This is a genomic window from Gluconobacter sp. OJA, assembly GCF_039638325.1.
Taxonomy (GTDB): Bacteria; Pseudomonadota; Alphaproteobacteria; order Acetobacterales; family Acetobacteraceae; genus Gluconobacter; species Gluconobacter cerinus.
Genome location: NZ_JBDIWI010000002.1, coordinates 456,022 through 513,692, shown reverse-complemented (window position 1 = coordinate 513,692; position 57,671 = coordinate 456,022). Strand labels below are relative to the sequence as shown.

General features: G+C 56.6%; 40 protein-coding genes (2 of these 40 only partly in view). 28 read left to right on the top strand and 12 right to left on the bottom strand.

Annotated features, from left to right (window positions below; all coding sequences use genetic code 11):
• The 3 genes from ABDK75_RS12710 to ABDK75_RS12700 all read left to right on the top strand — a co-directional run.
• Nucleotides 1–2,002, top strand: partial view of a TonB-dependent siderophore receptor gene (locus ABDK75_RS12710; protein ID WP_346006058.1) — the 3' portion only. 395 nt of this gene lie to the left of the window's left edge; only the last 2,002 of its 2,397 coding nucleotides appear in the window; its start codon lies beyond the left edge, outside the window; the stop codon is at nt 2,000–2,002.
• Nucleotides 1,989–3,704, top strand: a complete 1,716-nt coding sequence (locus ABDK75_RS12705) for an SbmA/BacA-like family transporter (RefSeq protein WP_346006057.1) — start codon at nt 1,989–1,991, stop codon at nt 3,702–3,704. The genes ABDK75_RS12710 and ABDK75_RS12705 overlap by 14 nt, the downstream gene beginning before the upstream one ends.
• Nucleotides 3,705–3,783: 79 nt before the next feature.
• Entirely contained in the window at nt 3,784–6,153 is a 2,370-nt protein-coding gene (locus ABDK75_RS12700) for a heavy metal translocating P-type ATPase (protein WP_346006056.1), read from the top strand.
• On the opposite strand, the gene ABDK75_RS12695 is transcribed toward ABDK75_RS12700, so the two are convergent.
• Together ABDK75_RS12695 and cysK are read right to left on the bottom strand one after the other, a co-directional pair.
• Nucleotides 6,147–6,824, bottom strand: a complete 678-nt coding sequence (locus tag ABDK75_RS12695) for an alpha/beta hydrolase (RefSeq protein ID WP_211499807.1) — start codon at nt 6,822–6,824, stop codon at nt 6,147–6,149. The two genes, ABDK75_RS12700 and ABDK75_RS12695, sit on opposite strands and share 7 nt — an antisense overlap.
• A 127-nt stretch (nt 6,825–6,951) precedes the next feature.
• The gene (gene cysK / locus ABDK75_RS12690; protein ID WP_046900204.1) at nt 6,952–7,947 is read right to left on the bottom strand and encodes a cysteine synthase A; all 996 of its coding nucleotides are present in this window, start codon (nt 7,945–7,947) and stop codon (nt 6,952–6,954) included.
• Nucleotides 7,948–8,254: 307 nt separating this feature from the next.
• On the opposite strand from cysK, the gene ABDK75_RS12685 reads away from it, so the two are divergent.
• From ABDK75_RS12685 to ABDK75_RS12665, 5 genes are all read left to right on the top strand, one after another.
• Nucleotides 8,255–8,449, top strand: coding sequence for a hypothetical protein (locus ABDK75_RS12685; protein WP_046900203.1), 195 nt, complete (start codon nt 8,255–8,257; stop codon nt 8,447–8,449).
• Between the two features lie 119 nt (nt 8,450–8,568).
• The gene (locus ABDK75_RS12680) at nt 8,569–9,519 is read left to right on the top strand and encodes an ABC transporter permease (RefSeq protein WP_346006055.1); all 951 of its coding nucleotides are present in this window, start codon (nt 8,569–8,571) and stop codon (nt 9,517–9,519) included.
• Complete coding sequence (locus tag ABDK75_RS12675) at nt 9,516–10,499, top strand: ABC transporter permease (RefSeq protein WP_046900201.1); 984 nt, start codon at nt 9,516–9,518, stop codon at nt 10,497–10,499. The genes ABDK75_RS12680 and ABDK75_RS12675 overlap by 4 nt, the downstream gene beginning before the upstream one ends.
• Nucleotides 10,489–11,442 (top strand): ABC transporter ATP-binding protein, encoded by a 954-nt coding sequence (locus ABDK75_RS12670; protein ID WP_346006185.1) that lies wholly within the window; start codon nt 10,489–10,491, stop codon nt 11,440–11,442. Before ABDK75_RS12675 ends, ABDK75_RS12670 begins: the two co-directional genes overlap by 11 nt.
• Nucleotides 11,439–12,368, top strand: coding sequence for an ABC transporter ATP-binding protein (locus ABDK75_RS12665; RefSeq protein ID WP_346006054.1), 930 nt, complete (start codon nt 11,439–11,441; stop codon nt 12,366–12,368). The genes ABDK75_RS12670 and ABDK75_RS12665 overlap by 4 nt, the downstream gene beginning before the upstream one ends.
• A gap of 9 nt (nt 12,369–12,377) precedes the next feature.
• Here the strand turns inward: ABDK75_RS12665 and ABDK75_RS12660 are convergent, their stop codons facing one another.
• Nucleotides 12,378–12,992 carry a LysE family translocator gene (locus tag ABDK75_RS12660; RefSeq protein ID WP_086634204.1) on the bottom strand — a complete coding sequence of 205 codons (615 nt, stop codon included), beginning with the start codon at nt 12,990–12,992 and terminating at the stop codon, nt 12,378–12,380.
• Nucleotides 12,993–13,104: 112 nt separating this feature from the next.
• Here ABDK75_RS12660 and ABDK75_RS12655 point away from each other — a divergent pair, with 112 nt between their 5' ends.
• From ABDK75_RS12655 to ABDK75_RS12635, 5 genes are all read left to right on the top strand, one after another.
• The gene (locus ABDK75_RS12655) at nt 13,105–14,541 is read left to right on the top strand and encodes a PLP-dependent aminotransferase family protein (RefSeq protein ID WP_346006053.1); all 1,437 of its coding nucleotides are present in this window, start codon (nt 13,105–13,107) and stop codon (nt 14,539–14,541) included.
• A 287-nt stretch (nt 14,542–14,828) separates the two neighbouring features.
• Nucleotides 14,829–16,289, top strand: coding sequence for a xanthine dehydrogenase small subunit (gene xdhA / locus ABDK75_RS12650; RefSeq protein ID WP_346006052.1), 1,461 nt, complete (start codon nt 14,829–14,831; stop codon nt 16,287–16,289).
• Nucleotides 16,282–18,612 carry a xanthine dehydrogenase molybdopterin binding subunit gene (xdhB, locus tag ABDK75_RS12645; RefSeq protein ID WP_346006051.1) on the top strand — a complete coding sequence of 777 codons (2,331 nt, stop codon included), beginning with the start codon at nt 16,282–16,284 and terminating at the stop codon, nt 18,610–18,612. The genes xdhA and xdhB overlap by 8 nt, the downstream gene beginning before the upstream one ends.
• A 2-nt stretch (nt 18,613–18,614) precedes the next feature.
• The gene (gene xdhC / locus ABDK75_RS12640) at nt 18,615–19,406 is read left to right on the top strand and encodes a xanthine dehydrogenase accessory protein XdhC (protein WP_346006050.1); all 792 of its coding nucleotides are present in this window, start codon (nt 18,615–18,617) and stop codon (nt 19,404–19,406) included.
• 180 nt (nt 19,407–19,586) lie between these two features.
• A complete protein-coding gene (locus ABDK75_RS12635; RefSeq protein WP_235271728.1) occupies nt 19,587–21,128 on the top strand; it encodes a glucoamylase family protein in 1,542 nt (513 codons plus the stop codon).
• Between the two features lie 18 nt (nt 21,129–21,146).
• On the opposite strand, the gene treZ is transcribed toward ABDK75_RS12635, so the two are convergent.
• Genes treZ through glgA form a run of 3 tightly spaced genes read right to left on the bottom strand, consistent with a single transcriptional unit; the run spans nt 21,147 to nt 26,776 of the window.
• Entirely contained in the window at nt 21,147–22,904 is a 1,758-nt protein-coding gene (gene treZ / locus ABDK75_RS12630) for a malto-oligosyltrehalose trehalohydrolase (RefSeq protein WP_346006049.1), read from the bottom strand.
• Nucleotides 22,905–22,921: 17 nt separating this feature from the next.
• Nucleotides 22,922–25,123 (bottom strand): 1,4-alpha-glucan branching protein GlgB, encoded by a 2,202-nt coding sequence (gene glgB, locus ABDK75_RS12625; protein WP_346006048.1) that lies wholly within the window; start codon nt 25,121–25,123, stop codon nt 22,922–22,924.
• A 12-nt stretch (nt 25,124–25,135) separates the two neighbouring features.
• The gene (gene glgA, locus ABDK75_RS12620; RefSeq protein ID WP_346006047.1) at nt 25,136–26,776 is read right to left on the bottom strand and encodes a glycogen synthase GlgA; all 1,641 of its coding nucleotides are present in this window, start codon (nt 26,774–26,776) and stop codon (nt 25,136–25,138) included.
• Between the two features lie 204 nt (nt 26,777–26,980).
• On the opposite strand from glgA, the gene glgX reads away from it, so the two are divergent.
• Together glgX and ABDK75_RS12610 are read left to right on the top strand one after the other, a co-directional pair.
• Nucleotides 26,981–29,119 carry a glycogen debranching protein GlgX gene (gene glgX / locus ABDK75_RS12615; RefSeq protein ID WP_346006046.1) on the top strand — a complete coding sequence of 713 codons (2,139 nt, stop codon included), beginning with the start codon at nt 26,981–26,983 and terminating at the stop codon, nt 29,117–29,119.
• A gap of 83 nt (nt 29,120–29,202) precedes the next feature.
• Nucleotides 29,203–29,391, top strand: coding sequence for a YqaE/Pmp3 family membrane protein (locus tag ABDK75_RS12610; protein WP_086634214.1), 189 nt, complete (start codon nt 29,203–29,205; stop codon nt 29,389–29,391).
• 73 nt (nt 29,392–29,464) lie between these two features.
• Here the strand turns inward: ABDK75_RS12610 and ABDK75_RS12605 are convergent, their stop codons facing one another.
• Nucleotides 29,465–30,259: an SDR family NAD(P)-dependent oxidoreductase gene (locus ABDK75_RS12605; RefSeq protein ID WP_211495814.1), complete on the bottom strand. Its 795-nt coding sequence runs from the start codon at nt 30,257–30,259 to the stop codon at nt 29,465–29,467.
• Between the two features lie 177 nt (nt 30,260–30,436).
• Between ABDK75_RS12605 and ABDK75_RS12600 the strand changes: the two genes are divergently transcribed.
• The 7 genes from ABDK75_RS12600 (at nt 30,437) to ABDK75_RS12570 (ending at nt 40,029) form a co-directional block, all read left to right on the top strand.
• On the top strand, nt 30,437–34,060 hold the full coding sequence (locus tag ABDK75_RS12600) for a PAS domain-containing protein (RefSeq protein ID WP_346006045.1): 3,624 nt from the start codon (nt 30,437–30,439) through the stop codon (nt 34,058–34,060).
• A gap of 59 nt (nt 34,061–34,119) precedes the next feature.
• Nucleotides 34,120–34,959 carry an aldo/keto reductase gene (locus tag ABDK75_RS12595; protein WP_064273532.1) on the top strand — a complete coding sequence of 280 codons (840 nt, stop codon included), beginning with the start codon at nt 34,120–34,122 and terminating at the stop codon, nt 34,957–34,959.
• Nucleotides 34,960–35,059: 100 nt separating this feature from the next.
• A complete protein-coding gene (locus ABDK75_RS12590; RefSeq protein WP_046900185.1) occupies nt 35,060–35,533 on the top strand; it encodes a flavin reductase family protein in 474 nt (157 codons plus the stop codon).
• A 156-nt stretch (nt 35,534–35,689) separates the two neighbouring features.
• Entirely contained in the window at nt 35,690–37,891 is a 2,202-nt protein-coding gene (locus ABDK75_RS12585) for a TonB-dependent siderophore receptor (protein ID WP_346006044.1), read from the top strand.
• Between the two features lie 7 nt (nt 37,892–37,898).
• On the top strand, nt 37,899–38,171 hold the full coding sequence (locus ABDK75_RS12580; RefSeq protein ID WP_346006043.1) for a hypothetical protein: 273 nt from the start codon (nt 37,899–37,901) through the stop codon (nt 38,169–38,171).
• The gene (locus tag ABDK75_RS12575; protein ID WP_346006042.1) at nt 38,168–38,476 is read left to right on the top strand and encodes a hypothetical protein; all 309 of its coding nucleotides are present in this window, start codon (nt 38,168–38,170) and stop codon (nt 38,474–38,476) included. Before ABDK75_RS12580 ends, ABDK75_RS12575 begins: the two co-directional genes overlap by 4 nt.
• Nucleotides 38,473–40,029 carry a PepSY-associated TM helix domain-containing protein gene (locus tag ABDK75_RS12570; RefSeq protein ID WP_346006041.1) on the top strand — a complete coding sequence of 519 codons (1,557 nt, stop codon included), beginning with the start codon at nt 38,473–38,475 and terminating at the stop codon, nt 40,027–40,029. The genes ABDK75_RS12575 and ABDK75_RS12570 overlap by 4 nt, the downstream gene beginning before the upstream one ends.
• Here the strand turns inward: ABDK75_RS12570 and ABDK75_RS12565 are convergent.
• Nucleotides 40,019–40,834 carry an AAC(3) family N-acetyltransferase gene (locus ABDK75_RS12565; protein ID WP_346006040.1) on the bottom strand — a complete coding sequence of 272 codons (816 nt, stop codon included), beginning with the start codon at nt 40,832–40,834 and terminating at the stop codon, nt 40,019–40,021. The genes ABDK75_RS12570 and ABDK75_RS12565 overlap by 11 nt on opposite strands.
• A 3-nt stretch (nt 40,835–40,837) precedes the next feature.
• Nucleotides 40,838–41,326 (bottom strand): preQ(1) synthase, encoded by a 489-nt coding sequence (queF, locus tag ABDK75_RS12560; protein WP_046900909.1) that lies wholly within the window; start codon nt 41,324–41,326, stop codon nt 40,838–40,840.
• 171 nt (nt 41,327–41,497) lie between these two features.
• Between queF and typA the strand changes: the two genes are divergently transcribed.
• The 3 genes from typA (at nt 41,498) to ABDK75_RS12545 (ending at nt 46,148) form a co-directional block, all read left to right on the top strand.
• Nucleotides 41,498–43,318 carry a translational GTPase TypA gene (gene typA / locus ABDK75_RS12555; RefSeq protein WP_086634249.1) on the top strand — a complete coding sequence of 607 codons (1,821 nt, stop codon included), beginning with the start codon at nt 41,498–41,500 and terminating at the stop codon, nt 43,316–43,318.
• 275 nt (nt 43,319–43,593) lie between these two features.
• On the top strand, nt 43,594–43,893 hold the full coding sequence (locus tag ABDK75_RS12550; protein ID WP_046900907.1) for a hypothetical protein: 300 nt from the start codon (nt 43,594–43,596) through the stop codon (nt 43,891–43,893).
• Between the two features lie 149 nt (nt 43,894–44,042).
• Complete coding sequence (locus tag ABDK75_RS12545) at nt 44,043–46,148, top strand: tetratricopeptide repeat protein (RefSeq protein ID WP_346006039.1); 2,106 nt, start codon at nt 44,043–44,045, stop codon at nt 46,146–46,148.
• Between the two features lie 105 nt (nt 46,149–46,253).
• Here ABDK75_RS12545 and ABDK75_RS12540 read toward each other — a convergent pair whose 3' ends face one another.
• Nucleotides 46,254–47,507, bottom strand: coding sequence for a D-amino acid dehydrogenase (locus tag ABDK75_RS12540; protein ID WP_046900180.1), 1,254 nt, complete (start codon nt 47,505–47,507; stop codon nt 46,254–46,256).
• A 97-nt stretch (nt 47,508–47,604) separates the two neighbouring features.
• Complete coding sequence (locus tag ABDK75_RS12535; RefSeq protein ID WP_202206227.1) at nt 47,605–48,627, bottom strand: NAD(P)/FAD-dependent oxidoreductase; 1,023 nt, start codon at nt 48,625–48,627, stop codon at nt 47,605–47,607.
• A 46-nt stretch (nt 48,628–48,673) separates the two neighbouring features.
• On the opposite strand from ABDK75_RS12535, the gene ABDK75_RS12530 reads away from it, so the two are divergent.
• Complete coding sequence (locus ABDK75_RS12530; protein ID WP_346006038.1) at nt 48,674–49,741, top strand: glycosyltransferase family 4 protein; 1,068 nt, start codon at nt 48,674–48,676, stop codon at nt 49,739–49,741.
• Between the two features lie 7 nt (nt 49,742–49,748).
• Here the strand turns inward: ABDK75_RS12530 and ABDK75_RS12525 are convergent, their stop codons facing one another.
• Nucleotides 49,749–55,022, bottom strand: a complete 5,274-nt coding sequence (locus ABDK75_RS12525) for a Hint domain-containing protein (protein ID WP_346006037.1) — start codon at nt 55,020–55,022, stop codon at nt 49,749–49,751.
• 240 nt (nt 55,023–55,262) lie between these two features.
• Here ABDK75_RS12525 and tsaE point away from each other — a divergent pair, with 240 nt between their 5' ends.
• Together tsaE and addB are read left to right on the top strand one after the other, a co-directional pair.
• Nucleotides 55,263–55,712, top strand: coding sequence for a tRNA (adenosine(37)-N6)-threonylcarbamoyltransferase complex ATPase subunit type 1 TsaE (gene tsaE / locus ABDK75_RS12520; RefSeq protein WP_339406096.1), 450 nt, complete (start codon nt 55,263–55,265; stop codon nt 55,710–55,712).
• Nucleotides 55,709–57,671, top strand: partial view of a double-strand break repair protein AddB gene (gene addB / locus ABDK75_RS12515; RefSeq protein ID WP_346006036.1) — the 5' portion only. Its footprint extends 1,073 nt past the window's final position; only the first 1,963 of its 3,036 coding nucleotides appear in the window; the start codon lies at nt 55,709–55,711; its stop codon lies beyond the right edge, outside the window. Before tsaE ends, addB begins: the two co-directional genes overlap by 4 nt.

The window sequence follows — 57,671 nt, the reverse complement described above, 5'->3', positions numbered from 1 at the left end:
CGCACCCGCCGTAGAGGCATGGGGTAAAACGCTCGTCGCATTGAAGGATATTCCGCACTCCATTTCTGTCATCACACAGCAGCGCATGGAAGATTCCAACATGCTGACGATGACGGACGCCATGCGGCAGATTAACGGTATCCGCGTTCTTCCCGGTTCTACCGCCAACAGTAATTTCTATTCACGTGGTTATCAACTCACGACGTCCATCGATAATACACCGAACGCTGCTGGAACGCTGAACAATGCGAGTTTTGACCTGTCCATGTTTGACAGGATCGAGGTTATGCGCGGATCGGCCGGGTTGTTGCAGGGCGCTGGCGGAGCTGGCGGCGTTGTCAATCAGGTGACAAAAAAGCCCGGCAAGGATTTTGCTGCAAGCGGAAGTGCCTCCGTTGGTAGCTTCAATAATTATCGCGCCGATGTTGATCTGACCGTTCCGCTCAATCGCTCCAAAACGCTACGGTTCCGTACGGCCGACGTCTTTCAGGATAACGACTACTTCTACAAGTATGCCCATAATCGGATGTGGCAGGCTTATGGCGCTTTGGAATGGGACATTACACCGTCCACCACATTCCTTGTGTCTCATGCGGCCCAGAAGCAGAATATTGATGCACCCTATTACGGGCTCCCCGTCACGACCACGCGGACGCTCTGGTATGGCGGGCGGGATGCGAACCCCACGCCACCGTGGGGCTACAGCAATTACATGACCCAGCAGACGATCGCCTCGTTGACGCAGAAGCTCTGGGGCGACTGGAGCGTCACAGCACGTGGGACATTCTACGACCAAAGCTACAACACGCTTTATAATGAGCCGTGGACCAACATTGATACCCAGACAGGGCGCCTGACCTACAAGGACGCTGGAAACTTTCCATACCGGGGCACAAACACCTCCAGATCTGCGGACATCTACGCAACAGGCAGCTTCCGCCTTCTGCACCGGACGCATCATTTGCTGCTGGGCTTTAATTATAACGCCTACAACACACATGTTGCCTACGGAGCTGTAAATTCAGACGCGCTCTACTCTGATGTCAGCATTAACAATACGGCGGTCGTAAAGAAACCGGCCGCAGGCAGTATTACCTATAACCCGGCGGAGGGAGCTGAGAGCACAGACGACAATGCTTATCAGTGGGGATTCTATGGTCAGCTACGCCTTGAGCTGATCCATCATCTTTCGCTGATTCTTGGCGGCCGGGTGTCACGCTTTTCCGAAAAGACGCGGGATGGCAGTCCGTCTCCGGAAAGCCCATGGAAAACCACGGCGAATATTCATGGCCAACTGACGCCTTATCTCGGCACGGTGTATCAGATCACGCCCAACCTCTCCTGGTACGCCAGCTATGCCAGCATCTTCACACCTTCTGTGGGGCGGCTGACCTTCAACGGAGAAGGTTTGACGCCGCAGCAGGGCAATCAGGTTGAAACTGGTTTTAAAGGCGAGTACTTCCACGGGCGCCTCAACATATCCACAGCCCTGTTTCGTATGGAGAGTGTGAACCAGCCTGTACAGGACCCGGATCACACCAGCTTTTACATCACGACCGGCCCAATCCGTCGGCAAGGCTGGGAAGCGCAGGTGGACGGCCAGATCCTGCCGGGACTGGATGTCTCCATCGGATACACATATCTGGATACCAAGGTTTCCAACCCGAAAGTTTCAGACTTCGGGGGTGTTTTCTCACCGCATCACATGTTCAAGTCCTGGGTGCATTACAATGTGCAGCAAGGTCGTCTGAAGGGACTGAACTTTGGCGTCGGGCTGGACGCATACAGCAATCTTCGGGGCAGTTATGCCACGACAGTTCAGGGCGGTTACATGACGCTCGACAGCGTCATTGGATACCGGTTCAACAAGCATCTCAAACTTCAGTTGAACGCCTATAATCTGACAGACCGCTATTATTACGAACGTGCCAGCGGCGTCTGGCAGTTTAACTTCCCAGCCGCTCCCCGCAGTTTCATGGCAACACTTCGTGGCACATACTGAACCCCCGACACCTCCACATTCTCTTTCTGACTGGAAGGTTCTGCTCCCCTACTGGCGGTCGGAAGATCGCTGGAAGGCGCTGGGCCTTCTGGGCAGTATTATCGGCTTATCCTTCCTGGATGTTCAGGTCGCAGTGTGGTTTGGGAAATGGGATCAGACCTTTTTTGACACGATGTTCGCGTACCGTGTTGCAGCCTGCATTGCGTTACTGCCCATTTATATTCTGATGACGTCGCTTAGCGCAGGAATGAGAGTCATCCAGCAATATATGACACAGGTGCTCTCCATGCGCTGGCGCCTGTGGAATACACGGGTTTATCTGCGCAAATACCTCTCCGATGACGCGTATTATCATCTGGAACATGGTCAGAACCGGGCTGATAACCCGGATCAGCGTATTGCCGATGATCTGGCCCAGATGACCGTCTGGACGCTCCGCCTTGGGCTGGAAGCCATTCAGGCTGTCACAACCTTTTTGTCCTTTGCGGTTGTGCTTTGGACGATCGGTGGAACGCTCTCATTTGTCTGGCATGGTTGGCACATCGTCATCCCCGGATACATGTTTTTCGGAACGACGATTTCCATTCTTCTGGTCTCGTTCGTGCTTGAAAAAGCAGGTGGCCCCCTTGTCAGCGCTAATTATCGTCAGCAGCATTACGATGCTGATTTACGCGCGACCTTGCTGGATGTTCGCCGCAACGCGGAACAGATCGCGTTCTATGGTGGGGAGGCTGCGGAGCACTTCCGTTTGTCCGAATGCCTGAACCGTATTGCCAAAAACTGGCGCAGCGTCATGACCTATACGTGGCGCGCGAATACTGTGGTCGAACTCTATACGGGTGGCGTTAATATCGTTTTGTGGGCGCTGCTTGTGCCGAAGCTGCTGGCCCATGCTCTGACGTTTGGTCTGTATTCGCGAATCAATTCAGCATTCATGAATGTGCGCCGAAGCCTGCAATGGTTCATCGAAAATTACACGGATCTGGCAACGCTTCGCTCCATCCTTCAGCGTCTGGGGGAGTTTGAGCGTGTTGTCGTGAGCCTTCCGGCGGGTGGTATCGTGCGGGAGCCGACAGATGCCGATGGGATTGGAATCAAAGCTCTGTCTCTGGATCGCTCTGATGGCTCTCGCATCGCGGATATAGGAAGCCTCCATATTCCTGCGGGAGAGCGATGGTTCATTAGCGGGCCATCCGGGGCAGGGAAGAGCACCATGCTACGGGCCCTCGCCGGACTGTGGACGCAGGGGACGGGGCATATTTCTTTCAACATGCGCGATGCCATGTTCCTGCCTCAGCGCAGTTATGTTCCGACTGGCTCTTTGCTTCAGGCCCTTAGCTATCCGGCAACCCCGGATCGGTATGCCCGTGAAGCCTGTGAAGAGGCGCTTCTGGCGGTAAATCTGGGGTTCCTTATGCCAGACCTGGAGAATGAAGCGGCCTGGGGAGACGTGTTATCTCCGGGAGAGCAGCAACGACTGGCATTTGCTCGGGTTTTTCTTGCACGACCGTCCACGCTGTTCCTCGATGAAGCAACGTCTGCTCTGGATGAGAAGAACGAGGCTGATCTTTATGCTCGCCTCCTTGAACGCCTGCCTCACATCACCCTCATCAGTGTTGCGCATCACGCAGCCCTCAAAGCATTTCATGGCCAGGAAATGATTCTTCGCGAAAAAAGCGTAACTGTTCAGCGTCTTTTATAATACCATATGGGGGTATATCATCCCCCTTTGTTTTGGAGCCTGTGGCTTCGCGAATTCCGTCCGCTCAGGAGAGTCCCAGATGTCACAAACGGTCAGTTTTCCAGTTGGTGGAATGACCTGTGCGGCCTGCGCTGCGCGGATCGAGAAAGTTCTGAATCGTAAGGATGGTGTTCAGGCAGCTGTCAATTTTGCGTCTGAGCGTGCGCAGGTCGAGCTGGAAGGCTCAGGCACCACAGTCGGGGACGTTATTGCCGCAGTGCGCAAAGCCGGTTTCTCGGTGGATGAGCAGGGTGTGGACTTCGCAATTACGGGCATGACCTGTGCTGCCTGCGCTGCGCGGATTGAAAAGGTCCTGAACCGGATGCCGTCTGTGCAGGGAAGCGTAAATTACGCTGCCGAGCGTGCGCATGTCACTTATGTTCCAGGTATTGTGACACCAGACGATCTTGCGACCAAAATCACCAAGGCTGGATTTGGGGTATCCCGTTTGGATGAAGGCAAGCGCGAAGATCCGAAGGCAAAGCGTGAGGCTGTGTGGCGTCGGGAGCGAAACCGCTTTCTGCTGACATTCGTACTTGCACTACCGCTTTTCATTGAAATGTTCGGAATGTTGCTGGGGCGTATGGAGACAGTCCCGCTTGCTGTTCAGTTTGTAAGTGCGACGCTGGTTCAGTTCGTCTGTGGCGCTCATCTTTATCGCCGGGCCTGGAATGCAGTTCGGGGCGGATCGGCGAACATGGATGTGCTGGTCGTTCTGGGAACGAGCATCGCGTATCTGTTTAGTGCCGTCGTCGCGATCCTGCACTTGCCCCAGCCAGTTTATTTTGAAGCCAGCGGTGCAATCATCACTCTGATTTCACTCGGCAAGCTGATGGAAACGCGCGCCAAAGTGCGTACTAGCGCGGGAATTGAAAGCCTGTTGCAGCTTCAGCCGCAAACCGCACATGTCGAGCGGGACGGTGTTCTGGTTGATCGTGCGGTAGCTGATATGCACACCGGAGACATCTTTGTCGTCCGGCCGGGCGAGAGTGTCCCGGTGGATGGCAAAGTGCTGGATGGTGCTTCCGATGTGAACGAAGCCATGCTGACGGGCGAAAGCGTACCGGTTCTGAAGCAGGCCGGGAGTGAAGTTTTCGGCGGGACGATCAACGCGAACGGTATGCTTCGGGTGAAGGCAACAGGTGTTGGCTCGGATACCGCTCTGGCGCGGATTGTTCGCATGGTCGAGCAGGCGCAGGGATCGAAAGCAAATGTCCAGAGACTGGCAGACCGTGTTTCCGGTATCTTTGTTCCCGCCGTTGTCGCATTCGCTGTCGCGACTTTCCTGATCGGATGGCTGGTCACAGGTTCCATGACATGGAGCCTGATTTCAGCGGTTTCTGTTCTCGTCATTGCCTGTCCCTGCTCGCTTGGTCTGGCTACACCGACGGCCATCATGGTCGGGACAGGGCGAGGGGCCCAGAATGGCATTCTGTTCCGGAATGCAGATGCGCTGGAACAAGCCGAGAAACTTACGACAATCATTCTCGATAAGACTGGAACCCTGACGCAAGGTCGCCCGACCGTCGCCAGTTTGCATCCTGCTGACGGGGTTTCGGCCGACCGTCTGCTGGCCGTAGCCACCTCTCTGGAGCAGAATTCCGAGCATCCTCTGGCTCGGGCTATTGTGGACTATGCATCAGCTCACCATGCGACGATTTTGAGTGTGGATGGGTTCAAGGCCATCCCAGGTCTGGGCGTTGAGGCCCAGATTGACGGAGAGGCAGCCTTGCTCGGATCTCCGCGCTATCTCACGCAGGCCGGCTACAGCCTGGATGCTCTTCCGGTGGCGGCGCTCGAAAATGAAGGGCAGACCGTAATTGCGGTCGCCACGGGAGGACACCTGCTTGGCATCGTCGCGTTGGGGGATGGTCTTCGCCCGGATGCCATTTCAACGGTCACCGCACTGAAAGCGCGTGGAATCAAGGTTGTCATGCTGACGGGCGATAATGAGCGTGCCGCAGCTGTTGTTGCGCGGCAGGTTGGCGTGGATGATTACCTCGCTGGCGTTTTACCGCAGCACAAGGCTGAAAGCGTGACGAAATATCGTGCTCAAGGTGCCGTTGTGGGGATGGTTGGGGATGGCATCAATGATGCACCGGCCCTGGCAGCAGCGGACGTGGGTTTTGCTGTCGGGGCCGGTTCTGCCGTTGCGTTGGATACGGCAGATGTCGTGCTTATGAAGAGTGAATTGGCGGCCGTTCTGGATGCCATTTCCCTATCTAAGGCTACGCTTTCGAAGATCCGGCAGAATTTGTTCTTTGCCTTTATCTATAACGTTCTGGGTCTGCCACTGGCCGCATTGGGCATGCTGAACCCGATTGTCGCGGGTGCAGCCATGGCCATGAGCTCAGTCTCGGTCGTAAGTAATTCTCTGCTTCTGAACCGCTGGAAACCACACTCTCACTGAGCTGGTGTCGTGAGGCGGCGTTGAACAAAGGAGATAAGGGTTCTGGCGCCATGGCTCCAGAGCCCCAGAAAATCATTACTCCCCACATGTCCTGTCAGACCGGCATCCGTAAATTCAGCTTGCCACCGTTGTGCCAGTAGCCGGGCACGATCGTTGGAAAGCCACTGATCGTTCCGGCTGGCCATCATGGCGACGGGAACCGGAGAGGGAGCCTCTGAAAGTGGAGCAAACGCGTTGATGCGGGATGCTTCCGGGTGCGTCGTATGCTCAATATCCGCTGGCGCAACGAGGAACGCACCAGCGACATTGGATGACTCATGCTGTGCGAGCCACCGCATGGTCAGGACCGCACCGAGGCTATGGGCGATCAGAAGGACAGGTTTTTCTGCCTGCTGAATGGCCTGCGTCAGTGCAGCGTCCCACTCTTCCGGTGTTGGATTTTCCCAGTCTGCCTGATGCAGGCGAGGCAGGCCAAAAGCAGTTTCCCATCGGGTCTGCCAGTGGTGCTGTCCGGAACCGAAAAGCCCTGGCACAAGCAAAGGCGTGAACTGTGTTTTGATGTGATGAAATTCGGCGGCAAGAACCGTCTCTTCAGACGAGTGCTGAAAGGAAAGCGCTCGAGCACTCGCTGCTAGGTCCAGAGCAGTTGCGCGGCCAGAGAAAAGGTTCATGCCCAAAGCCTCCAGAAACCTGACCGGGAGACAATTCCCGATCAGAATTTGTGATCTGGATTAATAACGAACATAAATCAGAGTTAAATAAAATAACTATATTATAAAGTTATTTTATTGAACGTTTTTAGGCCAGTCCGTCGAAAAGCTGTGTGGAGAGATAACGCTCCGCAAAAGACGGGGCGATAACAACGATCGTCTTGCCGCGATTGGCGGTTTTCTTGGCCAAAGTCATGCCAGCATAGAGTGCGGCGCCAGAGGAAATTCCGATGGGAATGCCTTCGACGGCGGCACAAAGACGGGCTGTTGTCAGCGATTCCTGCTCTGAAACCTCAATCACGCTATCCAGTGCCCGCAGATCCAGCGTATCCGGCTGGAATCCGGGGCCAATACCCTGAATACCGTGGGGGCCAGGTTCATCACCATGTAGAACGGCGCTTTCCCGTGGTTCTACACCAAAGACCTTGATCGCCTTGTTGTGTTTCTTGAGGCCGTGCGCAATTCCTGAGGCCGTGCCGCCAGTGCCCAGTCCGGCTACAACCATATCCACTTGCCCGGCGGTGTCATTCCAGATTTCCAACGCGGTTGTCTGCTCATGAACTGCCGGATTGGCGTCGTTTTCAAACTGACTTGGCATCCACGCGTCAGGCAGCGTTTCCATCAGCTCTTCTGCCCGGCGGATGGCACCGGCCATTCCGTCATTTGCAGGTGTCAGCTCGGTTGTCGCGCCCATGAGACGCAGCATCTTGCGCCGCTCAATGGAGGCACTTTCCGGCATGGTGACGATCAGGCGATAGCCTAGCGCAACAGCTGCAAATGCAAGCGAAATGCCTGTATTGCCGGATGTCGGCTCAATGAGGGCTGTCCGTCCCGGCGTGATCAGCCCGCGGGCCTCGGCATCGCGGAGCATGGCAACGCCAATACGGTCCTTGACGGAGCCTAGCGGATTGAAGAACTCGAGCTTCAGCAGGAGGCGCCCCTGCAGCTTTTCCTGTTCCGTCAGGCGGGGCAGTGCAACGAGCGGCGTGCCCCCGACTGTCTCCAGGAATGAGTTGTAAACCTTACCGCGCGGAGCGGCATAACCTTCAAAGGGAGCGGGGGAAGACAAGGCCTTTTTGTTCATATCGTTTCTGTATCACAGGACGTGGAAAAGGGCAGGATGGAATTTGGCCTTAAAAAACGATAAATAAAAGTAATATGATATATGATTTTTTCAATCACTTATTGTTTATCGTAATATATTGACGATCCGACGTTTCATCCGTTATGAGAGCATGAACTGATCCACCGGAAGGGCATCCTGATGATGTGTCGAATGTGCTGCTGGCAACCACCGTGTTGCAGACTTTCCGCGCGCCGGAATTCTTTCTCTTTTCATTCGTAATTTCCCGACAGCACACAGATGTCGGGCGCTTTTAAGGTTCGACGTCATGCTTGGTTCCACAGTTATCGAAATCAATGGTATTTTTCTCGGCGTTGCCATTCTGGTCAGCGCAACGGGTGCGCGCCGGTTCTATGCCGCCCATGACAGCGTTCGCGGGCTGCATAACCAGACCCTGACAGATTTGTCCGCCCTGCGCCGTCTGGTCTCGCAGCATGCACGGTCCGTTCTGAGGCCGATCTGAAATAAACGATTTACGTTTCTTCCTTTACACCTCTTCTCTTCCCCTGTCGGTCCGCTAGAACGGTAGGCTGAACAGATCGGCGGATGGGAGTGTGTGTGGGAGGAAACGGTTTTCTGCGAATGATCCGCGCGCTTTCCGTCAAGAAAGGCGTTGCTCTTGCAGTCGCGGCATTGGGGCTCGTCATTCTGGCGAGCTTATGCGCTCCGCTCTACGCCCAAATGGCGGGAGTGGACCCGTTTTCTTCCAACATTGCTGGAACTACCATACGTCACGGCCAGTCACTGGACCTGATGCAGCCCAACGATAATCCTCTGCATCTGGGTTTGACGCCTCTGGGGCCTGACTGGTCACCGGGCGCCTATATGCTGGGTTCTGATTCCCAGGGACGGGATGTCGCGTCTCGTCTGTTGTATGGCGGTCGAAGCTCCCTGTTGATCGCGGCATCGGCCGCATTGCTGTGTCTGTGCCTCTCGGGAAGTATCGGTATTTGTGCCGGATATTTCGGGGGCTGGGTGGATGTCGTCCTGTCCCGCTTGCTCGATATCCTGTGGGCTATCCCGGTTTACCTGTTCGCCATTTCACTGTCGGTTGTAACGGTAGGGCATGGCCTTCATCTGGGGTTTATAACGCTTGCTGCCGATAGCTTTCTGATTCCCATAGGCATTATTGCGCTGGTTTATGTGCCGTATGCCGCCCGCCCATTGCGAGCCCGTGTCCTGAGTTTGTCACGAGCAGAATTCGTCATGGCGGCCCGGGGAATGGGAGCCTCGGATTTTCGTATTCTCCGACGCGAAATCCTGCCCAGTCTTGCGCCTTCGATGGTTGTTCTCGGGCCTCTCGTCATGGCCCTTTGCCTTCTGGCGGAATCGGCGTTGTCCTTTCTGTCTCTTGGTGTGCAGGCCCCCGCAGCGTCATGGGGAACGCTCATTCAGGATGGAGAAGGCCTTCTCTATACAAGGCCAATTGTCGCCATAGCGCCGGGCATAGCGATTGTCGTGACAGTGCTGGCCCTGAATGTTCTGGGGAATGCCCTTCGGGATCATCTGGATCCAAAGGGAGCCGGTCGATGATACGCAGTTTCCTGTCGCGCACCGGGCAGATGGCGCTGGTGATTTTTGGCATTTCCGTTCTGGTATTCTGCATTTTCTTCGCCACTCCCGGAGCAGACCCGACTGCGCGTATCGCAGGAAGAGGGGCCAGCCCGCAGGTCATGGCGCGGATCCGTGCCGAATATGGGTTCGACCGCCCGTTACCTGTTCAGTACGTGCGCATGATGGAGAAACTGTTCGTCAGCAGAGATCTCACGTCTTTCGTCAATCACGGTCAGAAAGTTGTACCCGAAGTGGTGTCTGCGGCGCCTGTAACGCTGTCTCTCGTTGTGTGGGCTGCCTTCTTCTGGGTTGTGGGCTCTCTGGGAATTGGCGTTGCGTCCGCGGTGCTGAGGGATAGCTGGGTGGACCGCGTCCTGATGGTGCTGGGTCTGATCGGGCTGTCCATGCCGGTTTTCTGGCTCGGGGAGGTAATCAATCTGTTCACCCAGAGTCGCTGGCACGATACGTGGCTGTTTCGATGGGTGCCTCCGCTGGGATATGTGCCGCTCTCTCAAAGTCCGATCGGCTGGGCAAAATCCCTGCTGCTTCCATCGCTGACGCTCTCGGTTTCCTTCATGGGACTATATGCCCGCATCCTGCGATCAGAGCTTCTGAGCGCAATGGGGGAAGACTCCATCCGCACGGCAAGAGCGAAAGGCGCAGGGCCGGCTCGTGTTTGGCTCTGGCATGGATTGCGGCTGTCATGGTTGAGCTATGTCTCGCTCTTCGGTCTGGATTTTGCCCAGTTGCTAGGCGGCGGAGCGTTGCTGACAGAGGTCGTCTTTGCTTTGCCGGGCGTGGGACGTCTGACCTATCAGGCTCTGGCCACTCTGGATCTGCCTCTGATCATGGCGACAGTCATGTATGCAGCTGTGTTCGTTGTCATTGCGAATGCTCTGGTGGATGGACTGTATGCGCTCCTCGACCCGCGTATCAGGGATGGTCAGCATGGACGCTGAACAGTTGCTCGATATTCAGGGCCTGAAGCTGAACCTGCCCGATGGTACGCGGCTCCTTGAAGGTGTCTCATTTCACCTGAAAGCTGGCGAGGCTTTGGGGGTCGTGGGGGAATCCGGGTCGGGCAAGAGCCTCACGGCCATGAGCGTCATGGGGCTTCTTCCTGGCCTGAAAGCATCCGGGCACATCCTCTTTTCTGGACAGGAACTGGTCAACCTCCCGGACAAGGTGATGCGTAAGCTTCGGGGCGCGTGGATTGCGATGATCTTTCAGGACCCGATGACGGCTTTTTTGCCAGTAAGGTCTATCGGGGCGCAGATTGACGAGCAGATCCGTTTGCATCATCGCGTCAGCAGACGCGAGGCCCGTACACGGACGGTGCAGCTTCTGGAACGGATGGGTGTGCCCGATCCGGCCATGGCCGCAAAGCGGTACCCTCATCAACTGTCAGGCGGTCTGCGCCAGCGCGCCATGATTGCGATGGCACTCTCCTGCACACCGGCCCTGCTGATTGCCGATGAGCCTACGACAGCGCTTGACGTTACGGTGCAGGCTCAGATCCTGACCTTGCTGCGCGAAATTCGGGAAGACGGCGCCGGGGTCATGCTGATTACGCACGATATGGGTGTTGTAGCGCAGGCCTGCACACATGTGGCAGTCATGTATTCGGGACTGGTGGTTGAAAATGGCCCGGTTCGGGATGTGCTGGATCGTCCCTTGCATCCCTACACTCAGGCGTTGCTCGCGGCCATTCCACCTTTGGACGGTCCCAGACCCGAACGGCTTCCAACCATTCCAGGTCAGCCGCCAACACCTGATAATCGTCCAACCGGGTGTGTGTTTGCTCCCAGATGCAGCTTCGTTCGGTCAGAATGTGCCGTGCGTCCGCCTCTGACTGAAATCGAGGAGGGACGACGCGTGGCGTGTGTCCTGTATGCGGCATGAGTGTTCTGCTGGAAGCGCGCAATCTGGAGAAATCTTACCGTCTTGGCCGGGGACGTGTGCTGCATGCTGTCTCGGGTGTTTCCCTGCAGGTGCGGAAAGGAGAAGCTCTGGCGCTCGTCGGGGAATCCGGATGCGGAAAGTCGACCCTGGGACGTACTCTGATTGGTCTGACACAGCCGACATCTGGCAAGGTTATGTTCGACGGGCAGGAAATTTCCGGACTGTCCGATCGCGCAATGCGCCCCTGGCGCGCGCGAATGCAGATGGTCTTTCAGGATTCTTCTGCTGCCTTCAATCCACGCCGAACCGTGGGGGAGTCTCTGGCCGAGCCCCTCCGCATTCATCGTCGTCATGGGGTTAGGGAGCGTGTTGCGGAACTGCTTGATCAGGTGGGTCTTTCCCAGTCAGTCGCTGGGCGTTTCCCGCATGAGTTCTCCGGGGGGCAGAGACAGAGGTTGAACATTGCCCGCGCTTTGGCGCTAGGGCCGGAGCTTCTTGTCGCAGACGAGCCCGTTTCCGCACTGGACGTTTCTGTTCAGGCTCAGATCGTCAATCTGTTTGGGGATCTGCGAGCTTCTCTGGGCGTGGCATGCATCTTTATCTCTCATGATCTGTCCGTTGTCCGGCAAATGGCAGATCGGATTGCTGTCATGTATCTGGGCAGCATTGTGGAAGAGGGACCCGGTCTGGACGTGCTGGACCGGCCGGCACACCCCTATACCAAAGCATTGCTGGACGCAGTTCCGCGCCCGGATCGGGCTTTGCCGCCTCCTTTGCAAGGCGACGTGCCTAGCCCAGTCAATCCGCCATCAGGGTGTCGTTTCCATACCCGCTGTCCGATTGCCCAGCCGCGTTGTGCAACAGAACGTCCTGTACTTCAGTCGCCCGGTGAGGGACGGCAGGTCGCCTGCCATTACCCTCTGTGACGTTGAAATTCAGCGAGAGGCCGTTTCGAAAGCCAGTGGGTAAAGGGACGCAACCAGTAACAGAGCCATCGCATAGTTGAAGCTCCGTAACAGAAGCGGCCGATGAAGCCACCGTCTCATGCCTGCGCCAAAGCCAGCCCAGAGCGCGACGGAAGGGCAATTCACCAACCCACAGATGACGCCGGCGATGGCAAGGTTGAAGAAGAAACCTTCCTTCGGAACATAGGCTGCAACAATACCGACGGCCATGACCCAAGCTTTCGGGTTGACCCACTGAAAACCAGCAGCCTGCAGGAAGCTGATGGGTTTTCCTTTCCCATTGGCTTCGGGGGTTGCTGAGGATGTGGCAATTTTCCAAGCCAGCCAGAGCAGATAAGCCGCGCTGGCATATTTCAGGCCAACGTAAAACCAGGGTGCATGCTCAAACAGGCTTCCCAGGCCAAGGCCGAGAATGACCACCATCAGGACAAACCCCAGCGCAACCCCAAGCATGTGTGGGATCGTTCGGCGGAAACCATGTGTCAGCCCGGAAGACGCCAGCATCATATTGTTGGGGCCGGGCGTAACGGATGCGACAAACGTGAAAAGAACGAGAGGCGCAAAAGCCTGCCAGTAAGTCGGCATGACGGAATTTCCTGTTGCAGACGGGATTATCCTGATCACTATGACAAGGATTACCGGAACAGTACCGGTACAGTTGAACAGGATTCTTTCAGACTGTTCCGGAGGTTTGACCATGACAGTAATGCCAGCTCAGCATGGGACATTTCCCCCCTGGAAGCCCGTCCGTGGTGGTGACACAACGCTCGTCGAGCAACTCGAAACTAAATTCGCCGAGCGTATAGAGACACACAGGCTCAGGCCCGGCAGCCGCCTGCCGTCAGTTCGCAAAATGGCCGAAAGCGCAGGGCTCAGTCGCTATACGGTGATGGAAGCGTATGAGCGTCTTCTGGCGCGCGGGCTGGTTTTGTCACGGCCGGGCGCGGGATATTTCGTACGCTCACCCGTCGAGCCGCCGGTCTTTGCGGAAGCCATAACGCAGGCGCCCCCGGAGCAGTCAAAGCTCGATGTGACATGGCTTTTGCGCGAAATGTTCGGTACCGGGCAGTCTAATCGCCTGACTGCGGCATCTGGTGTTCTTCCACCTCACTGGCTGGATGCGGATCTGATTGCCAGCGCCATTCGGGCTGCCGCACGGGAAGATTCTGCGGGGTTACTGCAGTACGGCCACCCCCAGGGAAGCCCGCAGTTACGCCGACATATTGCTGCCATGCTGGGTGGTCAGGGAATCGCTGCGCATCCGGATCATCATCTGCTGATGACGGCGGGTGTCACGCATGGAATTGATCTTGTGCTGAGATTGATGGTCCAGCGGGGAGATACGGTGCTGGTTGAGGAGCCGGGCTGGCCTCTGATTTTCGGTCGCCTGGCTGCTTACGAGGCAAGAATCATCAGTGTGCCGCGGGGACGGGAAGGGCCGGATCTGGAGGTTCTGGAGCGTCTGGCTGCGGAGCATAAACCGAAGCTTTTCCTGATTAACAGCGTCGTTCACAACCCCACGGGCTATACTCTCGGAGCCGCAGCGGCGCATGATATCCTGCGTTTGGCCGAGAAATATGACTTCATGGTTCTGGAAGACGATACCTACGCGGATTTCCATGATGGCACTGCTATTCGTCTTGCATCCATGGACCGCCTGCAACGGGTTATTCTCGTCACAGGCTATGCCAAGACGATGGCGGCTGGTCTGAGGGTAGGTGTGCTGGCGGCCCGTCCGGATATTGTGGCGCGGCTAACGGACCTAAAACTTCTGGCTGGTTTGTGTACGCCGCAACTGGGAGAAAACGTCATGGCGCGTCTTTTGAAAGATGGACACTACGGTCGGCATCTTTCCCGGCTCCGGCAGAGGGTCAATCAGGCGCGCCAGAAATGTGCTGATGCGCTCATCGGATGTGGTCTTACGCTGCCGTATCTTCCGCCTGCGGGTATTTTCGTCTGGGCGGATTGTGGGCAGGATTCTGAGGCCGTTGCGCGGGCGGCATCTGCAAAAGGGATGCTTTTGGCACCCGGAACATTATTTTCTCCAACGCAGGCACCGTCGAGCATGTTGAGGTTCACCGTCAGTGCTGTGGAGCAGCCCGAGCTCTGGTCTGTTCTGACAGGTCTTCTCTGAGGCGGCGCGCTGCAACAACCATAATGGCTTGCTTAAAGCTGCTGCATAGCGAAGCGAAAAGTGAGCTCGGTCTTGTGTGTCAGTGGGCGTTATTTGTGCTCTCGAAAAAGCAACGCGTTATGCGTATCTTGGATATGGACGGCAACACCCTCTTCAGTGCAGGACTCTGCTAGTCTCCCATTTTCATATTCGGGGTTTCCCCATCTTCACCAGGGTCGAACTTTGACAGTCCAGCCAGCCTTCTTTCGTTTTGCTTTGCGCGTGTTGCCTCATGGAGGGCAAGGATCATGAGACAGGCTGTACAATTCTATCTGGGCGATGAGCACTGCACTCTGAATGGCCTGAACCCGACCCTGACTCTTCTGGACTGGCTACGAGATCGTGGCAAAACCGGAACGAAAGAGGGTTGTAATGAAGGCGACTGTGGCGCCTGCACCGTGCTGGTCGTACGACTGGATCAGGATCGGCTCGTTTGGCGCGCTGTGAATGCATGTATCCAGTTTGTCAGCATGCTGGATGGTGCGCAGGTTTATACGATTGAAGACCTCGGTACGCCTGATGCCCCGCATCCCGTGCAGGCTGCTATGGTGGAACAGCACGGTTCGCAGTGCGGTTTCTGTACGCCAGGTTTTGTCATGTCCATGGCAGCATATCGCAAGACCCCTGGTGCAACTGTTGATGACGCCCAGATTGACGACGCTCTGGCTGGAAATCTTTGTCGCTGCACCGGGTACGCGCCGATCGTGCGCGCCATGAAACAGTCCATGTCGGCCGGCCCGGACCGTTTCGATGCGCAGATTGCGACGATCACGGAGCGTCTCACAACCCTGAATGACGGTGAAACCGTTCAGGTGTCTGGCGCAGAAGGCACCCTTACAATTCCGGCGAGTGTAGATGTTCTGGCCGACACACTGGTGCGGCATCCCGAGGCCACGATTGTCGCCGGGGCAACGGATGTGGGTCTGTGGGTGACCAAAGGCATGAAGCAACTGCGGCATGTCGTCTCGATCGGCCGTGTCCCTGAGTTACGGAAGATTGAGCTCACGGATGAAGGTCTGACGATCGGTGCTGCCGTGACTTATCAGGAAGCCAAGCCGTTTATCGCAGACCTCCTTCCCGATGCAGCAGAGATGATCCGTCGTCTGGGTTCAACGCAGGTGAGGAACAGCGCGACAGTCTGTGGAAATATCGCCAATGGTTCGCCAATTGGTGACGGGCCACCGATGTTTATTGCCGCTGGTGCGACCCTGCATTTGCGACTGGGCAATGAACGTCGCTCCATGCCTTTGGAAGCCTATTTCATTGCTTATGGAAAGCAGGATCGGCGGCCCGGGGAGTTTGTGGAAGCCGTTACCCTTCCGGTTCCTGAAAAGGACGTTCAGTTCCGCGCTTACAAGATTTCCAAGCGGTTCGATCAGGATATCTCAGCGGTTCTGGGGGCTTTTTTCATGCGTCGGAATGCAGACGGAATCATTACGTCCGTCCGGCTGGCCTATGGTGGGATGGCAGCAACACCGAAGCGCGCAGCGAATGCTGAAGCCGCGCTGCTCGGCCGCCCGTGGGAAGAAGCAACGCTGGACGCCGCAAGAGCCGCCATTGCACAGGACTTCACGCCTCTGACGGATATGCGCGCCACAGACTGGTATCGCCGGACAGTCGCCGCAAATCTGCTGACGCGCTTCTTTGAGGAAACAACGGGCGGCCCACAGGCGCGTCTGGCCCGTACGGGAGGGCTGGCCCATGTCTGAAGCTCGCAAGATGCCGATGGTTCAGGGTGCGGCCTCCACCAGCATGAAGCATGAAAGTGCGATCCTGCATGTGACAGGGCGTGCGAACTACATCGACGATATGCCGGAGCCGAAAGGCATGCTGCATGTCGTTCCCGGGCTGAGCACCAAGGCTCATGCGCGGATCGTGTCCATGGATCTGAGCGCCGTGCGGTCTGCTCCGGGTGTGGTGCGGGTTCTGACGGCAGAGGATGTTCCGGGCGAGAACGAGATCAGCCCGGTTCATGCGCATGATGAGCCACTGCTGGCCACGGATCATGTCTATTACTGGGGCCAGCCGATGTTTGCCGTAGTGGCGACGTCCCGGCAGGCTGCCCGTCAGGCCGTCCGGCTTGCAAAGATCGAGTATGAAGAGAAGCCCGCTATCCTGGACGTTGCTCAGGCGCGGGAAGCTGGCGGTGATCTGGTCTGGCGTCCGCTCGTCATGAAGCGCGGTGATGTGGATGCCGGACTGGCTGCCGCGCCGCGCCGTCTGTCTGGCAATATCACGATGGGCGGGCAGGAGCATTTCTACCTCGAAGGGCAGGCCGCTCTGGCTCAGCCAGGTGAGGCTGGGGAAATGCGCGTCTGGTCTTCCACGCAGCATCCGTCTGAAACGCAGCATCTGGTGGCATGTGTTCTGGGCCGGCCGCATCATCTGGTCACGACTGAAGTGCGCCGGATGGGCGGGGGCTTTGGGGGCAAGGAAACGCAGGCCAATGCTGCGGCCTGTCTGGCGGCCATTGCGGCTGATCTGACCGGCCAGGCTGCCAAGATGCGTCTGGATCGTGACGACGATATGATGATGACCGGCAAGCGGCATGATTTCGTCGTGGATTATGATGTCGGCTTTACGGATGACGGGGACATTCTGGCAGTCGATATGGTTCTGGCCGCTCGCTGTGGCTGGTCCGCCGATCTGTCTGGCCCTGTTGTGGATCGTGCGCTGTTTCATGCGGACAACGCGTATTTTTATCCGGATGTACGGTTCCGTTCCGAACCACTGCGCACCAACACGCAGTCCAACACGGCCTATCGAGGGTTTGGTGGCCCGCAGGGTATTGTCGCGGCAGAGCGCGTGATCGAGGAAGTCGCATTTGCGACGGGGCTTGATCCTGTGACGGTGCGGCTGCGCAATTTCTATGGAACGACAGATCGGAACATCACGCCGTATCATATGACGGTGGAAGACTCGATCAGCCGTGAAATTATCACGGAACTGGTGCGGCGCTGCGATTATGCAAAGCGCAAGGAAGAGATCCGAGCTTTCAATAAAACCAGTCGTTACATCAAGCGCGGGATTGCCCTGACACCGGTAAAATTCGGCATTTCCTTCACGGCGACACATTACAATCAGGCGGGTGCGCTGGTTCATGTCTATACGGATGGTTCCGTACAGGTGAACCATGGCGGGACCGAAATGGGGCAGGGTCTGCACACGAAAATGGTGCAGATTGCCATGCGTGAGTTCGGGCTGACGTCCGATCGCGTTCGCATCACAGCCACTACAACGGGCAAGGTTCCCAACACGTCTGCAACGGCGGCGTCTTCTGGGGCAGATCTGAACGGCATGGCTGTTCTGGATGCCATTACCAAGATCAAACGCCGCATGATCGCGTTTGCTGCCGAAAAGTGGAATGTCGCTGAGGAAGATGTGCAGTTCCTGCCCGATGGTGTGCATGTCGGGTCAGACGTCATGACCTTCCAGCAATTGGCGTGGCAGGTCTATTTCGCCCGTATTTCCCTGTCTTCCAATGGGTTCTACAAGACACCCAAGATCTCCTGGGACCCGGCAACGGGGCGGGGACGTCCGTTTTTTTACTTCGCCTATGGTGCGGCGTGTGCGGAAGTGTCCGTTGATCTGCTGACGGGTGAGAACACCATGGACCGCGTGGATATTCTCCATGACGCCGGGCAGTCCCTGAATCCAGAAATCGATGTCGGGCAGATCGAAGGTGGCTTCGTGCAGGGCGCGGGCTGGCTGACGATGGAAGAACTGGTCTGGGATCCTGCGGGTCGTCTACGGACTCATGCACCCAGCACCTATAAGATCCCGGCCTGTTCCGATCGGCCACGGATTTTCAATGTGGAACTGCTGGAAAACGCCCCGAATCAGGAAGAGACGATTTTCCGGTCCAAGGCCGTTGGGGAGCCTCCTTTTGTGCATGGCGTGGCTGTTCTTCAGGCCATCTCTGATGCACTCGCCAGCCTGAATGACTACACGACCTGCCCGCAGCTTGATGCACCCGCCACACCGGAACGGGTTCTGCGCACTGCCATGAGCCTGCGTGGCGAGATCGACTGACCATGTTGGAAGCCATCCGCCGCTGGCGTGATGCGGGGGAGGCAGTGGCCAGAATTACGGTTCTGGTCGCTAAAGGGTCCACGCCGCGTGAGGCCGGGGCTTATATGCTCCTCACACAACGCGAGCAGGTTGGGACCATCGGCGGGGGACGTCTGGAGTGGGACTGCATGGCGGATGCCCGGGCCCTCCTGACTGATGGTGCAGACCATCTGGAGCGGCATATCCCGCTGGGGCCTGCCATCAATCAGTGCTGTGGCGGCGCTGTAACGGTGAGCATCGAGCGCATACGAAACCTGGATGACATTGAGCGTCAGGCCTGGAAAGAGCGGGAGACGCTGCCTCAGTTGATTCTGTTCGGGGCTGGGCACGTTGGGAGAGCATTGGCGAAATCATTGGCGCTTCTGCCCCTCAGGCTTGTCTGGGTTGATGCCCGGCAAGATGAGTTCGGGCCTGTTCCGCCAACAGTCGAAGCACAGGCCACATCAGACTGGGAAAGTACCTTGAATGCAGCGCCTGCTGGTTCGGGTGTTCTGGTGCTGACACAGAGTCACACTCTGGATGCCCTCATTACGGGGGCAGCGTTGGCGCGAAATGATCTGCGATACGTTGGGATGATCGGCTCTCGCACGAAACGCAAACGCTTTGAGAGTGCGTTCCGGGCAATCGATATCCCGCAGGAGCAGATTGATAAACTGGTCTGTCCGATTGGAGATTTCGGCGTACGGGACAAGCGTCCTGAAATGATTGCAGCTTTCGTGACCGCAGAAATTGCGGCTCGTTTGCTGGAGGTTTGACGGCAGTAGGAATCCGGGACTCGCTCATGTAACGGAAGCTTGCAAAATCGTACGGGATTCGTGATTTCCGAGTGGATAATTTTCGATATTTCTGGCAGTTTTCCAAGCCTCGCAGACATCACGCCGTTGTGATGTAACACCACGTTCAAGTGATGCATCTTCTGCGCTTATGGTGAGTCTATGAGCACTGACTTTCGGATGCAGCCTGCGCCAGGCAGCAGGTTTCTCTCGACAGCACGACGTGCAGGACAAAAGTTCTGTGCTTCATCCTCCCGTTTTCTCCGGACTGGAGTAGCGGCAGGGGTTGTGCACCTTGCCCTCTTTTCAGGATCTGCCATCGCAGCAGGTGCGGCGATACCGCAGGCCGACAAACCACCATCCCTCACGGCGGCCGATCAGACTTTTGTGGAAGATCTGGAACATCGGACGTTCCGCTGGTTCTGGGATACGGCCAACCCCAAGAATGGGCTGATCCCTGATCGCTCTCCGTTGCCGAACGGCGCTGCGAGCATTGCGGGTGTGGGCTTCGGTTTGACGGCTTATGGGATTGGAGCGGAACGCGGATACATAACGCGCCAGCAGGCTGCGGATCGCACGCTGACGACCCTGAGATTTCTGATTGGTCTGCCGCAGAACGACAAGGTTTCAGGTGCGGCAGGGTACAAAGGCTTTTTCTACCATTTTCTGGACCCCAATACCGGCCTGCGCGTCGCGGACTGGTCTGAACTTTCCAGTGTAGACACAACGCTTCTCATGGGCGGTGTTCTCTTTTCTCAGTCGTATTATGACCGGGATACTGCGCAGGAAAAAGAAATCCGCGACATTGCCGATCGCCTGTATCGCCGTATCGACTGGACGTGGATGAAAGCGCATGGCCCTTGGCTGAGCATGGGCTGGTCGCCGCCCAACACGTTCATCACGACGGACTGGAAGGGCTATAACGAAGGCCTGATCATTTATCTTCTGGCCATAGCATCGCCGACGCATCCCCTTCCGGCAGAAACATGGAAGACCTGGACGGCTACTTACGATGGGCAATGGGGAGATTTTCAGGGCCATAAGCTGCTGAATTTCGCACCACTTTTTGGTCACCAGTACAGCGAATCCTGGATTGATTTCCGTGGCATTCAGGACGATTTCAATCGCAAGCATGATGATGACTATTTCCAGAACGGGCGTGAAGCTGTGTACGCGCAGCGCGCTTACGCACAGGCGAATCCCGGAGACTGGAAAGACTACGGTGCCAATATCTGGGGGCTGACCGCCTGTGATGGCCCCGGGGACATTCAGCAGGATTATGACGGCAAGCATCGCCATTACCTTGCTTACAGTGCACGTGGTGCTGGCCGGGATTACATTCTGGACGATGGCACCATTGCACCAACAGCCGCGGGCGGATCGATTGCCTTCGCGCCGGAAATTGCTCTTCCTGCACTGGAAGAGATGCGTAAGCGCTACGGAAGCCGGATTTACAATCAGTATGGCTTCCTGGACTCTTTCAACCCGTCATTCAAAGACAAGAATGATTACTGGGTCGACGGGCAGCAGCTTGGCATTGATCAGGGACCTATTCTGCTAATGCTGGAAAACTGGCGCAGTGGCTTCGTGTGGAACACGATGAAAAAAAATCCTTATCTGCGTGATGGCTTGAAACGCGCGGGATTTCAGGGCGGCTGGCTGAACGAAAAAACAGCGTCCAGCCAGGGCGACCGTCCGCTGTAATTTTGTAGGTCGTCCCGCTTAAAATGCGCGACCAAGTGCCGCGACGAGCGTTCCAGGCGGAAGTGTCTGGGATGCTCGTTTATGGCTGGTTTCGTAAAAGATGTTTTCTGGCTCGAGGAGCGAGACAGTGTCTGTCCCCAGGTTAACGGCAATGGTCAGCAGGCTGCCGTCTCCAAGAGTCCAGGAGGCAATGACAGCTTTCTCTCCCAGAATATCGGCTCCCGCGCTGTAAGCTCCTTTTAGGTGCGGCGTAATTTTGGAATGGCGTAAGGCCAAAAGTTCTTTTGTTCTGGAAAGCCACGCTTGACCTTCCGGTGTGTCCCGTTCGGCCCGGTCCGGGCGAGAAATTCGAAATGTTTTCGGGTCAGTGGGGCTAGGAAGTGTCGCAAGAATTTCCGGGTCCGTCAGGTTGCAGTATTCGGCAAACTGTTCTTCGCGCCCACGGCGGACCTTCTCGCCAATGGCCCCGTGAAAATCCGAAAAGAAATAGAATGGCGTTTTTGAGCCCCACTCTTCCCCAAGGAACAGCATTGGCGTCATGGGGCAAAGAAGAAGCAGCGCATAGGCGGCTTTAAAGGCGTTCGGATCAGAAAGGGTGATCAATCTTTCCCCCAGAGGGCGATTACCGATCTGATCGTGGTTTTGTAAAAACGTCACGAATTTCGTTGGAGGCAAGTCGCTGCTCGGACTACCACGCGTTTTCTGGCGCGGCGGGAAAAATTCGCCCTGCCATGCAAGCCCCTCTGTCAGGACACGTTTAAGAAGGCCGGTTGTTTCGTGATGAAACGGCAGGAAAAACCCCTTGTCCTCCCCGCTGAGCATGACGGTCAGGGTGTGGTGCCAGTCTTCGCTCCATTGTCCGGAATAACCATCGCGGAGAAGGCCTGCGTCATTGTTCTCATTTTCAAGAATTAAATGAACATGGCGGCCCTTTTCGACGGTTTTGTGAATGCGGCTCTGAAGTTTATAAAACCATTGTCTATCCGTAATGGCCCATGCGGCATCGATGCGGAGGCCGTCGAAGCGATATTCCATCAGCCAGTAAAGCGCATTGTCGATAAAGAAATCCGCTACGATTGGGTTATGGAAGTCGATACCATCACCCCAGGGCGTGTCGTAGCGCGGGTCGAAGAAGCCTTTTGCATATTCCAGCAGGTAATTCCCGTCTGGCCCGAAATGATTGTACACCACATCCAGAAAAACCATCAGACCCAGTGAATGAGCATGGTCGATCAGGTCTTTCAGGGCTTCAGGCCGTCCATAAGCTGGCGTTGGGGCATAAACCAGAACGCCATCATATCCCCAGTTCCAGTGACCACTGAAACTGTTGACCGGCATGAACTGAACCGTTGTGATGCCCAGATCCGCCAGTTCCTGAAGGCGGGTTTTCATGCCCTCATAATTGCCTTCGAGACCCAGATGCGTCTCGTAAATGATCGTTTCTTCCCACGGGCGCCCCTGCCAGTCGGGTGTTTTCCAATCATAAAAATCGGGGTCAAGAATTTCACTGCGCCCATGTACGCCATCAGGCTGAAAGCGGCTGGCCGGGTCAGGAACCGTGACGTTGTTGCGAACGCGGTAAAGGTATCGTGACCCGGCACCACAGGGTGCTTCAGCGACGAATGTTCCATCTGTGTGCCGCCTCATGGCGATGGGCGGAAGGTCCTCCACCTCCACGAAAACTCTCTCACAGGAGGGAGCCCAGAGCGTGAACCGTGTCCGATCGGGAGCGATGAGTTCTGCACCCAGGCGGTTTTTAAACCTGAAGGAAGACATGCGCTGCGTCCTTTGTCTCAGGGAGCTGGAGAAAGATAAAGCACGGCAAGAGGGGGGAGGATCAGTTCGACAGAGTGTGGCATGCCGTGGGCGGGAATATCCTCGGCATACACCTGCCCATGATTGCCGAGATTACTTCCACCCAGATGGGCTGCGTCTGTATTGAGGAGCTCTCGCCATTCACCGCGCCATGGAACGCCGATGCGGTAGTTCATGCGCGGAACAGGCGTCATGTTGCCCACAACAAGAACAGGGCGTGCATCTGGAGACTGTCTGAGCCAGGCAAACACGGTGTTGGCGATATCATCGGCAACGAGCCACTGAAACCCTTCATGCTCATCATCGGAAGCATGAAGGGCAGGGTAAGAGCGATACAGCGTGTTGATGGAACGAACCGTGTCATGCATGCCGCGGCCATACCCGTCCCACAGCCGATACCACGCCAACTCACCTTCATGATTCCATTCGTGCGGTTGAGCCAGCTCTCCGCCCATGAAGAGAAGTTTTCGGCCCGGATAGGCCCACATCAGGGCATAGAGTACGCGCAGATTGGCATGTTTCTGCCACTCATCTCCCGGCATTTTGGTCAGGAGAGACCCTTTGCCGTGAACAACCTCATCATGGGAAAGTGGCAGGATAAAACGTTCCGAATAAGCATAGATCATGCCGAAAGTGATGTCGTTTGCATGGTAACTGCGCCAGAGCGGATCAAGCTCCATGTACCGCAGCGTGTCATGCATCCAGCCCATATTCCATTTGTAGGTAAAGCCCAGGCCGCCTGTTCTGGCGGGTGCTGTCACGCCTGGCCAGGACGTCGACTCTTCTGCGATCAGCATTGTGTCGGGGTGGAGGTCTTCCAGAGTTTCTGACAGATGGCGCAGGAAATTGACCGCTTCCAGATTTTCGCGCCCTCCATGAATGTTGGGGCGCCATTCCCCTTCCTTGCGGCTGTAATCGCGGTACAGCATGGACGCGACAGCATCGACGCGCAGACCGTCGACGTGGAACTGTTCCAGCCAGTGCAGGGCGCTCCCCGCCAGAAAACCACAGACTTCGTTGCGCCCGTAATTATAAATCAGGGTATGCCAGTCCTGATGATAGCCTTCTTGCGGGTCTGCATGTTCATACAGGTGTGTGCCATCGAACTGGCTAAGCCCATGCTGATCGGCAGGGAAATGGGCAGGAACCCAGTCGATGATGATGCCGAGACCGGCTTGGTGGCAACGGTCAACGAAGTTGGCAAACTGGGCGCGTGAACCATGGCGTACTGTGGGCGCATAGAGGCTGAGCGGTTGGTATCCCCACGAGCCAGAATAAGGATACTCCGCGATCGGGAGCAGCTCGAGATGAGTAAATCCCAGATCCTGAAGATACGGAATGAGCGCATCACCAAGCTCCTCCCACGTCATGATGTCATTGCCGTGCTGGGGATGACGCCATGAGGGGGCATGAATTTCGTAAATTGAAATGGGAGCCTGACTGGCATGTCTGGCCGCGCGCGTGCTCATCCATTCCGCGTCGTGCCAGACAAAGTCATCTGGAGCCGCAATAACAGAGGCATTGGCAGGCGGCAGTTCTGCGGCTTTGGCATAGGGATCTGCCTTGGCAGGAAGAACGTGTCCATCCTGAGAGACTATTTCGTATTTGTAACGCTCTCCGGCGTGCACTCCAGGAATAAATAACTCCCACACGCCAGACCCATGACGCAGGCGCATGCAGTGCCGGCGGCCATCCCAGATATTGAAGTCGCCCACGACGGAGACACGTTTGGCATTTGGTGCCCACACTGCGAAGCGGACGCCATTTACACCCTCAACGGCCATGGGAATGGCGCCCATCATCCGGTCGATCTGCTGATGTTTCCCTTCCGAAAAAAGGTACAGATCCATGTCGCCCAGAAGTAGTCCGAAGCTGTATGGATCATGGGTGTCCTGCCAGGCGTCGGCCCAGCGGATACGCAGGCGATAGCGGGCGGAGCGGGGGAGCGTGGCGGAATACAGGCCGCGATCATCGATCCGTCGCATGGTTTTTTCCAAAACCTGCCCTGATGCCTGTTCCACCATAAGATGGACTTCCACAGCATCGGGGTAAAAGACTCTCACAATATCCTGCCGATGATCCCGGTGGCGGCCCAGGAGTGCGAAGGGGTCACTGCACTGCCCGGCCATAAGTGCGTCTGTCATGGATTGAAGAACGGGATCGACCGGACGAGCCATCATGCAAAAATACCTTCAGGAACGGGTGCCCGTACGGGGCGTGAATGAAACAAGTGAAGATGTTGCTGCGTCGCCTGCGGTGCGCGGCATCCGTGCGACCTGCCTTGACAGTCGTGGACGTGCAGATGCCGGATCGGCCCGGCGTGGGGCGATATCACTGCCAGGCTCTGTCATGACTGTTTCATGGCCGGTCATGTCCTGCAGCAGGCGGGCGTATTGGGCGGCTTTGCCATTCCAGGACACATCGTGCAGCGCCCCATTCCGCTGCATCCGTGCCCAGACAGCCTTTTGACGAAACAGTGCCTGCGCGCGGCGGATTGCCAGATAGAGCATGTCCTCTGTTGTGGGGGAGAACAGAATTCCGTTTGCAACGCCCTCTGATACAGCGGCTGAATTGGCATCAATAATGGTGTCGCTCAGCCCGCCCACACGGGCTGCAATCGGGATTGATCCGTAACGCAGGGCATGAAACTGCGTCAGGCCGCAGGGTTCAAAACGGGAAGGGATCAGGGATGCATCGACCGCGGAGTGCAGTCTGTGGCCAAGTGTCTCGCTGTATCGCAGATGGCAGACGAAATTTTGCGGATACCGGCTACGTAGGGTCGCAAACTCCTGCATGATGCCTTCATCACCCACACCGACAACTGCGAGCTGGATATTCTCCTGAAAGAGGCGAGGGGCCAGCTTTGCGAGAAGGTCAGCCCCTTTTTGTGTTGTCAGACGACTGACCATCCCGAGAAGCAGAGCATCCGATTTCTGGGGAAGGCCAAACTCAGCCTGAAACACACGCTTGTTCGCACGGCGCGCGATGATGTCTCCAACCGCATAAGGAAAGAAGACGGAGGGATCGGTCATGGGATTCCATTCCCGAAGATCCACGCCATTCAGAATGCCGGTCAAAGCGTTGGAACGAGCCCGCAGGACGGTATCCAGCCCCATTCCTTCCTCAGGAGTCTGAATTTCTTCTGCATAGGTGGGTGACACACTGATCAGACGGTCTGAAAACTGAAGAGCGGCTTTCATGAAGCTGATCTGGCCGTAATATTCGAGTTGGTCGAAGGTAAAAGACCACTCCGGCAAACCGAACGCGTGTAGCATTTCGCGGGGGAAGAGCCCCTGGAACGCGAGGTTATGTACGACATGGGCGACCGGCGGCGTCGGGCCCTCCATATAGCGCAGATAGGCGGGAACCAGCCCGGCATGCCAGTCGTGGCTCAGAACTGCGTCTGGTTTCCAGTCCGGTAGTAAACCGGACGCAATTAATGCGGCCGTTCGGCATAACACCGCGTAACGAATGCCGTTGTCGCTCCAGGGCTGACCGTCTGGCGAAAGATAGGGATTTCCGGGACGGTTGTAGAGATCTGGCACGTCCACGGCATAAAGCGTGCCTCCATCAGTGCGGCCTTCCCAAAGAATAACGGAATATCCGAGAACATTATCGATCCGGATTGTTTCTTTGCGGTTGCACAGTGCATGCAGAACTGCCGGATAGCCGGGCACGATGGTGCGTGTGCTGATCCCGTGAGGCTCAAGTGCCGCTGGCAGTGAGCCAACGACATCTCCCAGCCCCCCGGTTTTGATCAGCGGATAGATCTCCGCCGCTACGGAAAGAAGCTGCAGCTCTCTCACAGCTGATGCGGGCGTATTCTGCGTCATCACACACACACCTCTCGCTATCCTGCGGAGTTGGATATTTTTTGGCTTTGTCGATGAAACAACGCCTGATGGATGCTGTTGGAAACGCCTTCACAAATAATTTATAGTCGTGTCAGAAGCCCTTCCAGCGTTATCGCCCCAAAAGCTGCACGGCTCTGCCATGGGGCAGGAAAACCGACTTGCGTTTTTGCTGGAACAATCAAAATGAGCGGTTCGCGTCAGAAGGGATTACAGGAAGGAAATCCTAATAATCTCGGAGCTACCTATGACGATTCCGGGGTAAATTTCGCCGTTTTTTCTGCCCACGCCAAAGCTGTTGAAGTCTGCCTGTTCGATGAAGACGGAACACGCGAGACAGATCGGATCCGTCTGCCTGAATATACCGATCATGTTTTTCATGGATGGATCCCGGATCTTAAGCCGGGGCAGTTATATGGTTACCGTGTTCATGGGCCTTATGAGCCTGACGAAGGGCACCGCTTCAATCCGAATAAATTACTCCTGGATCCATATGCCAGAGCATTCCATGGGGACCTTAAATGGGATCCTTCCCTGTTTGGTTATGAACTGGACAGCCCGGACAAGGATCTGAGTTTCAGCACGGCAGACAGTGCTGCATTCGTCCCCAAAGCCATCATCATCGACCCGACACCGCAGCATTTTGACCATCCCGATACACCCTGGACGGATACGGTCATCTACGAGATGCATGTGAAAGGGTATACCCGTCAGAACTCTGCCGTGCCCGAGAAGCTACGGGGAACCTATGCCGGACTGTCAGACCCGAAACTGCTGAAAAGTATTCGGGATATGGGCGTGACGGCGGTGGAATTCCTGCCGGTGCAGAGCTTCGTTAACAGCAAATTTCTGGCAGATAAGGGCCTGAGAAATTACTGGGGCTATAATACGATCGGTTTTTTTGCCCCCGAAAGCCATTACGCAGCAGAGCCTGATAATGCGGCTCAGGAGTTCCGGGCTTTGGTGCGTGCCTGCCACGAGGCGGGTCTCGAAGTTATTCTGGACGTTGTTTACAACCATACAGCCGAGGGTAACGAACTTGGTCCTACGCTTTCGTTCCGGGGCTTGGATAATGTTTCCTATTACCGGCTCATGCCGGATAGTAAAAGACATTACGTAAACGAAACGGGAACCGGAAACACATTCAGCCTGACGCATCTGAACTGCATCCGCTTTGTTGCGGACAGTTTGAGATATTGGGTCAAGGAAATGGGTGTTGATGGATTTCGGTTTGATCTCGGAACAATACTTGCCCGTGAAGAAGACGGGTTCCACAATGATGCAACGTTTCTGCGTGTCTGCCGTCAGGATCCGGTGCTGTCGCATGTGAAACTGATTGCCGAACCTTGGGACGTTGGCCCCGGCGGGTATCAGGTTGGGAATTTTCCGCCGGGCTGGGCGGAGTGGAATGACACGTTCCGGGATACTGTTCGGGATTTCTGGCGTGGCGAGGCCAAGTCAGGCGCCCTTGCGCCCAAGCTTCTGGCCAGCCCGGACCGTTTCAACCACAGTGGACGTCAGACATGGGCCAGCGTGAATTTTGTGACGGCTCATGACGGTTTCACGCTCATGGACTGCGTCTCCTACAACGAGCGCCATAACGATGCGAACGGGGAGGAGGGCAAGGATGGCTCTCCCGATAACCGATCCTTCAATTATGGCGTGGAAGGACCGACAGAAGACCCGGATATTAATGCTACTCGCTGGCGCCAATGCAGGAACATGCTGTCCACACTACTGCTGTCACAGGGAACGCCGATGCTTCTGGCCGGTGACGAATTTGGCCGGACTCAGCAGGGGAACAATAACGCCTACTGTCAGGATAGTGAGATTTCATGGCTGAACTGGGAGATCGGCAAAGAAGGCGCCCAACTTCAGAATTTTGTTCGCCGCTTAACGGGACTAAGGCGCCGGTATCCCATTCTCCGGCGTGGGCGCTTTCTGACGGAGGCTTACAATAAAGAGCTGGATGTTCAGGAACTCACCTGGCTGACTGCTGGCGGCAATCAGATGATGCCGGAAGACTGGGGGCATGATCAGTGTTTTGGTCTGATGATCGACGGCCGCAGCCAACGGAGTGGCATCATGCGACGCGGGTCAGATGCGACTGTGCTGCTTGTGTTTAATGGATGGAAAGATGCCGTTCCATTCATACTGCCAGAGACAGGAGAAGGCCGTTGGAAGCTTCTGCTGGACACAAACCAGCCAGACGCTGGTAGCGAGATTGAGAAAGAAGTCTTTGACCAGAAGCATGAATACACCGTCACCGGGCGGTCTCTGCTGCTGCTGGAACTGATTTGTCGTGAAGCTGGTGAGTGTGCCTGAAGGCGGACATGGCGGATGAAACATTGCATCCATGTCAGACCTGACGAAGAATGACGGACCCTGTTTTAGGAAAGGACTATCTTATGCGTCTCATTCTTGCCCTGCTTCTGCCGTGGCTTCAGTTCTTCACCATTGGTCGCCCGTTTGCAGGCATTATCTGCCTGTTCCTTCAGGTGACTGTCATTGGCTGGATTCCGGCTGCAATCTGGTCCGTGTATGCGTTGAGCCAGTATCGCACCGATCAGAAGCTGGCCGCTGCACGTCGCGGCTGAGCCTGTAACGCCCCATAAAAAGCCCCGGCGTCGAAAGGCGCCGGGGCTTTTTTTATATTCTTAACTCGGGTCTTTAGATCGTATCGACGGTTCCGCCATCAACCCGCAAAGCTGCGCCCGTCGTGGCGGAGGCGAGGGGCGATGCTGCGTAAACAACGATATTTGCGACTTCATCAACTGTTGCCATGCGCTGAAGGATATTGCTTGGGCGGTGCTTCCGGACGAAATCCGCCGCAAGCTCTTCCACAGGCTGAGTGCTGTCAGGGTTCTGGGCCTTGAGCATGTCTTCTACACCCTCGGAAAGGGTCGGTCCTGGCAGTACGGAATTTACCGTGACATTCGTTCCTGCCATATCCTTGGCCAGACCGCGGGCAAGACCCAGCATGGCCGTTTTGCTGACACCGTAATCGATCATTTCCACCGGAATGTTGATTGCCGATTCCGACGCAATGAAAAGAACACGGCCCCAGTTACGCTCTTTCATGCCTGGCATATAGGCGCGGGCCAGCCTGACACCGGAAAAGAGGTTGACCTCGAACAGCTTCTGCCAGCTTTCATCCGTGGTCTTGAAGAAGTCATTGGGGCCGAAAATTCCGGCATTGTTGATCAGAATATCAACAGCGCCTTCAGTGTTCACAAGCGTGTCACACCCTTCGGCAGTGCCAACATCCGCCACCACACTGCGAAAAGTGCCACCCGGAATACGTTCCCGCAGAACGTCCAGCGCTTTGTCTACGCTTTCCTGTTTGCGGCCGTTGATGATGACGGTTGCGCCAGCTTCTGCCAGGCGCCGCGCTATGGCGAGCCCGATCCCGCCAGTGGACCCTGTGACAAGGGCTGTACGACCACTCAGATCAATTCCAAGCATGGCGGGTTTCCTTCTTCATCGGATGGCACATGGCGAAGGAAACGCAGCACGCTCTTGATGGTCGCAAAGGTTTTATGGAAAAGAACTCTGGCGGGAGGCTGCGCTCCTGTGAAGATCTGTTAGTGTGAGGTCGGCCCTCGTCCATCCGGGAAAAGCGGCGTGACCGGGAGAGACAGCATGACGGCCGGTTCAGAAGTAGCGCAAGCCAGCGGCAACGCTCTTCCTCCTTCGATCGTGCATCAGATCAGAACAGCCCTTGAAGACTTCTCAGAGCATCTTCTGGCTTTGGCTGTCAGTCTGGGCGGTGGAGCTGCTGCTCTGGTTCTCCGTGACCATGATCGGGAGTGGGTTATTGTCTCTGGTGGAGACAGTCACTTTCTTGCCGAGCTTGAAGGTCAAAATCCTGAGGCTGTTTGCCGTCTTCCCGTTTATGAAAGCTCTCCTGAAGTCTGGCTGTGTGTCAGGCAGAAAATGCCAGGTCTGGAGAATGTCCAAGCCCTTTGCGCGCGCCATATTGCCAGGTCATTTCCAGTGGCAGACGGTTCCGGAGTGGCCAGTCAGCTTCATCGGCTGGATCGGCGTATCAGAAGAATGGCCGAAGCCGCGGAGATGGGTTTTTTCCGCTGTAATCTGACGCGTCGGCTTTTGTTTGGAGATGAGCGCTTTGCCCAGATCTGGGGGCTTCCTCCCGAACTGCTGATGCAGGGGCTTTCGCTGGAAGATGCATATGCCTGCCTCCATCCAGATGACCGCGCCGCATATGAAAGTGTTGCAGAAGACGAACTGCGGGAAGAAGGCACTTTCGAATTCCGTTTCCGCATCGTGGTCTCACATGCGCAGGGTCCGACAATGGTGCGGCATCTGCTTATTCGTGGCTGGCGGGATGATGATCGGCCGGGTCACGATGATCTGTGCTCTGTCGGCGTGGTTATGGACGTTTCAAACGCCTCTGCCGTGGCTGAGGCGCTCAGATCCAGCGAAGCCTTCACCCACCTTCTTCTTTCCAGTTCACCAGATTGCATTCATATTCTGGACATGGATGGGTGCATCCGGTTCATCAATGCAGGCGGCATCGAGGCTATGGAACTCGACAGCCCGATTATCCTGCATGGTGTTCCCTGGGTTGATCTGTGGCGGGGGCAGGCACGCATCATGGCGACTCAGGCCGTCAAAAAGGCACTCGGTGGAGAGGCGGGACGCTTTCAGGGGTATGCCAATACCATGCGGGGAAACCGCCGCTTCTGGGATGTGGCCGTTACGCCGATTTTCGGAGAAGACGGGGACGTCCAGCGGCTTCTGGCGACGGGGCGTGATCTGACGGAAGTCAATCAGTCCAGTCTTCGGCTTCAGCTTGCACTGGATGCAGGCGCCATTGCCGGAACATGGATGTGGGATGACAATTCTTCTCTCGTGATCGGGGATACCCGTCTGGCTGAAACGCTGGGTCTTGATGCAAAAGCGCTGGAGCAGGGCGTTCCTGTTACAGCGTTCTATGCTGCTATCGAGCAGGAAGATCAGGGGCGCGTTGCGGCCGCCATCACAAACGCCCTCCACACAGGGGGGCGATGCGATTTCGAATTCCGTGTCCATACACCAGCTGGGCCGCGATGGTTTGAAGGGAATGGTCGTTGCGATCTGACTGAAGACGGGCGACCGCTCCGTTTTCCCGGCATCGTGCTGGATATTGATCACAGCAAAAGACAGGCCCTCCGTCAGGCAGCCCTGGTGGAGCTTGGAGATCGGCTGAGGGCACTGGAAAACGCTGATGAGATGGAAGGCGTCGCCGCGCAGATCCTGTGTCGCGAACTTTCCGTAAGCTGCGCCGCCTACGGAACAGTCGATGAGGCGGGAACGGGTCTGCTGATTGGTGCAATGCGGACAGTGACGCTGGGGTCAGGCAGTCATGTCCAACGTCAGGCGTCTATCCGCGGGTTCCATGCCTTCCGGGACTATGGTGATTATGGCCCTCTGTTGGCTCGCGGGCGTACTGTCGCAATTTCAGATGTGCGTCTGGATACTTTGACGCTTAAGCGTATCGAACGCTTTGAAACCCTCAACATTCGTGCGCTTTTGAACGTGCCCCTGTTCAAGTTTGGCAGGCTCGTGGGTGTGATGTGCGTGTATTCCACTGTTCCGCATGTCTGGACGGAAGAAGAAATCGTCTTCACTCGTGCTGTGGCGGATCGCACCCATGCCGCCATGCGCCAGGCCAAGACTCAGCAGGAATTGCGTGAAATGAACGTCATGCTGGAGGAGCGAATCCGCCAGCGAACGCGGGAACGTGACCGCCTCTGGACGATCGCCAAGGACCTGTTCGTTATCATCAGCCGAAGTGGTCACTACATGGCTGTCAGTCCCTCCTGGTTGCGGGCGTTGGGCTACACACAGGAAGGTTTGATCGGGCTGAGGATTGAAGCCCTGTGTCATCCGGATGATCAGGCTGCGGTTTGTGAGGCGTTCGATCGGGTTCGACACAGCACGCCCTGGTCCGATGTCGCGCTGGACGTGCGGATGAAGCACCGGAACGGCACATGGCGGCTCTATAACTGGAACTTCAATAATGAAGGGGACACCATTTACGGTGTTGGCCGTGATGTCACCGAGCGCAATGATCTGGAAGAGCAGTTGCGCCAGTCCCAGAAAATGGAAGCCGTTGGCCAGCTAACGGGTGGTCTCGCTCATGACTTCAACAATCTGCTTGCAGGAATAGGCGGGAGTCTCGAGCTGCTTGAGACCCGACTGACGCAAGGCCGCACTATTGGCCTTGATCGCTATATCACGGCCTCACAGGATGCGGTGCGACGTGCAGCCTCACTGACGCACCGTCTGTTGGCCTTCTCGCGTCGGCAGCCTTTGGACCCCGTGCCGACAGATGTGAATGGTCTGGTCAGCGGTCTGGAGACCCTTCTTCGCGGGAGCGTTGGCCCACTGGTGTCTATTCAGTTTGATCTGCAGCCAGGAATCTGGACGACACGGGTTGATGCCAACCAGCTTGAGAACGCCGTGCTTAATCTCTGTATCAATGCACGTGATGCGATGCGGGAGAGCGGCGGGACCATACGGATCGTGAGCGCTAATACATCTTTGGGGTCTGTGGCCAGCCACGAAGCCGGGGTGCCTGTTGGTGACTACGTGCTTTTGAAGGTTGAGGACAACGGCTGTGGGATGGCGGAAGAAACGCTGCAACGGGCGTTTGATCCGTTTTTTACGACCAAGCCTTTAGGGAAAGGGACGGGCCTGGGGTTGAGCATGATTTACGGTTTTGCCCGTCAGTCTGGTGGGCAAGCCCAGATCAGATCCCGGCCCGGAGAAGGAACGTCCGTCAGCCTCTGGCTCCCCCGCTATAACGGGCCTGCCACTGTGTTACCGGCAGATGTTCCGGACGGTGATATTCTGACGAAAACGGCGTCTGTGCGGCTGTCTGGAAAGCTGGTGCTGATTGTGGATGACGAGGAAGCCGTACGCCTCATTGTGAGTGACGTTGTCGGAGATCTGGGTGCAAGAGTTCTGACGGCAGAGGACGGTATTTCAGCTCTGGAATTGTCAGATCGTTTTTCGAATGGCGTTCAGCCAAGCGTGATGATTACGGATATTGGTATGCCAGGGGGCATGAATGGGCGGCAACTCGCTGCGCGCATGAGAGACAGATTTCCCGATCTGAAAATTCTGTTCATTACGGGCTATGCGGAGCAGAATATTCTGGATGAAGGACTGCTTGAACCAGGCTGTGCTCTGCTTGTGAAACCGTTCAGCACAGAAGCTCTGGCCCGCAAGCTTTCACAGCTGGTGGTGCCAGCCTGAACTCAGCCCGCCGATCAGGCGTTTGATATGTAAGAACAAGATTTGAAAAGGAATTTCTGATGAACGATGAGGTGCCATATCTGGATAACCAGACAAGAATTACACTGAATGATGGCCGGGTCATTCCGCAGCTCGGGCTGGGCGTCTGGAAGACGCCCCCTGAAGAAACAGCAACGGTTGTGCGGGAGGCTGTGAAGCTCGGATATCATTCTGTCGATACAGCGCGTCTTTATCGGAACGAAGATGGCGTTGGTGAAGCTCTGGCGGATTATCCTGATGTATTCGTGACAACGAAGGTCTGGAATGACGAGCAGGGCTACGACAGTACGCTGCGTGCCTATGAGGAGAGCTGCCGGCTGCTGCGCCGTCCGGTTCTGGATATGTATCTCATTCACTGGCCGATGCCGGAGCAGGGGCAGTATGTGGAAACATGGAAGGCACTCGTGACCTTGCAAAAGGAGGGGCGCGTGAAGTCCATTGGAGTGTCCAACTTCGAGCCAGACCATCTGTCGCGTATTATGGATGCAACTGGCGTCGTTCCGGCGGTTAACCAGATCGAGCTTCATCCATTTTTCCAGCAGAAGGCGCTGCGGGCCTTTAACGAGCAGCACAATATCCGCACAGAATCATGGCGCCCGCTCGGGAAAGGGCAGGTGTTGGATAATGCGACGATTGGGGAGGTTGCCCGGAGCGTTGGTCGGACACCCGCTCAGGTCATTATCCGCTGGCATCTTCAGAACGGTCTGATCGTGATCCCGAAATCAGCGAACCCAAAGAGACTGGCTGAAAATCTGGACGTCTTTGACTTCACCCTCACTGAGAGTGACATGGCCGCGATTGAAAAACTTGATCGCGAAGATGGCCGTATGGGCGCGCATCCGATGACTGCCCGTTTCTAAAAAAGAGAGCGTCCAGCGGTTCCCTCGCTTCTGGTGACGGTCAGGGTTCTCCTGTAATGGTGCCGGAACCAAAAATTCCGACGATGGCAGGAGAGTTGTCATGACGACACTGAATGAGCAGGACTTTCGCCGGGCGATGTCCCATTTCGCAACGGGTGTCGCAGTTGTGACCGCCAAGGGAAGCGAAGGCGAACAGGGTGCAACCATCAGCGCCCTGACATCTGTTTCCCTTGATCCGCTCCTGCTTCTGATCTGCCTGCATCGTGGCAGCTCGACTTACAAGGCGATTGCTGAAGCCGGACGTTTTGGTCTGAGCATCCTGAACAACAGCCACAAGGATGTGGCTATGCTGTTTGCTAGCAGAACGGCGGACAAATTCGGGTCAGACGTTGTGGTGCGGGCGGAAGACGGCACGGCCTTCATCGATGGCGCACTGGTGCAGATGCATTGCGAACTCGTCGAGACGTTTCAGGGCGGGACGCACGCGCTCTTCATGGCGAAGCCCACGTCCATCACCGTTCGTGATGAAGCCCCGTTACTGTACTTCCAGGGTCAGTTAGGAATTGAAGCGTAACCATTCGCCTGCTTTGGTTACAGGGATATGACCTGTAGGTCATGATCTGAAAAAGTGATGGAAATTTCGAAGCTTTTTTCGAAATTCCTCATTTTTCGTTGTTGAGAATAATTATCATTAGTGTTATCTCCGCGCTCGCTTTTCGGAGATTTTGTGATGCGGGTACGGTCGTGTCTTATTCCCTGTGCAACGATGTTGCTGGGGCTGCCTTCGGGTCTGGTGCTTGCGCAGGAGCCGGAGAAGGAACGTCCGAGGCATTATCAGCACCCTCCTTCTGGACGCGAAAAAGCCGCTGAACATTCCAGGCATGCGGATCATTCCCCTGAACTGTCACGAGAAGAACGTCTGGAAGTGAAGGGCAGTCATGTCGGGTTGCTAGCGGCTGTCGGAAATGCTGCGACCAAGACATCCACGCCACTTGAAGACGTGCCTCAGAACCTGACCGTCATTACGCAGGCTCGCATGACGATGTTGAACGCCCGGAGTATTTCCGAAGCAGTTCGCTATGCGGCCGGTGTTTCCGATTATGGCTCAAAGGATGATCCACGCGGCTATTTCGGAACAATCCGTGGATTTTCGCCGGATATTTACCTTGATGGCACACGGACGCCGGACGCGACGACGTCTTTTTCCTACAGCATTGAGCCGTGGGGCCTTGAGGAAATGGACGTGCTGCGGGGTGCCTCGTCCGCGCTATATGGGTCGGGACAGCTTGGCGGCATTATCAATGCTGTCAGCAAGCGCCCGCGGTTGAATCAGCAGAATCAGGTGACGTTCCAGACCGGGTCTTACAGTCGTGTTCAGGGTGCGGCAGATGTGGGTGGAGCGTTGAACGCCTCCAAGACACTCCTGTGGCGCTTCAACGGATTGATCCGAAAATCCGACACGTATGCCAAAAACATCAAGAACAATGAGATTTATGTCGCGCCTTCCGTCAGCTGGCGTCCGGACAGCAAGACGGATTTTACGATCCTTGCCAGTTATGAGCAGGTCGATGGCGGCTCCACGTCCCAGTTTCTTCCCGCAAACGGAACGCTTTATGCGAGCCCGTACGGCTATATTGCGCGCAATTTCCTGAACAGCGATGCAGACTATGATGTTTACTCAAAGCGCCAGGTTTCCATTGGCTACAGCTTCACACGTCATCTGACGCCAAACTGGACCATCAGTCAGAACATGCGTTACGCGCATATTGATGCGTCATACCGATATGTGACGGCTGTTGCCCTGTCTGCTGACCAGAGAACTCTGACACGACAGGCTCTGCTGCAATCCTCAAACTATAACAATGTCACGTTGGATACGCGCTCAAACCTGAAGCTCAGGACGGGGTCTGTTCACCATGAGTTACTGGTTGGTGTGGATTTTCGCAGTGACTTCATGGCGTTCCGTCGCGGGCAAAAGACAGCGCCCTCTCTTGATCTGTACAATCCCGTTTACAATCCGATTTCCTGGCCGACCTACGGTACGACTACCAATACAAACGAGACAGAAACACAGACAGGCCTTTACGCGCAGGAACAGGCAGACTGGCATCGTTTCTACCTGACGCTTTCTGGCCGTGAGGATTTCACGCAAAGCCTGACGGTCAATAATCGGACGGGGGAGCAGACCCCTCAGCAGAACAATGCCTTCACCGGGCGTGTTGGGTTGCTTTACAAATCCGCCATCGGTCTGGCGCCGTATGTGTCTTATGCAACGTCTTTTCAGCCGCAGGTTGGAACGACACGTGAGAACACGCCTTTTCTGCCGACACGCGGACGGCAGATCGAAGCTGGCCTGAAATACAAGCCCCCACATGGCACGCCCTGGGGCGAAGATTTCATGTTAACGGCTGACTTCTTCAATCTGGTCGAAAGCAATGTTCTGACGACTGACCCGGCTGATTCGACCTATGACATTCAGACGGGCGAACAAAGAACACGGGGCTTCGAGGCGGAAGGCGTGGGTCGACTCCCCTACAAGATCGATATGCTGGCGTCTTTCACCTATCAGGACCCCCGCATCACGAAAACGACCGTCGCGGCCCAGAAAAACCAGCGTCCAGTGGCCATCCCATCTCACATGGCATCCCTGTTCCTGAAGCGTGATTTCCATCTGGCCCGAAACTGGGTGACGGGTTTGGGCGCTGGTGTGCGCTATACGGGCAACACGGCAGGCGCACTTCCTGCGACCTTCACGGTTCCAAGCCAGCTTGTCTGGGATTTGCAGGCGCACATCGATTATCAGCGCTTCGGAATTCAGTTCAACGGCACCAATATTGCAAACCGCCACTACGTCGCCGCATGTACGCGCTCGGTTGCTTGTGCATGGGCGCCAGGGCGGGCAGTCTTCGTCACTCTGTCCTATCGTTGGTGAGCGACCGGTGGTGTTCGAACTCCTTTCTGTAGTCCTGACAAGTCTCGCGGCTGGACTGTTTTACCTGTCTGTACCGTCTCAGTGTCTGCTGCGCCGCTCTCTTTCGCCGCGTGAGAGCTTATTGCCGGGGCTGCTCAGCCTGTTGGCTGCTGTGGGGGTGATGAGCCTGAGAATGCATTTTCTGACCGCACTGCTGATGGTCGGAACCGTGCTGATTCTGGCGTGTATTCTGCTGCCTCTGACACTGGCGATTTTCAGGCCTCAGGGGCGCACATTGTGAGTGGTACGACGCAGCCCAAGCCATTGGATGGCAAAGGATGGATCGGGAAGGTGTTGGCTGGACTGATACTCGGCGCGGCGCTGGCGATCGGTCTGATGGGCATCCTGGGGCTGCTGTTTCACGCCGATGCCCAGCTTAAAACCGCAGCATCCCAGATTTTGCGCTGGTTTCCCGGGCCCGTCTGGGGGCTCGTGGTGGCATTTTCTTTCCTGTTCCGCTCACCCCGTCAGGCATGGCTGACGCTGGTTCTCGTCAATGCCGTGGTGTGGGTCCTGTTTTTCCTTCTGCATGGTGTCATGGCATGAAGATTCGCGGGGATGTCGTCCGGCTTTACCGGAATGTTCATAGCTGGGTGGGCATTATGGCAGGGCTGTTCCTGTTCATCGCCTTTTACGCAGGCGGCATGACGATGTTTGAATTGCCGCTGGGGAACTGGGCCTCTCGCACAGCTACGTTGCCAGCCCCGGTTCCGGCTGATCGCCTGTCCGAACTGGTGCAGAAGGCCGAGACGGCAGATCCGTCCATGATTGCCAACCATACTGTGGTTTTGCATCCGGATGAGACCAGTCCATCGAGCCTCATGTGGGTTGTCTCGTCAGACAGGGACCATGGGCCTGCACGGACAGTTTATGCAGGTCTGGCCGCAGATGGCACACTCGTTACCCAGACGAGAACACCCTCGCAGGTCGGGTATTTCCTCAACATCCTGCATCAAAGAATAGGCCTTCCCCTGAACCGGGAATATGGGCGCCTCATCATGGGGATTGTGGCGCTTTTGTATGCTGTGGCTCTCGTGTCGGGCACGATTGTTCTGCTGCCCTCTCTGGTCCGCAATCTCTTTGCCGTCAGACTGACCGAAAATCTGCGCCGCATGTGGCTCGATTTCCATACGTTGCTGGGTGTTTGCTCCCTGCCGTTTCACATCGTGATGGCTGCAACGGCTGCCGGGTTTGCATTTCATCAGCCCATCATGGCGTTGGAAAAAACCCTGTTTCTGCCAGCAGTGTCCGCACATCCGCCTCAGAAAAATCACTCGCACCAGGGTGACCGGCCTCAGGCACTTCTTGAGCCACTGGCGATTGTCGATGCCTTCCGAAAGCAGGTTCCAGGGCTTGAGCCGGACACGCTGGCCTATTCCAGCCGGGGCGGGAAGCTGTCTTTGCACGTAACGGTACAGGATGCGGCACAGATCAGCCGGCGACCGGATGGTGGATATGGCGAGGTCAATCCTTACACAGGGCGCCTGATCTCAACTGATTTTCTGCCTAACCATCAGAAGCCGGCATTCCAAGCCCTCACATTGATCTATGCTCTGCATTTCGGGACTTACGGAGGGTGGCTGATCCGATGGGGCTATGCCGTTTTGGGATTTGGTGGAGCATTCCTGTTTTACTCAGGCAATCAGCTCTGGATCTCATCACGCAGGCGTCGTGACCGCTCGGCGGGTTTGACGGAAGACAGCTTTGGAACGCGCTGCCTCTCGGCTCTGACAACAGGCTGCATGATTGGCTGCATCAGCAGTGTATCCGCAGTTCTTGCTGCCGCGCCTTTCTTGCCAGAGGGTGGCCACTACCAGGCAGCTGAGGCCCTGTTTTACGCGGTCTTTTTCATCTGCCTCACTGTCGCTGCGTGTTGGGGCGGAACGAAAAGTCTTCGTCCCCTTCTAACTGCGGCTGGCGTGCTGACCCTGCTGATCCCCCTGACGGACATGACACGCTCTCTGACGTCGGGAGAGGTTACGTCCTTGGCTGCGAGTGTGGATGGTGTGGCGCTTGTTTATGGAGTGGTTCTCATTGTGCTGGCCCTCAGGAAGAGCCCGCACAGGGGGGCTGAAATACGCATCCCGGTTACGTCATAAGGGGCGGTAAGCTCCACATTTCCACGGCCGTATCAACGGCCTGAGCGACTGGAAATAGCCGCGAGGGGGCCGCTCCAACATGGCCATGTTGCAGCATGGCCTGCCCATCCAGTTTTGCCCCTACGGCCGGAAAGCGCTCCACATTCGTTTGCGGCATGCGGAACCGGACCCAACGACGTTCCGCATCCACCAGCAGAGCAGTTCCATCTTCAAATGTGGGACCGTGCGGATCTGAGAGGCGTTCCGCCAGATGAAGTGCCGTACAGGTTTCCCAGCCTGTGCCGATCATCAGCACGTAAGCGCCGCACTGGTTCAGAGCCGCGAGAGGCGAAACAACGCCAAACGGGTCTTCAAGAGGCTGGCTGGAGAGGATGTCTGCAGCGCGTGGACCCCGGGCTGTAAAGGACACCTGCGGATGCAGGCTTCGGAGCGTCCCAGACCACGTGCGGAAGGTCTCGGCAACTGTGCCAACGCCCCGCGTGGAGGTTGTGCGGGGATCGAACGCAGGCATGCTGGCCCGAATGGTGTCCCACCAGGTCTGTGGAACGGGTGGATCACACCATCCGGCGGGATCGCTCAGGTCCGAAGACTGCGCAGGCATGACGATCGTGCCTTCCGGCCCCACAACCTGAAGAAGAGCCTCAATAACACTTCTTGCCCCGCCACAGATCCAGCCAATACGGCTCATGGCCGCATGAACCAGAACCGTCATGCCGGGTTCAAGGCCAATCCGTCTGAAATCAACCGCCAGCCGTGCCTGGGTGACAGGACCGCGGGCACGGGCGATGGCAGCCGCTTCAGTCATGTCTCAGCCACGGCCCCGATAGCCGGGAACGTCCTGTGAGGGAATCCAGACGCCTGCTGGCGGTTCACCTGTCTGCCAGAAGACATCGATTGGGATGCCGCCGCGTGGGTACCAGTAGGCTCCGATGCGCAGCCATTCCGGATCGAGCAGTTCGACAAGGCGTTCGGCAATCGCAACGGAGCAATCCTCGTGGAAAGCACCGTGGTTGCGGAAGCTGGTCAGGTACAGCTTGAGAGACTTGCTCTCCACGATCCATTTGCTCGGGATGTAATCGATGACGATATGCGCGAAGTCCGGCTGGCCCGTCACGGGGCAAAGAGATGTGAACTCCGGGGCCGTGAAGCGTACGACGTATTTGCGACCCTGATGAGGGGAGGGCACACGCTCCAGAACGGCTTCTTCCGGGCTGTTTGCGGCAGGCGTGTTACGGCCAAGCTGGCTCAGGGCGTCAGTTCCCGGGGCGGAAGGCCCGGTTGGATGATGGTCAGACATGGTGGATTCTTCTCGCGGAAAGACTGTGTTTTCCGAAGATGTGGACCAGCTTTGCGCCTCACTCAACCCGGCCCCTTTACGAAAAGACTGCGACAGAGTTTGCATATTCGCGGGATTCGGTGCAGAAGACGGCGCAAATTCTCATCTTCGATGCACCGTCTGGAAGACCAAATGGAAATCCGTAACATCGCCATCATCGCGCACGTCGATCATGGCAAAACCACGCTGGTTGACGCGCTCCTCAAGCAGTCCGGCTCTTTCCGCGAGAACCAGCACGTTGCTGATCGCGCGATGGACAGCAATGACCTCGAACGCGAGCGTGGCATCACCATTCTTGCCAAGTGCACGTCCGTTGTCTGGAAAGACTCGCGTATCAACATCATTGATACGCCGGGCCATGCTGACTTCGGTGGCGAAGTCGAGCGTATTCTGAGCATGGTGGATGGCGCGATCATCCTTGTTGACGCCGCTGAAGGCGCTCTGCCGCAGACGAAGTTCGTTCTGGGCAAGGCTCTGGCCCGTGGCATCCGCCCGATCGTGGTCGTGAACAAGATCGACCGTAGCGACGCACGTCCGGACGAAGTGCACGAAGAAATCTTTGATCTGTTCGCATCCCTGGGCGCTGACGAGCACCAGCTCGACTTCCCGATGCTGTACGCTTCCGGCCGTCAGGGCTGGGCTGATCTTGAGCTGGACGGACCGAAGAAGGACCTGTCCCCGCTGTTCGATCTGGTTCTGCGCCACGTCCCGACGCCAAACGTCGACAAGGATGCGCCTTTCGGCATGGTTGCAACCATCCTTGAGAGCGACAACTTCCTTGGCCGTATCCTGACGGGTCGTATCGATCAGGGCCGTGCGAAGGTGAACATGCCGGTTCGCGTGCTGCGTCCGGACGGAACGGTTGTTGAAACCGGCCGCCTGACCAAGCTGCTGTCTTTCCGTGGTCTGGACCGCGTGCCGGTTGATGAAGCCGAAGCCGGTGACATCGTGGCCGTTGCTGGTCTGTCCGAAGCAACGATTCCGGATACGATTGCTGATCCGTCCATCAGCGAGCCGCTGCCGTCCCGCCCGGTTGATCCGCCGACCCTGTCCATGACCTTCCGCATCAACGATGGTCCGCTGGGTGGCCGTGAAGGTAAGAAGGTTACGTCCCGTCAGATCCGTGACCGTCTCTTCAAGGAAACCGAAGGCAACGTGGCCATTAAGGTGACGGAAAGCCCGGAAAGCGAAGCTTTTGAAGTTGCCGGTCGTGGTGAACTTCAGCTTGGCGTTCTGATCGAGCAGATGCGCCGTGAAGGCTTTGAGCTGACGATCGGTCGTCCGCGCGTTCTTTTCCGTGAAAACGAAGAGACCGGTGATCGTGAAGAGCCGTTCGAAGAAGTTCTGGTCGACGTTGACGAGCCGTATTCTGGCGTTGTCGTCGAGAAGATGTCCCTGCGTAAGGGTGTGATGCAGGACATGCGTCCGTCCGGTGGTGGCAAGGTTCGTCTGACGTTCCTGATCCCGTCCCGTGGCCTGATCGGCTATCATGGTGAGTTCCTGACCGACACGCGCGGTACGGGCCTCATGAACCGTCTGTTCCATGGTTATCTGCCATATGTCGGCACGATCGAAGGCCGTCGTAACGGCTCGCTGATCTCCGCTGAAGACGGTCAGACAACGCAGTACGCGCTGTTTGCCCTTCAGGATCGTGGCACGATGTTTGTGGACGCTGGCGAGAAGATTTACACAGGCATGATCCTGGGTGAGCACTCCCGCGAGAATGATCTGGACATCAATGCGGTCCGTGAAAAGAAGCTGACCAACATGCGTGCATCCGGCAAGGACGAAGCCCTGCTTCTGACGCCGCCGCGCCGTATGAGCCTTGAGCAGGCCATCGCCTACATTGAAGACGATGAGCTGGTTGAAGTGACGCCGTCTGCCATTCGTATCCGTAAGCGTTACCTGGATCCGAACGAGCGTAAGCGCGCTTCCAAGAGCCGCGAAAGCTGATCTTTCCCATCAGGGAATAGATTTTAAAGAACGCGCACCGGGTTTCCGGTGCGCGTTTTTTTATGGCTGAGAGTCGAGAGGCAAGAAATCAGGAAGTCCTCGACGGGACTTTGGCGGAATTGAGGCGTCTTTGCGAAGAGGAACCTCTATCCCCCTGAAATTTCATAAAGTTAATGCACGACGAAGACGCGCACTGGTGCTAATTTCAAAGCATGGCCACTTCGAATTTTCTGAAATGTGGTCCGTTTTTCAGTTCTCTGGAGCTTCGTTCTCAGATGCGCCTTTTCAATCGTTCCCTAATCGCCGCCGTTTCTGCTCTGGCCCTGACAGCTGCTCCGGCTTTCGCTGATCCAGTGTCTGCTCCGGTCGAAGCAACGCCTGCTCCAACGGCTCCTGCCGCGCCAGCAGAACCGGCTGCGCCTGCCGCCGCTCCGGAAGCTGCATCCACGGATGCCGCAACGTCTGACAAGACGAGCACCACGAAGAAGCATCATCACAAGAAGCACCACCACAAGAAGCACAAGAAGGCTGCCGCTGCTGCCTCCACAACGGATGAAGCAGCACCGTCCAACTAATGGCGGCTTACCCGGTTTTTCCGGGTAGTAAGTAGAGGAAAGCGGGATCGGCGCAGGCTGGTCCCGCTTTTTTTGTTTTTACTGTACGGTTACCCCAGACTTGTTGCGTTCAAGATTATCGTCCCGTCAATTTTCCGGATTTGGATTTCATGACTTCTTATCTTCTGTCTTGGCATGGAACACTGCTTGCCAGCAGGGAAGCCTGCCTCTGCACAGCATCCTTTGCAGACGTCTTGCTAAAAGTGGTCACACCAGTTCTGGTAGAGGACGGCTATGAAGTGACACCTGCCCGGTCTGGGCTCGTGCTTTGCGCGCTGCCTGACACAACACGGCCTTTGTGTGTTCTGAGGATGGGGACAGAGTTTCTCTCCAGCCGAAATTCCATGGATCTGGACTGGACGGGGCATCACATGGACTGGGAGAGCTTTCTTCCAATCCGGGTATCTCTCATTCCTGTCCTTCATGCTCTGCTGTCGCGCAGATGGTCTATGGGGAACGGGTCTTTGCACCTCCCATATATTCGTGAATTTTCTCTCGTAATTGGGGAGCAGGCATGGCCTCTCGAAACTCTGATGGCCACAAGAGAAGATGACATCGTTCTCTTGGAAACTGAAGGCGAAGAGACCGTCTGGATCTTGGAAGCGTGCCCGCCCAAAGTCTTATCTCAACTGTTGAATGCCCTGTCTGAGAGTCTCATGGGTACTGATTCAACATCAGAAACTGAATGGCTGAATAGGCAAATTCTTAAAGTTTCCGTCGCTCCGCACGAAAGTATTCATATTCTGTATCTGGCGTTGATGTGCGCAGAGCAGGGGCGATGGGATTTTGCCCAGGAATTTTTGAAATGTGCCCGACTGTATGATGAACGTCCTGATCTCATCTACTTTCAGGCCATTCTGTCGGAGCGGATGGGAGATCATGCTGCCGCGACAGCGCACCTGTCTCAGGCGCTTGCACAGCAGTTCCCTGATCCGAGCATACTCAAGCAATTTGGGTATCTTGAGACCAGAATGGCAGAAGGAGAAAACATGCTTCTTCTTCTCCCGGAACTGATGCAACAGGTTTCAGGAAGTGGCTTCGATCCTCTTTTTGACTTCCTGATGCTCCCCCAGAAGTTGGCCACAATAAATAATCAGGATGTGGTGCAGGCCTACAGTCTGATGTTTGAGCAGTCCTGTTTCAGTAAAGGCCGAGACCGTGGCCTGGCGCTCTTGCGGCATGAGCAGACATGTAATGGCATCCGTTACTGGAGCGAGATTTGTTTGGGGCATGACGCGTGGCTGTCCGGGGATCGAGCTGTCGCAGACAGGCATTATAGCGAGGCCAAGACCCAAGCCATCGAAACCGGGATCATGCCAATTCACTATAATTGCGGTGTGTTTTCGTGGCTGCCTGAAAATGAAGTTGCAGGCCTTGAAAACAAAGTCGTGGAAGACCGTCTTGGAACATCGGGGTGGACTTGGAGGTCCAGTGTTCTTCCGGAGCAGGAGGACGTTCAGCCAGAGCTTTGTCTGATTTTCGGATGTGATACTGGATACTTCCAGTTCATTCCCAAGCTAGTGCTGTCTTTGCTGAAAGTGTGCATGGCCCGATCGAAGGGTGGTCGCATCCGGCTATGTCTGGGTATCGATAGCCCGACGAATGAACAGTTGGACTGGTTGGAAGAGATAGTCAGTGCCTTGTCAGTGCATGATTATGGGCTTGATTTCACCTTCGCGCATGGCCCGCTGACCTACCGCGACGGTGCAACTTATACGGCCATTCGATATCTGATTTTTCCGGAAATTGCCGAGCGCTGGAGCTGTCCGGTCATTACTGCAGACTGCGACGGCTACTTTCCGTCAGACTTTTTGACACTCTGGGAAGAGATGAAAGCCACGGCAGATTATGGCTTCCGCCTTTATGCATATGATAAGGCCGGGCATCAGTTCTTTGGAGAGCCGTGGGGTTTTGGGGCTGGCATCTCCTACTTTGGGAATGCGGAGAAAGTGCCCGACATCGCCCGTTTCCTGCATAATTATCTTCAAATTGCCTACAATCCGGATAATCCGACCAACTGGTGTATCGACCAGTGCGCTTTAGTGCAGGCTTACAGGCAGTTTGTAGCACCAGATTGGGAGACGTTGCGTATTCGCTTCATGGATGACGGAACGCCGTTGATGGTGATGCCCCATCATGTTGGTGGCAAGCAGGAGCTGCTTGAGCACGAAGGCACAGTGTCCGCAGAGGACGTTCAGGCTTTTCTGTCCGCCTGAGCGGAAGAGTATAGCTGAAAGTTGGTTCTGGCAGATCACGTCAGATCGGTCCGCCAGAGAATGAATGCTGCTATCAGCCTTTATAAAGCTGATAGCAGCATTGTTTTACAGATAGCGGTCGAGAGAGAGATCCAGTGACGGGATGGCTGTCTGTCGGCCAGAGATCTGGTCTGCAACGATCTGGCCGGAGCCCGCTGCCATCGTCCAGCCAAGCGTGCCGTGACCGGTGTTAAGCCATAGATTGCCGTAGCGCGGAGCTGGTCCGACGATGGGTGTGCCATCTGGCGTGCAGGGACGCAGGCCTGTCCAGTAACGGGCGGCAGAGAGGTCGCCGCCGCCGTACATCTCGTTGAAGGATAGTTCCAGCGTTTCACGACGGTCCGGGCTGAGGCGCAGGCTGAAGCCAGTCAGTTCGGCCGTGCCGCCAATGCGGATGCGATCCCCGAGGCGCGTGATGGCAACCTTGTACGTTTCGTCATTCACCGTGGATACCGGCGCACGGCTCTCGTCTGTGATTGGCATAGTCAGGGAGTATCCCTTGACCGGATAGATCGGCAGACGCAGCTCCAGCGGCTTCATCAGGCGCGGGGAGTAGCTGCCAAGAGCCAGCACATACGCATCTGCTGTCAGGCGCCCAGCGCTGGTACGAATGCTCACGATGGATTTGTCAGCCGCTTCGATGGCTTCAATCGTGGTGCCAAGACGGAACTTCACACCCTTCTGCTCGGCCATGGCAGCGAGACGACGTGTAAAGAGATGCGCATCACCCGTCTGATCGCCTGGAAGGCGGAGGCCACCGCGCAGGCGATGGCGGGCATGGGCAAGACCCGGCTCATGAGCAATGATTTCATCGACGTTCAGAAGCTGATGATCCACGCCACTTTCTGCCAGAAGACGCATGTCCTCGGCTGCGTGTTCGACCTGGGCATCCGTCCGGAAAAGCTGGATCAGACCCTTTTGGTCACCATCATACGTGATGCCGGTTTCGTCGCGCAGGGCGTCGATTTTATCGCGGGCATACTCCGCAATCCGAAGCATACGGCTCTTGTTAATGTCGTAAGCTTTTTCCGAACAGTTCGCGAGCAGCTCACCCATGAAGCGGAACATGGCTGTGTCGAAGCGCGGGCGGATGATCAGCGGGCTGTGTTTGCTGGTCATCCATTTGGCGACTTTGAACGGCAGACCAGGCATGGCCCATGGTGTCGAATAACCAGGGGAGACCTGACCGGCGTTGGCGAAGGACGTTTCAAGCCCTACGCCAGGCTGCCGGTCAATAACCTCAACTTCATGACCTTCCTGAGCAAGATACCAGGCGGTTGTCACGCCGATGACGCCGGCGCCCATGACGATGATTTTCATGACAGTTCTGCTGCTTTCCGATTGGTAGAAAACCGTATTTTCGATTTGGTACCGATCAGATCAGCACCAGCGGAAACGGTTGTCTACCCCCGGCTTTTCAGCCCGGAACGCCCTTGCTGGTGGAATATTCGAAGTGCAGGGCTGTATCCGGATGAACTATGGCGTGAATGGCATGAACTGCCATCGCACCTTCAGAAAATCCCTGAAGAATTAATTTAAGCTTACCAGGATAGGTTGCCACATCGCCGATGGCGAAAATGCCAGGTGTGCTGCTTTCCAAGGTCGCCGGGGTGACCGGAACCGTGTTGCGATGCGTGTCCAGACCCCAAAGCGCGATCGGGCCGAGATCCGTGGAAAGGCCATAGAACGGCAGGAGCGTGTCAGCATCCAGGTGGCGGGATTCGCCAGCCAGAGTGGTGACTTCCACCGCAGAAAGCTGGCCGTCCGTACCGTGCAGCGCATGGAGCTGGTACGGGACAACTTTCTCAATGCGGCCTGCTTTGATCTGATCGTCGATACGGGACAGTGTTTCCGGGGCACCGCGGAAGCGGTCTCGGCGATGCAGCAGATAAATGTGCTCTGCAACATCTGAAAGCGACAGCGCCCAATCCAGAGCAGAATCGCCACCACCGGCAACGACAATTTTCTTGCCGGCGAAATCAGCACGCTTCTTGACGTAGTACTGAACTGCCCCTGTGCGCTCGTACGCTTCCAGTCCGTCTAGTGGTGGACGGTTCGGACCGAATGCGCCAGCACCAGCGGCGATGATGACAGCCTTGGCTTTCACGGTGTCGCCACGTGCTGTGGTGAGCGTGAAATCTCCACGGTGGCCCGTCAGGGTTTCCACGCGGGAGCCAAGCAGACGTGGAACGTCGAACGGTGCAATCTGCTGATCCAGCGCTTCGATGAGTGCGCCGCCCTCAATGGAAGGGTGCGCCGGAATGTCATAGATCGGCTTTTCCGGGTATAGCGCCGCGCACTGACCGCCAATGCTGTCGAGCGCGTCAATCAGGACGCAGCTCAGTTTGAGCATTCCGCATTCAAAAGCTGCAAAGAGGGCGGTCGGACCGGCGCCAACAATCGCGACGTCGGTGGAGAGGGTTTGAGGTGAAATCGTCATATCTGTTTCTTAGGCGTTTTGAGTTGAATGGGGTAGACCATCCCGCATGCGGTGCGCCTTTGTCATCCAACATATTAATGCAACAGGCGGAACCGAGCGCTCTGCCTGCGCGGTGATGAACGGGCTTGTTCAGCGGGATGTGACGGTTCATCTGCTGGAACTGGTGGGAAACGGCCCGCCCGTCTTTCCGCTGGATGACAGAATTCCCGTAAAATCCCTGTTTGAAAAGCCGGTAAAAATTTTCAACTCCTGGCCACGAATTGTTGGGAAACTGGTGCGCTATCTGAAGCGTCACTGCATCGACACACTAATTGTCGTGGAAGCCACACATGCTCTGTATGGCGTGGCTGCGGCCCGTCTGGCTGGGTGTCGGTGCATCGTGTGGGAGCACTTCAATTTCAACATTGCGCTGGGGCGTCGCAAACGGGTCTGGGGGCGGCAGATTGCGGCACGATGGGCTGATGATGTGGTGGTCCTGACGGCGCGTGACAAAGCGCTCTGGCAGGCAGGACTATCCCTCAAAGCGTCTCTGTCAGTTATTCCGAATATGGCCCCCCGGGTCTGGCAGACAGCTTATGCGCAGACTTCTCGTTTTGTTTTGACGGCAGGTCGGCTGACCGCTCAGAAAGGCTATGATCTCCTTCTGAAAGCCTGGGCGATTATAGAAGCCGATCAACGTGGAGCAGGCTGGTCCCTGCTTCTTCGTGGAGACGGACCGGAACGGCTCATGCTTCTGCAACAGGCGGCGTGCCTGAAGCGCGTGACGATTGCACCCGCGACCCCTCATCTTGACGACGATTACCGGCAGGCCGCGCTTTACGTGTGCTCATCGCGCTACGAAGGGCTGCCGATGGTTCTGCTTGAGGCTGCCTCAGCGGGAGTGCCAGTGGTGGCTTTCGATTGCGAAACTGGCCCGGCGGAAGTGGTTGTGCCAGAGGAAACAGGAATTCTCGTGCCACCAGAAGATCATATTGGTCTCGCTGAAGCTATTCTGGCTCTGATGGAGCAGAATGAAAAAAGGCGGGCCATGTCTGACATGGCCCGCCTTAAAGCACTGGAATTTCAGGAAGGCCCCATCGTGGATCGATGGATGGCTCTCCTGGGTCAGTCCTGACCTTTCTTCAGCCTGCTGCCTGAAGCGTTACTTTCCGCTCAAGTGCAATACCTAGTGCCGTTGTCACAGCGTCTTCAGAGAATGTGACGCTCGTGTATGTCTGTCCGGCTTCAATGATGCCAGACAGGGTTCTGGCGGCGTGTAGCGCCACAATCTGTTGGGCCATGTCTTGGGTGGTGGACTGGACGAGGCCACGCAGACTGTCCGGAAGCGCCAGTCCTTCTGCGGCCACGGGCGTCATGATGCAGGGCACGCCCGCAGATAGGCTTTCCAGCACCTTACCCTTGATGCCTGCCCCGAACCGGAGAGGAGCGACACTGAGGCGCGCTTGGTTCAGCACGCTGTCCAGGTTCTGGACATGACCAAGAACCCGGATGCGATCGCTGGCCAGAGCATGGATGCTGTCTGGCATCTCTGCCCCAACCAGAGTGCAGGTAATGGTCGGATCCATGGCCCACACTGCGGGCATGATGTCATGCACCAGCCACTGCACGGCATCGCTGTTTGGGGCATGTGCGTAGTTACCAATGAACAGTAGGCCGTTTCTGTCGTGGCTTGTGGACGATGTGCTGGCCGCAGGTGTTGCCCATGGAACCACATGCACAATGGCTTGCGGCAGATCTTTTCTAAGCTGGGCCGCTTCTGCTTCGGAGTGCGTCAGGACAGCATCCGCTTGGAGAGCTGCACGGTATTCCGCCACACGAACCTGATTGGCCTTCGCCATCAGTTCCGGTCGGCCCTGCACTGCAGCCTGACGTGCCAGACGCAAGAAGTGAAGGTCTGCGACGCTGTAGAGGACGTAGGCTTTTTGTTGGTTACGGCGGACGAGTGCCATGTAGCGCGTCGCGATATCTTCACGGTGCAGATACACGACGTCGAAGCTGTTCAACTGGCGACGTAGAACGTCTTCGACGGACGCAAAGAACGGGAGTCCCTGCACCTTTACACTCGGCAGTGAGTCCAGAGGTGCGGTCATGTACATTTGGTCAGCGGCTACGAAACAGACGTCATATCCCAGAGTTTCGAGGGCCATCATGTGAGACAGGATCGCCTGCGACCCTGCATCCCGCTTGGCATCGGGGCGAAGACTGTCAATGACGAGTGCGCGCTTGCGTTGCGTGGTGGCCTTCGTGGGCATTCCCCGGCGACGGCGCGTGGCATGAAGAGACTGTTCTGCCAGACCACTCACGGCCAGCGCACGGGACTGTCGGAGTTTTTCCACCTGCCCGAGGAGGAAGGACAGAACCTGATCGCCAGACTGTTCGTCAGCGGCGGCAGACACAGCGCGGGCTACAGTCTGCTCCATATCCGCGTCGAAGGCCGTTACGGGTTCCAGAACCTGTGGCGTGCCCAGAAGTGCACCGTCCTCTTCCCGACGCACTTCCAGAACATGGCGTGTGAGGGGGGAGAGGCCGCCGGGCAGGATCACATCGAAGCCGCAGAGCAGGGGCCGTCCGCTCTTGGCAACATCGGGGCGGCGACCGTTCGCCACGATGGAAGCGAGAACCACACCGTTATCGACAATCTGCAGCGTCACGACATCTTCGGAGTCAGCAGGGTTCGTCGCCCAGCCGGAGATGCGATTGCGTGTAGCGATGTCGATGAAGCCATCCAGAGGGGCCACTGGCGACGGTGATAGAACAGCCTGTGGAATTTTTTGCTCCATCTGGTCCATCATCCAGGGCGTGTTGCCGAGGGGAGCATGATCGGTGGCGCGACGCACTTCCAGAACGTGACGATCCAGCGGAGACAGACCGCCTGGAATGTCAAATCGGAAGCCACAGGCTCCACCAACATCTGGCCTTGCCGTTGACGTAGTGACTTCGCCGAGAACAACCCCATTATCAAGGATCTGAAGACGAACGGCGTCAGTGCTGCCCGGAACGCGTGCCCATCCTTCAATATGGGTGTGGGTTACGACGTCTAGGAAGCCTTCCAGAGCGCCCGTTGCCACACGTGTTTTCGTCGAAAGAGCGTTCAGGCGCGTCCGGATAGTGGCTAGTTGAGCGCCTTCTTCAACACGCGGTGCGCAATAGCGGGCCTGAGCCTGCGCTGCTGCAGGATAGAGCGCATCATACTCAGAGGCATTGTGGAACATGCCGCGAGAGCTGTCGTCTACAAAGGTTTCAGATTCTGCACCGTTCGCGAAGATAACGTCGTGGCTTTCCAGCTCAATGTGGAAATAAGCCACCTCATCCATGCGTTCTGCCTGAAGGATGCTCGTGCCATTGACCAGGGCGACTGCGGGGATCAGGACCCCGTCCAGATACATGGCGTGGAGCGGCGAAACGGACAGGTCCTGCTGGGGCAGATTGTTGCCCAGAGAACCGCTCCGGAAAATGACTGGCAGGATGTCGCGGTTGCCATTGGCGAACGTACCCGAATAGCTGCGGCGACCGATCCAGTGAATAGCCCGCAGACCGTTCGAGCGGGTCTGAACTAGGTCACCGATTTCAAGCTGCTCGACGGGAATTTCCCCGCGGTTCGTCAGGATGAGCGTGCCACGGCAGTAGCAGGGCGTCCCTTCGGCCAGCAGGAGTGTGCCGCCTGTACTGTCAGACTGAACCGTGAAGAAATCAGCGGCGTAATCGCTGTCGAGAGCAATCGTATAGGTGTCTGTGCCGTTGGAAATTTCCAGCGTGGAAGGATCGGTGAGTGTTGCTGTTGTGCTGCTGGACCAGGCGAGTTCCGGTAGATCCACTTTTGCACCACTGGCAAGATGGATATTCTTGGTCGTGCTGCCGGCATAAAGTGCCAGACGGCTGCCATCACCAACGCTGATGTTCGAGGCTGTGCTTCCGCTGTGAACGGCAGCGGTCTGACTGTTCGTCAGAGCAACATCGGACAGAGCTGCGCCGCTTGTGGCGCTGTAATCTGTCATTTCCAGCAGGGTCAGGGACGGATCGTGATCCGATTCACCATCCAGCTGCCCTGTGTTGATATGCAGGGTCTGGAACTGGCCTGCATTGGCGAACCCGTCCGTGCCGATGGTGTGATCGAGGGACTGAGCGTTACCTTCGTAGATGTAGGTGTAGCGGTTGCTCGCGTCTTCCTTGGTTTCCATGTCCGTCAGGCCAGCGTTGGTATAGACCTGATTGGCGTCGCTCCACGCTACGTCATTGAAGTCTCCGAGGATGCCGATCTTGGCGGTCGGATCGTTCGAAAGCTGGTTCTGGACGTAGTTCGTGATGTACTGGGCTTGCGCGATACGGTTGTTAACCGTCGCCGTCGTGCCGCCATGGTTTACCGGTGGCTGGGTCGCGCCATAAAGCTCCGAACTTCCAGCCTGGGAGGACAGATGCACGTTGATGAGCGTGACATCCTTCCCGTTGAACTCGAAGGTTCCAACCAGTGGCAGGCGGGTATTCTTGAACGTGCCGCTCAGTTCCTCACTGCCAATGGTGGTAACGGGTTCTTTCAGCGTGACGCGGTCTGCGTTGTACAGGAACACGCTACGGATGTTGCCGCCCGTGACGCCGCCCTGCGTGTTATTGGCAGGATCAACCTGAGCCCAGGAATACGTTGGGCCGCCTGCATCTGCGATTGCCTTGACCAGCGCTGCGAGGTTTTGCTCGGCGCTAACCGTACCATCGCTGGTTGTGCCACTGTCGTCTTGGATTTCTTGAATGGCTAAAACGTCAGGATTATCGAGGTTCTGCACGATGATCTTGGCAACCTGCGCCAGACGGTCTGCATTGGCCGGATCAAGAGCGTTGAAATTCTCGATGTTATAGTCACTGACGAGAAGATTCTGCTCGTCCTTGTGGAAAGTCGTGACCGGCGCAGGCGTTTCCGTGTGAATGACCGTGACCTGTGTGGTCGGGATCAGTTCATAAACGCCGTTGTAATAGGTTAGAACACCTGTGATATCGCCAAGCTTGTCTCCCACCTCGGCACTGATGGCAGAGCCAGGGGTGACACCGCTGTCGTAATAGATTTCGACGCGCTGGGTATTGATGCTGCTCTCGGTGCTTTGAAGCGCACCGGTGGGTGTCAGGAGGCCATTACCATTATCAGGCACGACCCATGTGGCATTGGACGCGGTGGCGCCGGTCGCTACGACATCATGCAGGGTAATGACCTGACCGATGAGGTTACGATAGAAATCAAGAGCGTTCGTATCGGGGCTTAGAGACGCCGTGCTCTTGTTAAGATCGATCGCCTGCTCAAGGTCTCCGAGGTAAGATGCGGCTGGAACCGTCAGGCCACCCTGACCAATGACCGTCGGAGCAATCTCTGCGTAGGTCGCGCCCGTATCGGTGTAAGAGACCAGATTGATCTCTGGCAGCGTGAGGGATTTGCTCCAAGAGGTGCCGGAGTAGTTCGTGACGGTGCCGGTAATGGTAACGGTTTCACCCACGGTCGGAAGGGTGGCTGTCTTGCCCGCATAGACAAAGATGCCCGTGCTGCCGATGCTGTCCTTGTCTTTGCTGGCCTGCTGAACCCAGAAGCCGATGCTGCCATTCGTATCGATTGCCGTGACGACGCCAGTAGTTGTAACGCTGGCACCCGCATACGGGCTGTAATAGCCGACGCCATTGATCTGCTGGATCGTCAGGGTTTGGGGCGTGGTGCTGGTTCCGCCAGACGAGCTTCCGCCTGTTTCCGATCCGGTGCCAGTGCCACTCCCGGTATCGGAGCCCGTAGAGCCTCCCGTACCGGTATCAGAGCCACCTGTGTTGGTGCCTGTTCCTGAACCGCCTGTAGCGCTCCCGTCATTGGCGGCTCCTGGTGTGACCAGAACCGTTCCTGCAGCGGCAGTGGTTACGTAGCCTTCGATACCAGCCAGTGAGGGGTCATCAATCGCCCAGTCGGAGGCGCTGTTTGTGTCCGTTCCATCAGGAATGCGGGAGGCGCCGGCAATCAGTTTGCCTGTCAGAACCGGAGCGCCAGCATAGGTCGGATCACCGCTGCCACCGTCTGAAACAGCAATGGTATCTCCAATTTCAGACCAGGGCGTGGAGGTGAACGTCCCACCATTGGCGGTATCGAGATCATCGCCAGCCTTGCCGGTGAAATTCTTGACCAAAAGGACAGTTTGCGTGCCGTTCTGCAAAGCATTCGTCTGGTATGGCGTCACCCAGTAGCCAGCGCTGTTTGTTGTTCCGAGCTGAAAAACGTTGTCAATTTTTCCCGCAACGCTGCCGTCACCATCAACAACGATCAGTGACCATTCACTGTAATCTGTGTCGGCGTCCCCTTTGACTTCAATAAATTCGTTCGGATCTCCCGATGCACTTGGGTTGAACATGAATTCATTGATCAGAAGATTGGACGTCATCGGTAAATACCCTGATTGGAATGGTCTTGTTCAGAATGGTTACTGAAAGGTTAAAAACCATTTCTCTGTGTATGTAATAAAGAGTCAATAAGGATTGTTTGAATTTTTCAAATAATCACAAAACGTTCACTTTATTTCGTTTTGTGTCATGTCTTATGCTTGTGACGAGCAATGCCGTGTTGTCAGAAAGCAGAACATCCACCGCTTGATGGATGAGGCGTGCGGCGTCACATTGCGGGGATGCAGATACGTCTTCCCGATCAGTCCTCGACCGAACATCTTGCCGCCCGAATCGCCGGGCTGTGCGCTCCGGGCGATTGCATTGCCCTGTCAGGCGGTCTGGGGGCCGGGAAAACTACCTTTGCGCGGGCATTTCTGCGGGTTTTGGCCCGTGATCCGCAGATGGAAGTTCCAAGCCCGAGCTTTGCACTGGTTCAGCCTTATGACACGTCTGCCGGGCCTGTTTTCCATTATGACCTATGGCGGCTGGATGGGCCGGATGCGCTGTATGAACTGGCTTGGGATGAAGCCTGTGAAGGCATCATGCTGGTGGAATGGCCAGAGCGCGCTGAAGATCTCCTCCCTGCCAATGCGCTGCATCTGACGCTCACCTCTGGCGCGACAGAGGACGAACGGTTTGCAGAGCTAACCGGCTGGCCGAACGAGCGCCTGAGCGGGATTGCGCTATGACCGTTGTGACGATTGCCGGTACCGAACCATTTCTGGATCGGGTCGCTCATGAATGGCTGAAACAGGACCCCGCTGCCAGAACGGACGGTCCGGGCCTGCTGCTCGTGCCGAGCCGTCGTGCCGGGCGTGCGTTGATGGAAGCGTTCCTGCGCGTGCTGGATGGCAAGGCATCCCTTCTGCCGCGCATCGTTGCGATCAATGACGTGGATGAGGAGGCATTGGCGTCCATCGGGATTGATGTCTCGCTGCCTCCTGCGCTTGAGCCGCAGAGACGGCTTGCCGTGTTGTCCATGCTGATCCTGCAAACGCCTATTGTCAGTGTCGGAGTGGACAAAACCAAAGGCATTGATCGGGCATGGCCTCTCGCCAAGGCGCTGGCGGACCTGATGGATGAGGCCGAGCGCAGTGGTGTCGATCTGGCGAAAAGCCTGCCGGATGCTGTGGAGGAACGTTTTTCAGAACACTGGCAGCAGACGCTGAAATTTCTGGAAATCGTAACTACGATCTGGCCAAAATGGCTGGAGGAAGAAGGTCTATCGAACCCCGTTGCCCGTCAGGTTGCGCGTCTGAAAGCGCAGGCGGCAGCGTGGCAGCATGTCCCACCCCATACGCCCGTTTGGGCGGTCGGGTTCGCGGATGGGTCCGCAGCGGTTTCAGATGTGCTGGCGGCGGTGGCGACGTTACCAGCTGGTCTTGTGATTCTGCCGGGTGTTGATCTGGACCTGCCTCAGGCAATGTGGGACGCGCTTCCTGCGTCACACCCACAGGCAGGTCTCAGGGAAATTCTTACGGATCTGGGGCTGACACGCGAGGATCTAACGGACTGGGACGGCGGCAGGGACCGGGCCAGAGAGCGTCTGATGCGTGGCGTCATGCTGCCGGAACAGGGGATTACGGCCTGGGGGCGGGATCTGAACCCGCGTAATATTTCAGGCCTGTCTCTGCTGCCCGCACAGGATCAGCAGCAGGAAGCGCAGTCCATTGCATTGATCCTTCGCAATGTGGTGTCCGTCCCCGGTCAGACCTGTGCGCTTGTGACGCCAGATCGCAGTCTGGCCCAGCGCGTCGGGACCGAACTTTTGCGGTTCGGGATTTATGCCGATGACAGTGCCGGTGAGCCTCTGGCGCAGACGCCAGCCGCCGTCTTCCTGCGCCTGATCGCCACGGCAGCCGAGGCTCAGCTTTCCCCGGTGGCTCTGCTTTCTGTTCTGAAGCACCCTTTGGCATCTCTTGGGCGAACACCGGGTAACTGTCACGCCTCGGCCCGTCGGCTAGAGCGTCTGTTGTTGCGTGGACCCGCTCCCGCACCGGGGATTGCAGGTCTTAAGGCGGCGCTTGAGACTTATATTCAGAACCAGCGTGATCCGGACCATGGGGCAAGCGCGGATGCTCCTGATGAGCCGGAAGGACCAGCGGCATTCATCGCCCGGATTGAAGCCGCTTTCGAGCCTTTGCTTGGCCTGTCTGGCGCGGTTCCACTCCCTGAATTGCTGGAAGCCTTGATTCATACCGCCGAAGCCTTGGCCGCGACCGAAACAGAACTGACCGCAGAGCCCGAAGAAGGACTGCATCCGGGCGGGCGCCTTTGGATGGGGGACGATGGTGAGGCGCTGTCCCGCCACTTGGCCGCTTTGATCCAGCATACCGGCATCCTGCCTCCCCAAAGGCTGGCGCATCTGGATTCCTTTTTGAATACATCTATGGCCGGGCAGATGCTAACGGGCCTGCGTGCGCATCGGGGCGGTGTGGAACTGGCCCATCCGCGTGTCACCATTCTCGGTGTGCTCGAAGCGCGTCTGCTGGCGTTCGATGTGGTTGTTCTGGGTGGATTAAACGAAACGGTCTGGCCGCCTGCAACAGATCCGGGGCCATGGTTGAGCCGCCCGATGCGGACGCGTGTTGGTCTGCCATCTCCCGAACGACAGATCGGCATCAGCGCTCATGATTTCGTCTCAACCG

Bases quoted from the DNA above. Each gene is read 5' to 3' on its own strand.
- ABDK75_RS12700 (WP_346006056.1), top strand. From the start codon at position 3,784: ATGTCACAAACGGTCAGTTTTCCAGTTGGTGGAATGACCTGTGCGGCC.
- ABDK75_RS12695 (WP_211499807.1), bottom strand. From the start codon at position 6,824: ATGAACCTTTTCTCTGGCCGCGCAACTGCTCTGGACCTAGCAGCGAGT.
- cysK (WP_046900204.1), bottom strand. From the start codon at position 7,947: ATGAACAAAAAGGCCTTGTCTTCCCCCGCTCCCTTTGAAGGTTATGCC.
- ABDK75_RS12685 (WP_046900203.1), top strand. From the start codon at position 8,255: ATGCTTGGTTCCACAGTTATCGAAATCAATGGTATTTTTCTCGGCGTT.
- ABDK75_RS12680 (WP_346006055.1), top strand. From the start codon at position 8,569: ATGATCCGCGCGCTTTCCGTCAAGAAAGGCGTTGCTCTTGCAGTCGCG.
- ABDK75_RS12675 (WP_046900201.1), top strand. From the start codon at position 9,516: ATGATACGCAGTTTCCTGTCGCGCACCGGGCAGATGGCGCTGGTGATT.
- ABDK75_RS12670 (WP_346006185.1), top strand. From the start codon at position 10,489: ATGGACGCTGAACAGTTGCTCGATATTCAGGGCCTGAAGCTGAACCTG.
- ABDK75_RS12665 (WP_346006054.1), top strand. From the start codon at position 11,439: ATGAGTGTTCTGCTGGAAGCGCGCAATCTGGAGAAATCTTACCGTCTT.
- ABDK75_RS12660 (WP_086634204.1), bottom strand. From the start codon at position 12,992: ATGCCGACTTACTGGCAGGCTTTTGCGCCTCTCGTTCTTTTCACGTTT.
- ABDK75_RS12655 (WP_346006053.1), top strand. From the start codon at position 13,105: ATGACAGTAATGCCAGCTCAGCATGGGACATTTCCCCCCTGGAAGCCC.
- xdhA (WP_346006052.1), top strand. From the start codon at position 14,829: ATGAGACAGGCTGTACAATTCTATCTGGGCGATGAGCACTGCACTCTG.
- xdhB (WP_346006051.1), top strand. From the start codon at position 16,282: ATGTCTGAAGCTCGCAAGATGCCGATGGTTCAGGGTGCGGCCTCCACC.
- xdhC (WP_346006050.1), top strand. From the start codon at position 18,615: ATGTTGGAAGCCATCCGCCGCTGGCGTGATGCGGGGGAGGCAGTGGCC.
- ABDK75_RS12635 (WP_235271728.1), top strand. From the start codon at position 19,587: ATGAGCACTGACTTTCGGATGCAGCCTGCGCCAGGCAGCAGGTTTCTC.
- treZ (WP_346006049.1), bottom strand. From the start codon at position 22,904: ATGTCTTCCTTCAGGTTTAAAAACCGCCTGGGTGCAGAACTCATCGCT.
- glgB (WP_346006048.1), bottom strand. From the start codon at position 25,123: ATGATGGCTCGTCCGGTCGATCCCGTTCTTCAATCCATGACAGACGCA.
- glgA (WP_346006047.1), bottom strand. From the start codon at position 26,776: ATGACGCAGAATACGCCCGCATCAGCTGTGAGAGAGCTGCAGCTTCTT.
- glgX (WP_346006046.1), top strand. From the start codon at position 26,981: ATGAGCGGTTCGCGTCAGAAGGGATTACAGGAAGGAAATCCTAATAAT.
- ABDK75_RS12610 (WP_086634214.1), top strand. From the start codon at position 29,203: ATGCGTCTCATTCTTGCCCTGCTTCTGCCGTGGCTTCAGTTCTTCACC.
- ABDK75_RS12605 (WP_211495814.1), bottom strand. From the start codon at position 30,259: ATGCTTGGAATTGATCTGAGTGGTCGTACAGCCCTTGTCACAGGGTCC.
- ABDK75_RS12600 (WP_346006045.1), top strand. From the start codon at position 30,437: ATGACGGCCGGTTCAGAAGTAGCGCAAGCCAGCGGCAACGCTCTTCCT.
- ABDK75_RS12595 (WP_064273532.1), top strand. From the start codon at position 34,120: ATGAACGATGAGGTGCCATATCTGGATAACCAGACAAGAATTACACTG.
- ABDK75_RS12590 (WP_046900185.1), top strand. From the start codon at position 35,060: ATGACGACACTGAATGAGCAGGACTTTCGCCGGGCGATGTCCCATTTC.
- ABDK75_RS12585 (WP_346006044.1), top strand. From the start codon at position 35,690: ATGCGGGTACGGTCGTGTCTTATTCCCTGTGCAACGATGTTGCTGGGG.
- ABDK75_RS12570 (WP_346006041.1), top strand. From the start codon at position 38,473: ATGAAGATTCGCGGGGATGTCGTCCGGCTTTACCGGAATGTTCATAGC.
- ABDK75_RS12565 (WP_346006040.1), bottom strand. From the start codon at position 40,834: ATGACTGAAGCGGCTGCCATCGCCCGTGCCCGCGGTCCTGTCACCCAG.
- queF (WP_046900909.1), bottom strand. From the start codon at position 41,326: ATGTCTGACCATCATCCAACCGGGCCTTCCGCCCCGGGAACTGACGCC.
- typA (WP_086634249.1), top strand. From the start codon at position 41,498: ATGGAAATCCGTAACATCGCCATCATCGCGCACGTCGATCATGGCAAA.
- ABDK75_RS12550 (WP_046900907.1), top strand. From the start codon at position 43,594: ATGCGCCTTTTCAATCGTTCCCTAATCGCCGCCGTTTCTGCTCTGGCC.
- ABDK75_RS12545 (WP_346006039.1), top strand. From the start codon at position 44,043: ATGACTTCTTATCTTCTGTCTTGGCATGGAACACTGCTTGCCAGCAGG.
- ABDK75_RS12540 (WP_046900180.1), bottom strand. From the start codon at position 47,507: ATGAAAATCATCGTCATGGGCGCCGGCGTCATCGGCGTGACAACCGCC.
- ABDK75_RS12535 (WP_202206227.1), bottom strand. From the start codon at position 48,627: ATGACGATTTCACCTCAAACCCTCTCCACCGACGTCGCGATTGTTGGC.
- ABDK75_RS12530 (WP_346006038.1), top strand. From the start codon at position 48,674: ATGCGGTGCGCCTTTGTCATCCAACATATTAATGCAACAGGCGGAACC.
- ABDK75_RS12525 (WP_346006037.1), bottom strand. From the start codon at position 55,022: ATGACGTCCAATCTTCTGATCAATGAATTCATGTTCAACCCAAGTGCA.
- tsaE (WP_339406096.1), top strand. From the start codon at position 55,263: ATGCAGATACGTCTTCCCGATCAGTCCTCGACCGAACATCTTGCCGCC.